This window comes from Arthrobacter sp. BB-1 (assembly GCF_006151685.1).
Classification (GTDB): domain Bacteria; phylum Actinomycetota; class Actinomycetes; order Actinomycetales; family Micrococcaceae; genus Arthrobacter.
In genome coordinates this window covers 112629-168074 of sequence record NZ_VDEV01000026.1, presented here as the reverse complement: position 1 = coordinate 168074, position 55446 = coordinate 112629, and the positions used below count along the sequence as shown (strand labels likewise).

Sequence of the window (55446 nt, the reverse complement as noted above, 5' to 3'; positions counted from 1 at the left end):
CCCCTCCGCGTCGCCATTGTGGGCGCGGGGCCGGCCGGTGTCTACGCTGCGGACATCCTCACCAAGTCCAGCGGCGTCAAGGACGGCGACTTCGAGGTCAGCATCGACCTCTTCGAGGCCTACCCGGCGCCCTATGGCCTGATCCGGTACGGTGTGGCGCCGGACCATCCGCGGATCAAGGGCATCGTCAACGCCCTGCACAAGGTCCTGGACCGCGGCGACATCCGGTTCCTGGGGAACGTCACGTACGGCCGGGACCTCACCCTGCACGATTTCCGGGCCTTCTATGACGCCGTGATTTTCTCCACCGGCGCGGTCAAGGACGCGGACCTGGACATCCCCGGCATCGACCTCCAGGGCTCGTTCGGCGGCGCGGACTTTGTGTCCTGGTACGACGGCCACCCGGACGTGCCCCGGGAGTGGCCGCTGGAGGCGAAGGAAATCGCTGTGATCGGCAACGGCAACGTGGCACTGGACGTGGCCCGCATGCTGGTCAAGCACCCCGAAGAACTGCTGAGCACCGAGATTCCGGACAACGTGTACCAGGGGCTGAAGGCTTCGCCGGTCACGGACGTGCACGTGTTCGGCCGCCGGGGCCCGGCCCAGGTGAAGTTCACGCCCCTGGAGCTGCGGGAACTGAGCCACATGAACGACGTGGACATCGTGCTCTACCCCGAGGACTTTGAGTTCGACGAAGCCTCCGATGACGCCATCCGCAGCAACAACCAGATCAAAACCATGGTGAATACCCTCACCAACTGGCTGGTGGAGGAGCACACCGAATCCGAGAACCCGTCCTCCCGGCGGCTGCACCTGCATTTCCTGCACAGCCCGGTTGAGCTGTTGGACGACGGCAGCGGCAAGGTGGGTGGGATCAAGTTTGAGCGTATGCAGCTTGACGGCACCGGCAACGCCAAGGGCACGGGGGAGTACATCGAGTACCCGGTCCAGGCCGTTTACCGGGCCATCGGTTACCACGGCTCCGCCCTGGACGAACTCGAGTACGACGCCAAGCGGGGCGTCATCCCCAATGAAGGCGGCCGGGTCCTGGACGCAGAAGGCAACCCGGTGCCCGGCATTTATGCCACGGGCTGGATCAAGCGCGGGCCGGTGGGCCTGATTGGGCACACCAAGGGCGACGCCCTGGAAACCATCGGCTTCCTGCTCGAGGACCGGCTGACCCTGCCCCCGGCCAAGAACCCTGACCCGCAGGCGATTATCGACCTGCTGGAGGAGCGCGGCATCGAATACACCACGTGGGAGGGCTGGAACAGGCTCGACGCCCATGAAGCCGGACTCGGCGCGGCCTGGAGCGGGCCCGAGGGCCTGGACCACGTGGTCCGCGAACGCATCAAGGTGGTGCCCCGCGAGGAGATGATCCGCATCTCCCGCGGCTGACATCCCGGTTGGCGGCTGACGAACCTGTTTGCGTGACTTTTGCAGGCATCCGGTTCCCGCAGCCGCGCCGTTCCAGGGACCGCCCTGCCACGGGCGCCAAAAGCAACGCATTCCGGCCGCCGTCCAGCTGGCTGAGGGATGTACAATTGCCGGGCTGGCAGAACGAATGCCGCGCACCATCATTGGGAGTTCGATGACGAACCTGATCCAGCCGGCCGCCGAGCCGCACCAGCGGGCAGCCCTTGCCGGGCATGAGTTGCTGGATGGTGCCGCGGCCGGCACCCCGGAAATTCCAGGCCTGCGCAAGCTCATCAGGGAGTCCTGGCAGCGGTCGGCCCATTTCAAGGCGAATCCGGACAGCCCCGCAGCTCCGCTCGCCATGGACCGCGACGTGCTGGAGGACTACCGCAGCCAGCACCCATTGGCCGCCATCATGCCGGTCATCAACAAGCTCCTGGTCCAGCCCAGCCACGACAGCGGACTGCTGGTGGCAGTGGGTGACGAGGTAGGCCGGCTCCTGTGGGTGGACGGGGACCCCGTGCTGCAGCGCCGCGCCGAGGGCATGATGTTTGTTCCGGGTGCCGACTGGTCCGAGGCCACCGTGGGCACCAGCGCGCCCGGAACAGCCCTGGCCCTGGGCCGGGGAATCCAGATTGCCGGGGCCGAGCACTACCAGCGCACCGTCCATCCCTGGAGCTGCACCGCCGTTCCCTTCCACGATCCCGATTCCGGTGCCGTCCTGGGCGTAGTGGACATTACCGGCACGGCTACCGCAGTGGCACCCCACACGTTGTCCCTCGTGGAGGCGACCGTGGCTGCCGCCCAGGCGCAGCTGCGCGTTGAACGGCTGCAGCTGGCGGCCACGCTGGCCAGCAGGCCAGTACGACGGCGGAGCGCGGGCAGCGCTTCCCGGTCACCGGGGGCAGGGGCGAAGGAAGGCAGCCTGTACCGCAACAGCCTCCAGCTGTTGGGCCGCGACCAGGCCCTGCTCAGCATCGAAGGGAAGACGGCGGTGCTGTCCGCCCGCCACAGCGAAATCCTCGCCCTGCTGAGCTCACACCCGGACGGCCTGAGCGCAGAGGAACTCAGCGCCCTCCTGTACCCGGGTGACGGCTCCACCATGACCCTGCGCGCCGAAATGGTCAGGCTGCGCAAGGTCCTGCAGCAGCTCAACCCCGCCGCCGTGCCCGGGTCCCGGCCCTACAAGCTCACCATGGACCTGGTGCCGGACAGCGGCCAGGTGCTGAGCTGCCTGCAGCGCGGTGCCCACCGGATCGCACTGGAGATCTACCGTGGCGCGGTGCTCCCGCGCTCGGAGGCGCCCGGCATCGTGGACCTGCGCACCAGCGTTTCGTCACTGCTCCGCGAGGCGGTCATGACGGACGGCAGCGCGGAGTCCCTCCTTCGGTACGCCGGACTTCCGGAGGCAAGGGACGACGTCGGCGTGCGGCGTGCGGCCCTCCGCCTCCTGCCTGCCCGCTCACCCAAACGCGCCGCCGTCGTGGCTGAGCTGGAGCGGCTGGAGGCCGAACTCCGCGCCTAACGCCGCACCGCCGTCGTAGTTCGCCGCAGTGTGAGCTGGCTTACTTGGCTGCAACCTTCCTGCAACCTGCCTGCTCCTACGCTGGCTGCATTGGCTCATCCCGTACGGGAAGCCTCCTGCACAGCAAAGGAGCTAGCAATGACCGTTTACGCACAGCCCGGAACCGAAGGCTCGAAAGTCACGTTCAAGGACCGCTACGAGAACTGGATCGGCGGCGAGTGGGTGGCCCCGGTGAAGGGCCAGTACTTTGAAAACATCACCCCGGTCACGGGCAAGGCCTTCTGCGAGGTGGCCCGCGGCACCGCGGAGGACATCGAACTGGCGCTGGACGCCGCGCACAAGATCGCCCCGTCCTGGGGCAAGACCTCCGTGGCAGAGCGCGCAGCGATCCTGAACAAGATTGCCGACCGCATCGACGAGAACCTGGAAATGCTCGCCGTCGCCGAGTCGTGGGACAACGGCAAGCCCATCCGCGAGACCCTCAACGCGGACCTCCCGCTGGCCGCGGACCACTTCCGCTACTTCGCCTCCGCCGTCCGCGCCCAGGAGGGCGGGCTGTCCCAGCTCGACGACGACACCACCGCCTACCACTTCCACGAGCCGCTCGGCGTCGTCGGCCAGATCATCCCCTGGAACTTCCCCATCCTGATGGCCGTCTGGAAGCTGGCGCCCGCCCTCGCCGCCGGCAACGCGGTGGTGCTCAAGCCCGCCGAGCAGACCCCGTCGTCGATCCTGGTCCTGATGGAACTCATTGGCGACCTGCTGCCCGCCGGTGTGGTCAACGTGGTCAACGGCTTCGGCGTGGAAGCCGGCAAACCGCTGGCCTCCAGCCCCCGCATCCGGAAGATCGCGTTCACCGGCGAAACCACCACCGGCCGGCTGATCAGCCAGTACGCCAGCCAGAACCTCATTCCCGTCACCCTCGAGCTCGGCGGCAAGAGCCCCAACATCTTCTTCAACGACGTGGCCCAGGAGAACGACGCGTTCTACGACAAGGCGCAGGAGGGCTTCGCCCTGTTCGCCTTCAACCAGGGCGAGGTGTGCACCTGCCCGTCCCGCGCGCTGGTCCAGGAGGACATCTACGAGTCCTTTATGGCCGACGCCGTGGCCCGGGTGGAGAAGATGGTGCAGGGCAACCCGCTGGACACCGAGACTCAGGTGGGTGCCCAGGCCTCCAACGACCAGCTCGAGAAGATCCTGTCCTACATCGACATCGGAAAGCAGGAAGGCGCCAAGGTCCTGACCGGCGGCGCCCGGGCGGAGCTGCCGGGAGACCTCGCCGGCGGTTTCTACGTGCAGCCCACTGTCTTCGAGGGGCACAACAAGATGCGGATCTTCCAGGAGGAGATCTTCGGGCCCGTGGTGGCCGTAACGAAGTTCAGCGACTACGCCGACGCCATGGGCATCGCGAACGACACCCTCTACGGCCTCGGCGCCGGCGTCTGGTCCCGCAATGGCAACGTGGCCTACCGCGCCGGCCGTGAAATCCAGGCCGGCCGCGTCTGGGTCAACAACTACCACGCCTACCCGGCGGGCGCCGCGTTCGGCGGCTACAAGTCCTCAGGCATCGGGCGCGAGAACCACGCCATGATGCTGGACCACTACCAGCAGACCAAGAACCTGCTGGTCAGCTACAACGAAAACAAGCTCGGCTTCTTCTAAACCGCCTTATCCCGCTACACCAACGCAAGGATTTCGCCAATGACGACGACAATGCAAGCAGCAGTAGTAACCGAATTCGGCAAGGACCTGCAGGTCCAGGACATCGCAGTCCCCACCCCGGGGCCCGGGGAAGCCCTGGTCAAGGTCCTGACCACCGGGGTCTGCCACACCGACCTCCATGCGGCCGAGGGCGACTGGCCCGTAAAGCCCTCGCCGCCCTTCGTCCCCGGCCATGAGGGCGTTGGAGAAGTGGTGGCCCTCGGCGAGGGCGTCACCGACCTGGCGGTCGGCGACCTGGTGGGCAATGCCTGGCTGTGGTCCGCCTGCGGCGACTGCCAGTATTGCCGTACCGGATGGGAAACCCTGTGCGAGGCGCAGAAGAACGGCGGCTACAGCGTGGACGGTTCGTTCGGCGAGTACATGCTCGTGGACACCCGTTTCGCCGCCCGCATACCGGCGGGATCCGACCCCGTCGAGGTGGCGCCGGTGCTCTGTGCCGGCGTCACCGTCTACAAGGGCTTGAAGATGACCGAAGCGAGGCCGGGCCAGTGGGTCACCATCTCCGGCATCGGCGGACTCGGGCACATCGCCGTGCAGTACGCCGTGGCCATGGGCCTCCGGGTGGCGGCGGTGGACATCGCCGACGACAAGCTGGCCCTGGCGAAGGCGCATGGGGCCGAGCTGACGGTCAATGCCCTGCACGAGGATCCAGCGGAAGTCATCCAGCGCGAAACAGGAGGATGCCATGGAGTATTGGTCACCGCCGTGCATCCCTCGGCCTTCGGGCAGGCAATCGGCATGGCACGCAGGGGCGGCACGATTGTGTTCAACGGGCTGCCGCCGGGCGACTTCCCCGCGCCGATCTTCGAGATTGTGCTCAAGGGACTGACTGTCCGCGGCTCCATCGTGGGGACCCGCCAGGACCTGGAGGAGGCCCTGGACTTCTACGCCCAGGGCAAGATCCACCCCACGGTGTCCGTGCGGGAGCTCCCGGAAATCAACGCCGTCCTCGATGAAATGAAGCACGCCAAGATCGACGGCCGCGTGGTGCTGAGGTTCTGATGCAGCTGGACAGGCTTGACGCCGGGGTGACGCTGCCCGGGGAGGACTTCTCCCGGGTGGCGCTTACCCCGGCGGCCGTACAGCTGCTGCGGAAGCTGTGGCTCCAGCACGGCCCGCTCATGTTCCACCAGTCCGGCGGCTGCTGCGACGGGTCCGCGCCCATGTGCTATCCCGCCGGCGACTTCATCACGGGCAGCTCGGACGTCCTGCTGGGCATGTTTGACCTGTCCGAGGGGCTGGAGCCGCAGCCGCTGGAATTCTGGATGTCGCGGGAGCAGTTCAGCTACTGGAGCCACACGCACCTCACGGTGGACGTTGTGCCGGGCCGGGGGAGCGGCTTCTCTGTCGAGGCCCCGGAGGGAAAAAGGTTCCTGATCCGGTCCACTCTGATGGATTGGCCGGCTTAGGCCCGTTCGGTCAGAAAGCACTTGGACCCTCCATGCGGTGGGTCCCAAGTCCTTTCCCGGAATAAAGTTCGGCAGAGTAACCGTCTCACCATTCGGGACAATTGGGCCCGTCCAGTGGATGGACACTACCGTTAATAGGTCTGTTTCCATCCGAAACCAGGATTGTGATCCCCAATGAACCTTCTCCGGACCAAATCCATCGAGCAGTCGATTGCCGACGCCGATGAGCCCGGGCGCAAGCTGAAGCGCTCCCTCAGTACCTGGGACCTGATGATCATGGGCGTCGCGGTTGCTGTCGGCGCCGGCATCTTCTCTGTTGGCGCCAAGGCGGCGGCCAACTTCTCCGGTCCCGCCGTGACCCTGTCCTTCGCCATCGCCGCCGTCACCTGCGCGCTGGCCATCATGTGCTACGCCGAGTTTGCCACCGCCATCCCCGTGGCGGGCTCCGCGTACGTCTTCACGTACGCCACCATGGGCGAACTTCTGGCCTGGATCATCGGCTGGAACCTGATCCTGGAGCTCTTCACCGCCGCGGCCGTGATCGCCAAGTACTGGGGCATCTACCTCAGCAAGGTATTCGCCCTCATGGGCGCCGACATCCCGCCGGCCATCTCCCTGGGCGGGGTCGACCTCTACTGGGGCGCCTTCCTGATCGTCGCGGTGTTCACCGTGCTGCTGGTCCTGGGCACCAAGCTGTCCGCCCGCGTAGGCAACATCTTCACCCTGATCAAGATCGGCGTCGTCCTCTTTGTCATCGTGGTGGGCTTCACGTACGTGAAGTTCGAGAACTACGCCCCGTTCATCCCGGCCGCTGAGCCGACCGGCGGCACCGGCGGAGCCGACGTCCTGAAGCAGTCCTTCTTCGGCTTCCTCACCGGGGCCGCCCCCGCCCAGTACGGCACTCTCGGCATCTTCGCCGGCGCCGCCCTGGTGTTCTTCGCCTTTATCGGTTTTGACGTGGTGGCCACCTCCGCGGAAGAAGTGAAGAACCCGCAGAAGACCCTGCCGCGCGGCATCTTCGGCGGCCTGGCCCTGGTCACCCTGCTCTACATCCTGGTATCGCTGGCCCTCACCGGCATGGTGTCCTACACGCAGCTGGCCGAGGCCAAGAACCCCACCCTCACCACTGCCTTCGAAGCAGTGGGGGACACCTCCGCCGCCAAGATCATTGCCTTCGGCTCGCTGGTGGGCCTCACCACCGTGATCATGGTGCTCCTCATGGGGCTGTCCCGCGTGGTGCTCGCCATGAGCCGGGACGGGCTCCTTCCCCGCGCACTGTCCAAGACCAGCAAGCGTTCGACGCCGGTGCGCCTCCAGATCATCTGCGGGGCCGCCGTCGCCGTGGTTGCCGGGCTGACCAACGTGGACCTGCTGGAGGAAATGATCAACATCGGAACGCTGTCCGCGTTCGTGGTGGTCAGCCTCGGCATCCTGGTGCTCCGCAAGAAGCGCCCTGACCTGAAGCCCGCATTCCGCGTCCCCTTCGGAAAGGTCCTGCCCATCGTGTCCGCGGTGCTGTGCCTCTACCTCATGACCAACCTTGCGGTGGAGACGTGGATCTTCTTTGCCATCTGGCTGGTCATCGGCATGGCGATCTACTTCGCCTACGGCCAGCGCCACTCCCGCCTCAACGAGCGCTTCGGCGACGCCAGCACGGCGGTCAACGGACCGGCCGTCGAGAAAGCGCGCGACGGCGAGGACGAGCTCACCCGCGCCTGACGCCCCCTTGTAAATGCCCTGGCTTGCCAGGAGCTGCCCTGCCCCGCAAAAGCGGCGCGGGGCAGCGCCGTTTAAGCGGGGTGTGGCAGCTTGTGCGCGGGCGTCACCCGCCGGATGCTCCGAACCTAAGATGGACCCATGGCCCGTCCCACACGATCCGAACGCAAGGCAGAGCTCCTGGCCGCGATCCTGGATTACCTGATGGACAAGACGCTAGCCGAGCTTACCTTCCGGAGCCTCGCCGAGGGCCTGGGCATGAGCGCCTACGTGCTGGTGTACCACTTCGGAAGCAGGGACCAGCTGATCAATGACATTGTCGTTTCGATCGAGTCCCGGCTGGACCGGATGCGCGATACGGACGTGCGCGACATCGACAGGGCGGCCTGGCGGGAATTCCTGCTGGACTCCTGGCAGTGGACCATGGCCCAGAGGAACCGGCACCTCACCCGCCTGGAATTCGAAGCGACTGCGCAGGACATCGTGGCTGCCGAACCGAGGGGGACCTCGCAGGAGCACTTCCGGATGCTCCACCACCAAACCCGCGACTGGCTCATGGTGCAGGGCATCGCCGAAGAGTTTGCCGATACGGACGCGCGGCTTTTCACCTCCACGTTCTACGGACTTCAGTTCGACTTTGTGGTCATGAACGAGCCTGAAGCGGCAACCAAAGCCTTCGAGCTGATGCTGGCAGTCTTCTTCAACAACCTGGAAACGCGCCTGGCCGCCGGCGGCTCCCAAGCCTGAGCCATTCCGGCCAGGGAGCGGCTGTGGACACGTCCAATCCAGCCTGACCACCAGAAACCGTCCCTTACGGGGCAGTCTCAGACCTGTAACAATGGGCCGTACACGGGTGTGCCGGCAGTCGTACCATGGTTGAATCAGATAGTCGAACTTTTGTTCGGATGTCGAACATCGGGGCTTGGGGCTGGTCAGCTCCTGGTCATGGGCACGAAGGAGTGATCATGAAACGTCGTCTTATTTCCATCTTGGCAGTTGCCTCTGTCCTTGGGCTGGCGGCCTGCGGAAGCGGCTCGCCAAGTTCCACCGGAGGCGGGAGCGCGCCGGCCACGGGCGGCGGGGGTGCGCGCCTGACCAAGGTCAGCGTGGGCGTGATCCCCATCGTGGACTGCGCCCCCATCTACCTCGGCGACAAGCAGGGATTCTTCAAGGACGAAGGCCTCCAGCTGGATATCCAGACGGCTACCGGCGGCGCGGCGATTGTGCCGGGCGTGGTCAGCGGCAGCTTCGACTTCGCCTTCTCCAACCTGATCTCGGTGATGGTCGCCAAGGACAAGGGGCTGGACCTGAAGTTCGTCGCCAACGGCGCCTCCACCACGGGCGAGAAGGGCAAGGACATCGGTGGCGTGGTGGCCCCGGCCGGCTCGGACATCAAGTCCGCGAAGGACCTTGCCGGCAAGACTGTCTCGGTGAACAACCTCTCCAACATCGGTGACACCACCATTAAATCGGTGATCGAGAAGGACGGCGGTGATCCCAGCGGGGTGAAGTTCGTGGAGGTCGCCTTCCCGGACGCCCCCGCGGCCCTGGCCAACAAGCAGGTGGATGCTGCGTGGATCCTGGAACCTTTCCTGTCCAAGGCCGTGGCTGAGGGCGGAACCGTGGTGTCGTCCAACTTCGTGGAGATGAGCCCGGAACTGGACATCGCAGGCTACTTCACCAAGGGTGACACCATCAAAGGCAAAGCGGAGCTGACCGAGAAGTTCACCCGAGCCATGAACAAGTCCCTTGAGTACGCCCAGGAACACCCGCAGGAAGTCCGGGACATCGTGGGAACGTACACCAAGATCGACGAAGCCACCCGCGCCAAGATGATCCTGCCGCGCTACCGCGTTGACTTCGACAAGGACGCCTTCAAGACGCTCGGCGACGCCGCGGCCAAGTACGGCACCTTGACCAAAGCTCCGAGTGCGGACGACCTCCTCCCGTGAGCACAGGAACCCTGGCCACCGGCGGGGCCGCTCCACGGGCGGAGCGGCCCCGCAGGCAGGGCGGCAAGGGAGCAGCGAAACAACTGCTCGGGATCGCAGGGATTATTGGATTCCTGGCCACCTGGGAGCTCATTCCCCGGCTCGGCCTGATCAACGAACGGTTCCTTCCACCTGCCAGTGAAGTCATAGCCGCCCTGGTTGTCGACTTCGGCCTGACGGCCTTCTGGGTGGCGGTGGGCGAGACCATGAAGGCGTGGTTCCTCGGCCTCCTGATCGCCGTGGCTGCCGCGGTCCTGCTGGGTTTTATCATCGGCTCCAGCGGCTTCCTCAGGAAGGCCACCAACTCCACCATCGAGTTCCTGCGCCCCATCCCGTCGGTGGCCCTTATCCCGTTGGCCGTGCTGCTGTTCGGGGTGAAGATCGAATCGTCCCTGCTGCTCATCGTGTACGCGTCCTTCTGGCAGGTCCTCATCCAGGTGCTGTACGGCGTGGCTGACGTCGACATGGTGGCCAACAACACCGCCAAGACCTACGGGCTGGGCACGATGGCGCGGATCCGGTACGTCGTGTTTCCCACGGCACTGCCCTACCTGATGACGGGGGTGCGGCTTGCCGCCGCGGTGGCGCTGGTCCTGGCCATCACGGCGGAACTGGTGATCGGCTCCCCGGGCCTTGGCCGGGAGATTGCCCTCGCCCAGTCCGGCGGTGCCATCTCCGGGATGTACGCCTTGGTGCTGGCCACCGGCCTGATCGGTGTCCTGATCAACATTGTGATGCGCCAGATCGAGAAGCGGATCCTTGCATGGCACTCCTCTGTCCGGTCGGAGGTGATCGTGTGAGGTCGTTGAAAAACCTCGGCTACATCGTGGGCCTGCCGGTCCTGCTGGTCCTGGTCTGGTGGTCCTCCACCCTGGGTGCGGTCAACTTTTTTGTCCCCCGGCCTGCCGACCTCGTAAGGACGTTCGGGAACGTCTGGTTCGGTGACAGGTTCTTTTCCGATGTCCTGCCCAGCCTTGGAAGGCTGGTGGTGGGCGTGGCGGTGGCCATTATCATCGGAGTGGTGGGTGGCGTCCTGATCGGGTCCGTCCGGTGGTTGCGGGCACTGCTGGAACCGACGCTGGAATTCTTCCGGGCCGTCCCGCCTCCGGTCCTGGTGCCGGTGCTGATGCTGCTCATGGGCATCACCGACTCCATGAAAATCATGGTCATCATTTCCGGCTGCGTCTGGCCGGTGCTGCTCAACACCATTGAAGGTGTGCGGGCCGTGGATCCGGTCCTCTCCGATTCAGCCCACACCTACGGCATCAGCGGTTGGGCACGCGTGCGGTACCTGGTGCTGCCTTCAGCCAGCCCGCAGATCATGGCCGGCGTGCGCCAGTCGCTGTCCCTCGGGCTGATCCTCATGGTGATATCCGAAATGTTCGCATCGTCCTCCGGGCTGGGCTTCACCATTGTCCAGTTCCAGCGGTCCTTCGCCATCCCGGAAATGTGGTCCGGCATTGTGGTGCTGGGCCTGCTGGGTGTGGCCATGTCCTTCATCTTCCAGTGGGCAGAGCGGAACATCCTGCGCTGGTACCACGGCCAGAAAGAGGTAGAAAATGCAGCCTGAACCCACTCCAGCGAAAACGGAGGCCATCCTCTCCGTCCGCGGGCTGAAGAAGGTCTACCAGACCGACGGCGGTGACGTGGAGGCGGTCCGGAACCTCACCTTTGACCTGCGTGCAGGGGAGTTGGCCTGCCTCGTGGGGCCCTCGGGCTCCGGCAAGACAACGCTGCTCAAGTGCATCTCCGGGCTCATGGCGCCGACCGAGGGCGAGGTGCTCCTGGACGGCAAGCGGGTGACAGGTCCGCCCAAGAAGATGGCCGTGGTGTTCCAGGAATACGGACGTTCGTTGTTCCCGTGGATGCGGGTCCGGGACAACGTGGAACTGCCGCTGAAGAACCAGGGCGTCCCCAAAGCCGAACGCGACCGGCTGGTGGACGACGCCCTCGAAGCCGTGGGGCTCTCGCACGTGCCGCGGTCCTACCCCTGGCAGCTTTCCGGCGGCATGCAGCAACGCGTGGCTATTGCCCGGGCTATCGCGTACCAGCCTGAGGTCCTGCTGATGGACGAGCCGTTCGCGGCCGTGGATGCGCAGACCCGGGCCGACCTCGAGGACCTGATCCGGGTGGTCTGGAAGAAGCTCGGCGTGACCGTGCTCTTCGTGACCCACGACATTGACGAATCCGTGTACCTCGGCGAGCGGGTCATCATCCTTTCCAGCTCTCCCACCGTCATCCAGGAGGATATTACGATCGACCTTCCGGACGAGCGCGACCAGCTGAACACCCGTTCCCTGCCGCGCTTCACGGAGTTGCGCCACCACGTGTACGAGCAGATCCAGCTGGCGAAGAAGGGGCACCGACCGGCGGCGGCCTCAGCCGGGAAGGAAACTCCGCTCAAGGGGCAGCATGCCGGCTGACCCAGTCCACTAACGGCCGCAGGTCCTCCCATAGTTTCCCGACTTCCTGGACTGCATCCGGGGTGGCCAGCCATTCCGGACGGCCGAGGTGGACACTGGCGGCGAGGGACTTGTGCTTCAGGAGTTCTGCCCGGGGATGCTCGCGAGGGTAGCCCCGCGGAACCGTCTTCAGCTTCTCGCCCTCCACGGCAAAGCCTGCGGCAGCCACGGCGTCGACAATCTGGCGGAGCGACTCCCCGGTGCCGGACGCGTCCACGGAGTTGCGGTACCTGGCCAGCTGGGCGGGTGTGTGCGAGTGGTAGCCGCCGCCCACCAGTAGCCCGTCGGCGCTGACCTGGAGGTAGTAGCCCACGCCTTCCTGGACGGAGGCCACCGCGCCCTGGGCCGTCTTGTAGGGGGACTTGTCCTCGGAAAACCGGATGTCCCGGTTGGGCCGGAACAGCTTCGCCGGTCCGAACCGGGGTTCCAGCCCTGCGAGCAGCGAGGAGAGGGGTTCCTTGACCAGGGACAGGTAGCTGTCCTTGTGTTCCTGCCACCACTCCCGGTTGTTGTGGTGCTGAAGCTCCTCATAGAACCCGAACGCACCGGCGGGTATGCCCTGGAAACTTGTCATAAAGCGATCCTAGGGACAGGCAGCCATCCGCGGCCATGACCGGAACCGGCTATGTGGAAAAGAAAAACCACCCCGCCACTGGAACAGTGGCGGGGTGGTTTTCAGCAGCTCAAGACGGGATGGATCAGCCGATCTTGTTGGCAGCCTCTGCATCGGAGGCCGGTGCGGACGGGGCCGCGGCGGCACCAAGGTTGGCGCGCAGCTTGGCGCCGAGTTCGGCGTCAACGTTGGTCCAGTACTGGATGGCGCGTTCCTTGATGCCGGGGCTCTTGACGCCGCCCACTGCGCCGGTGATGGTCTCGAGGAAGCGGGCCTTGGCCGCTTCGTCGTAAACCTCGCGGTACAGCGTGCCGGCCTGGATGAAGTCGCTGTCCTCGGCGTGGAGGGAGTGCGCGGCAAGGGTCAGCTCGCCGTCGTTCTCCCAGCCGCCGGCCGGGTTCTGCGGCTCAACCGCAGCCGGGCCGCCAACCGAGTTGGGGGCGTAGACCGGCACGGACGGGGCGTTGAAGTGGTATCGCCCGGCGCCGTCCTGGCTGTAGTTGTTGACCTGGTTCTTGGGCTGGTTCACCGGGATCTGGGCGTGGTTGGTGCCCACGCGGTAGCGGTGCGCGTCCGCGTAGGAGAAGATGCGTGCCTGCAGCATCTTGTCCGGAGAGGCGGCGATGCCCGGCACGAAGTTCGACGGCGCGAACGTGGCCTGCTCGATCTGGGCGAAGTAGTTCTCCGGGTTCCGGTTCAGCTCCATGGTGCCCACCTTGATCAGCGGGTAGTCCGCGTGCGGCCACACCTTGGTCAGGTCGAACGGGTTGAAGCGGTAGGTCTTGGCGTCCTCGTACGGCATGACCTGGACGTGCAGGTCCCAGGACGGGAAGTTGCCGGCTTCGATGTTCTCGGAGAGGTCGCGGATGTAGAAGTCCGCGTCGGAGCCGGCGAGCTGCTCAGCCTGCTCGGAGCTCAGGGAGTTCACACCCTGGTTGGATTTGAAGTGGTACTTGACCCAGAACCGCTCGCCTTCGGCGTTGATCCACTGGTAGGTGTGCGAGCCGTAGCCCTGCATTTCGCGCCAGGAAGCCGGCAGGCCGCGGTCGCCCATGAGCCAGGTGACCTGGTGTGCGGACTCGGGGGACAGGGTCCAGAAGTCCCACTGCATGTCGGCGTCGCGCAGGTGGGTGCCCGGCAGGCGCTTCTGGGAGTGGATGAAGTCCGGGAACTTGATGCCGTCGCGGATGAAGAACACCGGGGTGTTGTTGCCCACGAGGTCGTAGTTGCCCTCGGACGTGTAGAACTTCACGGCGAAGCCGCGGGGATCGCGCCAGGTGTCCGGGGAGCCGTTTTCGCCGGCCACGGAGGAGAAGCGGATCAGCATTTCGGTTTCGACGCCCGGCTGGAGGAAGGCTGCCTTGGTATACCTGGACACGTCCTCGGTGGCCTTGAACGTACCGAATGCTCCGCCGCCCTTGGCGTGCACTACGCGCTCCGGCACCCGCTCGCGGTTGAACTGGGCGAGCTTTTCCACCAGGTAGTGGTCAGTCAGGATGATCGCGCCGTCGGCACCGACCGACTTCGAGTGCGCATCGGACGTAACGGGGGCACCTGACTGGGTTGTTGAAATGGCAGTCATTGTTCTCCTATTTCTCTATTTCTTGTGAGGGACGATTGGAAGGAAGTTGTTGGGACTGCTGGCAGTCCTGGCAGATGCCCTGGTACATGACGTCGGCAATCTGGATGGTCATGGGCTTGGCGTTCTCGTCCCAGTGGGGCGTGAGGCAGGGGGCATGGCCCACGGCGCAGTCCACGTCCTCGACGCGGCCGCAGCTGATGCAGATCGCGTGGTGGTGGTTGTCTCCCACCCGCGTTTCATACAGGGCAGGGGAGTGCGGCGGCTCAAACCTGCGGAGCATGTGCAGGTCCGTCAGGTCGCCCAACACCACGTACACGGACTGCGCCGTCAGCTCGGGCAGCTCCGCGCGGGCGGCGGCCAGGATGCTTTCGGCCGGGGAATGGGGGTGGCGTTCGACGGCGGACAGGACCGCCAGCCGCTGTTTGGTCACCCTGCGGCCATGGGCGCGCAGGGCGGCAGCCCATGCCTCGTGGCCATCAAAGTGTTCCGTCATGCCACCATTCAAGCACTTATTATGAACATCTCACAATAAGGCTCGGATAACACCTTGTGAACGGGAAGAAACCCTGCCGCCGCTAGGGTTGCAGGGTGGGGAAACTGCTCGCTGACATCACGCCGCTCAGGGAGAGCCCTGCCTTCCGCAGGCTCTGGCTGGGCTCGGCCGTTTCCGCGGTCGGCAGCCAGCTCACCCTTGTGGCAGTAAGCCTTGAGGTTTACCGCATCACCCAGGACAGCCTTTACGTGGGCCTGCTGGCGGTCTTCGCGCTGGTACCCCTGGTCATTGGCGGGCTGCTGGGCGGATCCATCGCGGACTCCCACGACCGGCGCCAAGTGGCCCTGCTGTCCTCCACCGTCATGTGGTTGGTCACCGGGCTGATTGCGCTGCAGTCCTGGGTCCAGCTGGGCAACGTGTGGGTCCTGTACCTCCTGGTGGCGCTGCAGAGCGGCGCGCAGGCCATCAACCAGCCGGCCCGCAGCGCCATCCTTCCCATGCTGATCCGGACCGAACTCCTGCCCGCGGCCAACGCGCTGAGCATGATGTCCTTCGGCCTTGCCATGACGGCCGGTCCGCTGCTGGCCGGCGTGCTGGTGGCCTGGGTGGGGTTCGGCTGGACGTACACCCTGGACTTCGCCAGTTTCGCTTTCGTGCTGTGGGCTGTCTACCGGCTGCCGCCCCTGCCCCCGTCAGGCACCCCGGGCAGGCCCGGGTTCCGCTCCGTCGTCGAAGGCTTCCGCTTCCTGGGCACAAGGCCCAACGTCCGGATGACCTTCGTCATCGACCTCCTGGCCATGATCCTTGCCCAGCCCCGGGCGCTCTTGCCGGCCATCGGTGCCGTCATGATCGGCGGCGGCGAAGCGACCGTGGGGATCCTGCTCGCATCCACCGCCGTCGGCGCTTTCCTGGCCGGTCTGTTTTCCGGACCCCTCGGCGGAGTCCGCCGGCAGGGCAGTGCCGTGGTTCTTTCGGTGATGGGCTGGGGTGCGTCCATGGCGGCCTTCGGCCTGGTGGTGGTGCTGGCCGGGCGTGCCCCGGACGGGGAGGTCACGCCATGGCTGCTCCCGGCGGCAGTGTGCTGCGCGCTCGCCGGCATCGCCGATTCCATCAGCGGCGTCTTCCGGCACACCATCCTCCAGGCGGCCACACCGGACCACCTCCGCGGGCGGCTCCAGGGCGTTTTTATCGTTGTGGTGGCCGGCGGTCCCAGGATCGGCGACCTGCTCGCCGGCGGCGCCACCAGGATCGCGGCCGAGGGCTGGGTCCTGCTGTTCGGCGGCGTGCTGTGCGTCGCCGCGGCCTGGGCGGCAGCCAGGCTCCAGCCCGGCTTCGGCCGGTATGACGCGCGGAACCCAGCCCCCTAGACAGGCGTTTCCTTAGTGAGTAAGGAGGAGACGTGCACAAACATTACAACGGGCTCAAAACGGCGGCGCTCTTCGGGGTGCTGTGGGCGGTGCTGCTGGGCCTCGGGGCGCTGATCGGCACCAGTACCCGCAGCTCCGCGCCAATCTGGATCATGGCCCTCGTGGGGGTGGGCACCACGGCCTACGGCTACTGGAACAGCGACAAGATCGCCATCCGCTCCATGGCGGCCTACCCCGTCGCCGAAGCCCAGGCGCCGCAGCTGTACCAGATGGTCCGGGAACTGTCCGTCCGGGCCAACCAGCCCATGCCGCGCATCTACCTCTCGCCCACCATGAACCCGAACGCCTTCGCCACAGGACGCAATCCCCGGAATGCCGCCGTATGCGTAACCGAGGGCATGCTGCAGCTGCTCGACGCCCGCGAACTCCGCGGAGTCCTTGGACACGAACTCATGCACGTCTACAACCGGGACATCCTCACCTCGTCCGTAGCCGCCGCCGTCGCGGGCGTGATCACGTCGGTGGGCCAGATGCTGCTGTTCTTCGGCGGCGGCGACCGGCGCAATTCCAATCCGCTGGCGATGATTGCCATGGCGCTCCTGGCACCCTTTGCGGCGTCGCTGATCCAGCTGGCCATCTCGCGGACGCGGGAGTACGACGCCGACGAGGACGGTTCGCAGCTGACCGGCGATCCGCTGGCGCTCGCCTCAGCCCTGGCCAAGATCGAGCGGGGCGTCACCATCGCGCCGCTCCCGCAGGACCAGCGGCTGGTGAATGCCTCGCACCTGATGATCGCCAACCCGTTCCGCGGCGGGGCGATGAACAAGCTGTTCGCCACGCATCCGCCAATGCGGGACCGGATCTCACGGCTGGAGCGGATGGCGGGCCGGCCGCTGGTGTAGTCAGGGACAATGGGCGACGCGCAAACTCCCTGGCGATGCGCAAACTCCCTGGCGACGCGGAAAGAGGCCGGCGCTGCCCATATTCGGGCAGCGCCGGCCTCTTTGCGTGTCGGCAATACTTTTGTGCGTCGAAAACGACGGCGGGGGACAGCTAGCTGCGGAAGTTCACGAACTGCAGGTCGGCTTCCTCGAAGTCCTTCAGCAGGGCCATGGTGGCCTGCAGGTCGTCGCGGGACTTGGACGTCACGCGGAGTTCGTCGCCCTGGATCTGGGACTTGACGGACTTGGGCGCTTCGTCGCGGATGAGCTTGTTGATCTTCTTGGCCAGGTCCTGCGCGATGCCCTCCTTGATGGAGGCCTCGAGCCGGTACTCCTTGCCGGATGCGTAGGGCTCGCCCGCGTCCAGCGACTTCAGGGAGATGCCGCGGCGGATCAGCTTGGACTGGAGGACGTCCAGCACCGCCAGGACCCGTTCCTCGGAGTTCGCCTTCATCAGGATCTTCTCGCCGCTGAAATCAACCTCGGCGCCGACGCCCTTGAAGTCGTAGCGCTGCGCCAGTTCCTTCTGCGCCTGGTTCAGCGCATTGGCCACTTCCTGCTTGTCTACCTTGCTTACGACGTCGAACGTTGACTCGCCTGCCATGACTCTCCTTGTGCTGGTGGGACCCTGTGCGCTGACAGGGCGTGATCACTGCATTCCAGCCTAATACGGATGCCCGCGCTGATGGGGTCCCGGATTCACAGTTCCCTTTCAGCGGACGCTCCGCAGGAACGAAGGAGGGAGGGGAACGGTTGAACGTGTTGGGAAGTTGCTCGAAGGGAACACCATGCACCGCAAGGCCGTCCGTTATGCCACCCGCACCACCTCAGCCGCAGCCGGGGCGGTGGCAACAATGGCATCGTCGGTTGCCGCCGCCGCGGTTGCGGCGTCCATCATCCTCGCTCCGGTAGCGGACGCTTCATCCCGGATGGAAGGCGTCAGCGAGGACCTGCTGCGAGCCGTCCAGCTGAACCAGATCACCGAGGAGCAGGCCGTGAAGTTCGAGGCCCGGCTTGCCGGGAGGATCCTGGGGGAGGCCTGATTCCGTTCCCTTCCCCCGTTGTTTCAAGGGTTTTCCGGGCCTGCGAGGCCCGATTCGATTCTTCGGCGGAAGTTCTGTAAAGTTGTCTTGCCCGCGGTTACTGGAAGCGGAACGGCCCGGAAACGGACGCTCCGAAGACTGCATCGGCGGGTACTTCTTTTGAAGTTCGGCAGATTACCCGAGCGGCCAAAGGGGGCTGACTGTAAATCAGCTGGCAACGCCTACGGGGGTTCGAATCCCTCATCTGCCACCCAAGCGAAAGCCTCCGGAACCACCAGGTTCCGGAGGCTTTTTCGTGCCGTGGAACCGGCTGCTGCACGCCCGTCCTGGGCTTGTTCGCAGATCGGGCCCTTCAAGGTTCTGAAGCGCGAAGAAGCCCAGGAATCCAGGACACGGGCTGGCATCCGTGCCTTCGAAAGCCGTCCCGGAACCGTGCCAAACCGCCGTCGACATGGGCAGTGGCCGGGCGTAGGCTGGCAGCATCGGCGCATGTGCCCGATGCCCTGCGTCGATATCCAATCGATGAAGGAGGACCAATGAGTGCCGTACGTGAATTCATGACTACGGACGCACAGTGTATTAAGGAAAGCCAGTCCCTGGCAGATGCTGCCCGGATGATGCTGGACCTTGACTGCGGATCCCTGCCTATCTGCGGCGACGACGGCAAGTTGAGGGGCATGATCACGGACCGTGACATCGTGCTCAAGTGCGTGGCCGCCGGACGCGACCCGCGCGAAATGATGGCCCGCGACCTCGCCTCGGGCAAGCCGCACTGGATCGACGCCGACGCTAACGTTGACGCCGCCATCGAGATGATGGAAACGCACCAGGTCCGCCGGCTCCCTGTCATTGCCGACCACAAGTTGGTTGGCATCATCAGCCAGGGGGACATCGCCCGCAACTACTCGGAACAGCGCGTGGGCGAGCTCGTGGAGCACATCTCTGAGCGCAAACGGATGAACGCATAGCGTGGGATTTCCTGGCGCAGTCCATGCCCTTGTCCGCGGCTCCCTGCCTTGAAGGCCAGGGACCGCGGACAAGCTGTGCGGGCAACCCTTATGGCAGTCAGTTCAGTGCTATCAGGAGCATCTGGCTGGTGCCGGGGATGCAGGTCTGCAGGATGGCCCGGGGGAAGCCGCCGAAGACCGCAATGACATCATTGGTGGTGCCCGGGTTGGGCACCTGTCCCCGGGCCGAGACCGTGTAGGTTCCATAACCCGGGATGCTCACTGTCTCGCCCACCCCAATGCCGGAGAAGCGTGCCCAGCCGCCGCAGAAATCGTGCTCCGTAATGAACAGCGAATAGCCGTCGTTGGGGGTGTAGTGGATGGGGCCAATGCAGGCGTCCACCATGCCCTGGCCGCCGGCGCCCGCAACATAGATGGTGCGGACGGCGGGCGCGGCGGGGACAGGTGCCGGAGCGGCCGCCGGTGCCGGGGCGGGAACGGAAGCCGCGGCGGGGGCAGAAGCAGGTGAGGCCGGCGCCGGCGCCGCAACTGGCGGGCCGGTCAGCACCAGAGTCTGGCCTGGGAGAATGATGCTGAAGGGGCCAAGGCCGTTGGCGGCGAGCATGGCATTCATGTCCACGCCGTGGCTGGCCGCGATGGCCCCGACAGTATCTCCGGGCACCACGGTGTAGAGGTTCGGGTCACCCGCGGGCGCGGCTGCCGGAGCGGGCACGGGCGCCGGTTCGGGAGCAGGAGCAGGCGCCGGTTCTGCCGGTGCCGCGGACTCCGGTGCCGCCGCTTCCGGGGCTGGTGCTCCTGCCTCGGAAACAGGCTCCGCTGCGGTGTTCGGCACCTCAGCTGATGCCGCACCGGCAACCTGGCCGATCGCCGTCGTGCTTTGGTCCAGGGGGGCGGGAGGCGCCGCCAAGGCACCGACCCCGACGGCGGCCACCACGGCGGCAGTGGCCATCCCGGCCCACAGCCTGTTGCTGATGGCCGGCCGCACGCCGGTGAGGTCGGTGCGGGGTTCGTCGGTGGCAAAGCTCCTGCTGGGGCCTTCGGGAGTGGAGAGGTATGGCTGATTCATGGGTAGCCCATCCGGGTTCGGTCCATGGCAGGCTGGCGCAGTGCGCTCCAGCACGCAGGACGGATTCAGGAAATATGCGCCGGCCGCCCCCAGCTGTTGCCGGGCTGCACAAAAGGCGCGTGATGGAGCGACCGCATACCCAGAAAATACGGAGGCTCCGTGAGGAGGCAGGACCCCGGGAAGCCAGCCCGGGGGACCCGCCAGCACGTGTTAGGTCCTAGGAATCCCGAGTCTAGGAACTGCGCAGGGCAGCGGCACCAGTAGGAATTACCCGAATATTTGCGCCCGATACCCGGTAGCCCGTGACCGACTACTCAAGAGGCGGCAACCCAATACTTGCCCGGAGGCCGGCGGCTACAGCGTGCGCCGCTCCTGGAGCTCGGCGATCTCCCGCCGGAGCGCGGCAATTTCAGCCACCAGCCCCGCCATTTCAGCGCGGACCGGCTCTTCGGCCTCGGATACTGCCTCAGCGGTGTCCTCCACCCGCTGGACCAGCCAGGACGCGATGGATGCCGTGACCACACCCAGGACGGCAATGCCACTCATCATCAGCGCAGCGGCCACCATGCGGCCGATCGGCGTCACCGGGTACATGTCGCCGTAACCCACGGTGGTGATGGTGGTCATGGCCCACCACAGGGCATCACCGAAGGTAATGATCTTCGCGTCCGGCACCGACTGCTCCACGTCCAGGACCGCCAGGGCCCCAACGAACACCAGCATCGTGGCCGAACCCGCCACATAGGTGACCACGCGTCCCCGCAGCGTGTCGCCCAGCGTCCTGTGCAGCACGGACAGCAGCGTCACCAGGCGGAGGAGGCGCAGCGGCCGGAAGAACGGCAGGGCCACAATCACCAGTTCATGCAGGTTCCGGATGAACCACGTGGCGCGATCGCCGGCAAGCCACAGGTTTGCCAGGTAATCCACCACAAAGATGCCCCACGTCGCCCACATAAGAGCTTCGAGCCAGAGGGCGGCGCCGCCTTCCAGCCTGCCGATCACCTGCCACGCGTACGCCCCCAGGAAAACGAGGGCAGTCACCGTCAGCGGCCAGTCCGCAAGGTCCCGGTAGCGTTGTTGGGTCATGCAGGAAATCCTACTGTCAGGTCCAGCGCCTGCTCCGGCAAGCATGTTACCGGCGGGTAGCATAAGGGGATGCACCTGCTCCTGAGAACCCTCCTGATGCTCTTCCGCTCGTCGCGCCGGCCGCCGCTGACGGTCTGGGACAGCGCCTCGCTCCCGCTGCGGGTGCTGCCGACGGACATCGATATCGCCATGCACGTCAACAACGGCATGTACCTGTCCCTGATGGACCTGGGCCGGTTCGACCTGATGGTCCGCAGCGGCGTGTGGCAGCGGATGCGCCGCCGGGGCTGGGGGCCGGTGGTGGCCGCGGAGACCATCGCCTTCCGCAAGTCCCTCCAGCTGTGGCAGCACTACACCATTGAGACCCGCATCATCGGGCTGGACGCCAAAGCCATCTTCTTTGAACAGCGCATGGTGGCCGACGGGGAGGTGTATGCCCGTGCCTACATCGCCACCCGCCTGGTGGCCAAGGGCCGGCCGGTGAGCCAGGAGGAGATCCTGCGCGAGTTCGGCGAGCCGCCGGTGGACCTGGTCCTTCCCGACTGGATCCATGAGTGGCGGGCGTCCAGCGCGCTGCCCGGCAGCAGGACGGCGGCGCCGCACCGCTGGGAAGCATAGTGGCCTGAGCGCCAAAACCCCGTGTATAGGGACCGTGCCCGTTATTCCCGATGACGCGCGGAGCGAACAAGGGCCCTCCACGGAGGACATGCCTGGGCATCCCGCGTACCGTTGACACATGGCTACCCTAGACATCACAGGTGAACAGTTCGCATCCACCATCGAAGGCAACGACATTGTCCTGGTGGATTTCTGGGCGGAATGGTGCGGACCCTGCAAGCAGTTCGGCCCCACGTACTCAGCAGTTTCCGAGAAGCACCCGGACGTCCTCTTCACCAAGGTGGACACCGAAGCGGAGCAGCAGCTCGCGGCCGAGGCAGGCATCTCGTCCATCCCCACCCTGATGGCCTTCCGCGAAAAGGTGCTGGTGTTCTCCCAGCCCGGTGCGCTGAACGCCCAGCAGCTTGAACAGGTGGTGGATGCCGTGAAGGCGCTGGACATGGAGGAAGTCCACGCCCACGTGGCCCGCCAGCGGGAAGAAGCCGCGGCAACAGCCGGCAAGCAGGCAGGCCCGCAGGACGGCACCCAGATCCCGGACGCCTGATCCGTCCTTTATATTGAATGCCTTAACTCGAAATGCGGGACCTCCCACTGGGAGGTCCCGCATTCGTTAATGCTCGGAGTGCAGGGGCTAGAGGCGTTCCAGCTTGACCGGTTCCGCCAGCAGCGCGCTCAGGGATTCGTTGAGGTCCTGCACCGCGATGCCCTTGGAATGCTTGGCAAGGTCCTCCTCCGACGCCCACTGCTCAGTCAGGACCAGCTTTTCTTCGGTGGCTTCTGTCAGCTCGTAGCGGATGCAGCCGGGTTCGTTCACCACCTCGTCGATGGCTATTTCGAGGGCCAGCTTCACACGGTGGAACTCGCCGTCGTTGGGGATGAACGTTGCCTGCAGGTCAATGGGTGAACTCATGGATTTCACAATACCGGGAGCCGGGGAGGGCGGCGCTTCTGTTGCGCCGGACACCCGGGGGTGTTGTGGTGGCGCGGTGCTTCTATTGCCAGGGCCCACTTGGTAGCGTGCCACCATGCGCGCATACACAGCCGGGGACACTGACGTCCCGCTGCTCGAGGAGACCATTGGCCGGAACTTCGAGCGGGTGGTGGAGCGGTTCCCCTTCCATGATGCCCTCATTGAGGCGGCGCCTGTTCCGGGCGCGGATGCGCGCCGCTGGAGCTACACAAAGATGAACGACGACGTCGACCGACTGGCGCGGGCTCTCCTCGCCCTGGGCATCGCCAAGGGGGACCGGGTGGGGATCTGGAGCCCCAACTGCGCCGAGTGGACGCTGCTGCAGTACGCCACGGCCAAGGCCGGCGCCATCCTGGTGAACGTCAACCCGGCGTACCGCAGCCATGAGCTGGAATTCGTGGTCAGGCAGAACGGCATGCGGATGCTGGTCACGGCGCCGTCGGACCGGAACAGCGACTACGTGGGGATGGCCCGCCGTGCGCTCGCCCGGTGCCCCGACCTGCGCGAACTTGTCTTCCTTCCCGCGCCTGGCGGGCCAGGTGGACAAGGGCCTGAGGGGCAGGGGCCAGGCGGGGAAGGGTTCGACGCCGGCGTCCCCCTCAGCGACGCGGAAATGACGTACGCCGAGCTGCTTCGGCGGGCGGACGCCGTCGGACATTCGCACCTGTTGGCCCGCATGGCTGAACTCGGCCCGCACGATCCCATCAACCTGCAGTACACGTCGGGGACCACGGGCTTCCCCAAGGGGGCCACCCTGACGCACCACAACATCCTGAACAACGGATATTCCATTGGCGAGCTGCTCGGGTACACGGAGCACGACAGGGTGGTGGTTCCGGTGCCGTTCTACCACTGCTTCGGCATGGTGATCGGCAACCTGAATGCCCTCAGCCACGGCGCGGCCACCATCATTCCCAGCCGCGGTTTCAACGCGGCCGCGGCCCTTGAGGCTGTCCAGGATTTCGGCGGCACGTCCCTGTACGGCGTGCCCACCATGTTCATCGCAGAACTGGCGTTGCCCGATTTTGCGTCCTACGACCTCTCAACCTTGCGCACCGGGGTCATGGCCGGCTCCCTGTGCCCCATCGAGGTGATGAACCGGGTCATTTCGGAGATGAACATGCGGGACGTGGCCATCTGCTACGGGATGACGGAAACGTCCCCGGTGTCCACCATGACCCGGCAGGGCGACACCCTGCAGCACCGCACCGAAACCGTTGGGCGGACCATGCCGCACCTGGAAAGCAAGATCGTTGACCCGGCCTCCGGTGAGGTGCTGGAGCGCGGGCAGATCGGGGAGCTGTGCACGCGGGGCTACGCGGTGATGGAGGGGTACTGGAACCAGCCGGACAAAACCGCCGAGGCCATCGACGGCGAGGGCTGGATGCACACCGGGGACCTGGCCCGCATGGACAGGGAGGGCTACGTGGTGATCGAGGGCCGGATCAAGGACATGGTGATCAGGGGCGGAGAGAACATCTACCCGCGGGAAATCGAGGAGTTCCTCTACACCCACCCGTCCATCCGTGACGTGCAGGTCATCGGTGTCCCGGATGCGCAGTACGGCGAGGAACTGATGGCCTGCATCATCCTGGAACCGGGGGCGGAACCGCTGGATGCTTCCGCCGTTGCCGACTTCTGCCGCGGGCGCCTGGCCCACTACAAGATCCCGCGCTACGTCGACGTCCGCAGCAGCTTTCCCATGACGGTGTCCGGGAAGGTCCGCAAAGTGGAGATGCGGGAGGAAGCGGTGGCCCGGCTGGGGCTTTGAACTGCAACGCGGGGTCACTTCCCGCCCCATAATTCGGGTTCTTCGGGCAAGGAATGACCCCGCGATGTCAGTGCCGGCGGTGGTCCTGGATGGTCATCCGCGGGCCGAACGTGGGTTTGCGGAAGCCGCTGGCCTGGATCATCCGCACCACGCGCTGGCGGTGCCCCTTCCACGGTTCCAAGAGCCGGAGCATCCCGGCGTCATCCGTGCGCCTGCCGGTCAGCGCCGCCCCCACGTAGGCAGCCAGGTGGTAGTCGCCCACCGAGACCGAGTCCGGGCATCCGTGCGTGCGCTGCACCACCTCGGCTGCCGTCCACACGCCGATCCCCGGAATCACCTGCAGCTTTTCCGCCGCCTCCAGCGCCGGCAGCGCCGCCAGCCGTTCAAGCGCGACGGCGGAGCGCAGCGCCCGCATGACGGTGGCCGAGCGTTGCGGCCCCACGCCCGCCCTGTGCCACTCCCAGCTGGGGACCTGTAGCCACTGGGCGGCGGTGGGGGCCAGCACCAGTGCGCCCGGAGCCAATGCGCCGGCGGAGGGAGCGGGGGAGCCGAAGCGGTGCAGAAGGTAGCGGTAGGCCCGGCGGGCCTCGATCACTGTCACTTTCTGTTCCAGGATGATCGGGACGAGCTGGTCCACCATGCGGCCGCTCGCGGGAAGCCGGACGCCCTGGCTTCGCCGCCGCGCCTCGCGGACCATGCCGGGGAGGGTGGCGTGGAAGGCGGGCTCGTCGAATGCGGACCAGTCGTCCTCTCCACCCAGGAGCCGCGGCGCTGCCCCGACCGCGGCCGCGGCACCAGGACCCCAGGCCTGGACGTCCACGCAGTGCTCCAAGCCGGTGCCGGCAGTGGCGCTGAACCGCACGGTGGCAGGACCGTCCGTCGTCGTAAAGGCATTCCAGATGACGCTCCCCTGGACGCTGAAGGACGGATCGCTGTTGCCGCGCAGGAGCGGGCCGAGGGTCCGGGCAAGGTTGTACTGGCCGCCCGGATACCACCGTAGAGAGGCGTCCGCTGCGGCTGCCAGCCGGGCGGGAACCTCTGCAATTGTCATAGAGCCATCGTCCCACGCCCCAGTGACAACGGGCGGTCTCCGCCATCTGCGGCGGCAATCTTCGGCACCGTGCCCCACGTGCCAAAGGCCCTTAACCAGCCGTCATTCCGGGACTAGAATCCCAGGTGTGGCGCGGGGCGTCCGCGCCTTCCCTTCGAGATTCCAGGTGAGCGCAATGGGTGGAGTAGTGCATTTCGAAATCCCCGCTGACGATCAGGAGCGGGCCAGGAAGTTCTACCAGGAGGCCCTCGGGTGGCGGATCGACGCCGTCCCGGGAATGGACTACAACATGGTGATCACCACGCCCATGGACGAGGCCACCGGGCAGCCGACGGAAGCGGGCGCCATCAACGGCGGCATGATGGCCAGGGAGGGTGAAATCACCAGTCCGGTCATCACGGTGGATGTCCCGGACATCGATGCCACGCTCAAAACCGTGGAGCAGCTTGGCGGCTCCGTTGTGATGCCCAAGAACGAGATTCCCGGAATGGGCTACTTCGCCTACTTCAAGGACACCGAGGGCAACGTGATGGGGCTCTGGGAGAACCTGCCCGTGGGGGAAACGGGACAGGGCTCAGGTACTGAATCAGCTGCGGACGGCTTCTCCATCTAGGCGCCCGGAGCAACCAAGGGCGGGACCATGGGCACCCTCGAGCAGGTGCTGGCCATCATCACCGGGATCGTTTTGATCACGGTCGGCCTCCTCGAAGCCTTCCGGTACAAGGACCAGCGCCTCCACCCAATCTTCCTGATCAAACCCGGTGACACGTCGGCCGTCCGGATGTGGACGTTCAACCTCGGGTTCTACAACATCATCTGGGGTATTTTCGGGATCGCCGGCGTGGTGCTAGTGAACTCCGGGGAGGTCATCGTGGGCCGGACCATGGTGGCCCTGATGTGCATCGCGCACGCCATCCTCGGCATGATCCTGGTTATTAGCGAACGCAGGCTCTGGCTCAGCGGCATCGGCCAGTCATTCTTCCCGGTGGTGATTCTGTGGCTCATGTTCACCTGAGGCATGGCGGGCAAGTGCGGACGCGGGTGGCCGGGGAAGCGGTAGCTTTGTACACATGAAGTACGCCCAGTCCATCCTGGACCTCATCGGCAATACCCCGCTCATCAAGCTCAACCACGTCACTGACGGCATCAAGGCCACCGTCCTGGTGAAACTCGAGTACCTGAACCCCGGCGGATCCATCAAGGACCGCATCGCGATCAAGATGATCGAGGACGCCGAGCGGGAGGGCAAGCTGCAGCCCGGCGGCACCATCGTGGAGCCAACCTCCGGAAATACGGGCGTGGGCCTGGCGCTGGTGGCCCAGCAAAAGGGCTACAAATGCATCTTCGTGGTGCCGGACAAGGTGGGCGAGGACAAGCGCGCCGTCCTGCAGGCCTACGGCGCGGAGGTTGTCGTCACGCCAACAGCAGTCCCGCCGGACAGCCCGCAGAGCTACTACGGTGTTTCGGACCGGATAGTCCGGGAGACCCCTGGTGCGTACAAGCCGGACCAGTTCTCCAACCCCGCCGCGCCCGGCAGCCACTACCAGACCACCGGCCCCGAGATCTGGCGGGACACGGACGGCAAAGTCACCCACTGCGTGATCGGTGCCGGCACCGGCGGCACCATCACCGGCACCGGCCGCTACCTCAAGGAAGCCTCGGCTGACAGGCCGGAATCCGAGGGCGGCGTGGTCCGGATCATTGGCGCCGACCCGGAAGGTTCGGTCTACTCCGGCGGCACCGGGCGCCCGTATTTCGTGGAGGGCGTGGGGGAGGACATGTGGCCCGCGAACTACGACAAGTCCGTGCCCGACCAGGTGATCGCCGTCAGTGACGCGGACTCCTTCGCCATGACCCGGCGGCTGGCCCGCGAGGAGGGCCTGCTGGTGGGCGGGTCCTCGGGCATGGCTGTGGTAGCCGCACTGCAGGCGGCGCGGGACCTGCCCGCGTCCGCCGTCGTGGTCGTCATTCTTCCTGACTCAGGCCGCGGCTACCTGGCCAAAATCTTCAACGACCAGTGGATGCGCTCCTACGGCTTCCTGTCCGGCGGCGAGGAGACCTCCGTTGGGGAAGTCATCAGCTCCAAGAACGGCGAACTGCCGGACCTGGTGCACATCCACCCGAACGAGTCCGTCCGCGATGTCATCAACATCATGAACGAGTTCGGCGTCAGCCACATCCCGGTCCTGTCCCAGGAGCCCCCGGTGGTCATGGGCGAGGTGCTGGGCGCCGTGGATGAGCGCACCCTCACGGCCAAGCTGTTCCGCGGCGAGGCGAAGCTCACGGACAAGATCTCCGAGCACATGGGCCCCAAGCTGCCCGTGATCGGCTCGCTGGAAACCATCTCCGCGGCCAGGGAGCTGCTCTCGGATGTGGACACCGTCATGGTCACGTTCGTGGGTGCACCCGTGGGCATCCTCACCCGGCACGACCTCCTGGCCTACCTCAGCAACTGAACCGCTTCCCCTGACCTGCGCCACCCGTAAAGGAGCACCATGTCCGCCTCGCACACCCAAGGTTTCAACACCCGCGCCGTCCACGCCGGCCAGGCTTTCGAGCCCCGCACCGGCGCGGTTGTGCCGCCCCTGCACTTCAGTTCCACCTACGCCCAGGACGGCATTGGCGGGCTGCGGGACGGCTATGAGTACGGCCGCGGCGGCAACCCCACCCGGGACGCCCTGCAGGAACAGCTCGCCGCGCTGGAGGGCGGCACGCACGCCTACAGCTTCAGTTCCGGGCTGGCAGCGGAAGACTCGCTGATCCGTGCGCTGACCCGGCCCGGGGACCACATCGTGCTCGGCAACGACGCCTACGGCGGCACCTACCGGCTGATCAGCCGGGTCCTGGCCGGCTGGGGGATCGGCAACACCCCGGTGGACATGGCAAACCTTGATTCCGTGCGGGCGGCTGTCAGCGCCAACAAGACCAGGTTCGTCTGGGTGGAAACCCCGTCCAACCCGCTGATGAAGATCACCGACATCGCGGCGCTCGCAGACATAGCGCACGACGCCGGGGCCCTCCTGGTGGTGGACAACACCTTCGCATCGCCCTACCTGCAGACCCCGCTCGCCCTGGGTGCCGACGTCGTGGTCCACTCCACCACCAAGTACATCGGCGGCCACTCCGACGTTGTGGGCGGCGCCGTAGTGGTCAACGACGCGGACCTCGCTGAGAAGATCGGCTTTGTGCAGTTCGCCGTGGGTGCCGTCTCCGGCCCCATGGACGCCTTCCTCACCACCCGCGGGCTGAAGACGCTGGGGGTCCGGATGGACCGGCACAGCCTGAACGGCCAGGCCGTGGCCGAGTGGCTGCTGGAGCGTCCCGAGGTGGAGGCTGTCCTGTACCCGGGGCTGCCGTCCCACCCGGGCCACGAGCTTGCAAAAAAGCAGATGCGCAGCTTCGGCGGCATGGTGTCCGTACAGTTCAAGGGCGGTGAGGCGGCTGCCCGGAAGGTGGCGGAGTCAACCTCCGTGTTCACCCTTGCGGAGTCTTTGGGCGGCATCGAGTCGCTGATGAACTACCCGTCCGAGATGACCCATGCATCGGTCAAGGGCACCGAACTCGCCGTTCCCGTGAACCTGCTCCGGCTGTCCTGCGGGATCGAGGATGTTGAGGACCTGGTGGCAGACCTTGAACAGGCCTTCGCCTCAATCCCGTAGGGCTTTCTGCTGGCTTTCTTCAAGATAGTCAGCTAGGGTGCCGTTATGGCACTTCGATCCGACTGGTCCCGGCGCAACTGCAGCATGGCCCGCGGCCTGGACATCCTGGGCGACCCGTGGACCATCCTTATCCTCCGGGAGGTCTTCTTTGGCAACGGACGCTTCGATGCGATGAAGGCCCGGCTCGAGGTGGCCGACTCCGTGCTCACCAAGCGCCTGGCCGGCCTCGTCGAGTCGGGGCTGCTCACCAAAAGGGCGTACGGTGACGGCGGCCGCACCAGGTATGAATACGTGCTGACGGAGAAGGGCGAAGATGCCCTCCCGGTGCTGAATGCGGTGACAATCTGGGCGGAGAAGCACCTGCCGGCACCGTCGGAGCAGGCCCACATGTACGTCATCCACCGCAGCTGCGGCCAGCGCACCACTTCCGCCGATACCTGCACCGCGTGCGGGGAGCGGCTGACGGCAGCCAACACCAGCTGGCACAGCAGGTCCCGTTCGGCGGAACCCGTCCAGCTCTCCACCGCCCCTGGACACGAAGGAACAGCCGCATGAGCGTGGACAAGACCGTCGAGGGGGCGTCCCGGGAAGCCGGCCCGGGCCTTGCCGACGTAACCGCCGGCCCTGCCTCCGCCGTCGTCCGCTTGCAGGAAGCCCCGCCGGGGCGCCCGCGCCGCCGCCTGCACCCTGCATGGGTCGTGGCCGCCGTCGCCTTCCTCGCGTTGGTCGGTGCGGCAGGTTTCCGCGCCGCCCCCGGCGTCCTGATGGTCCCGCTGCAGCAGGAGTTCGGCTGGTCCACCACCGTTTTGTCCGCGGCGGTCAGCATCAACCTGGTCCTTTTCGGGCTGACGGCGCCGTTCGCCGCAGCGCTGATGGAGCGGTTCGGCATCCGGGCCGTGACTGCCACCGCCCTCGTGCTGATCGGCGCCGGCAGTGCCCTCACCGTGCTGGTGAACCAGTCCTGGCAGATCCTGCTGACCTGGGGGCTGCTGATCGGGCTCGGCACCGGATCCATGGCGCTGGTGTTCGCTGCCACGATTGCCAATACCTGGTTCGTGAAGAGCCGCGGCCTGGTGATCGGCATCCTCACCGCAGGCAGTGCCGCCGGCCAGCTGGTGTTCCTTCCATTCATTGCCGTGCTGGCGCAGGATCCGGGCTGGCGGCAGGCGTCGCTGCTGATTGCCGCCGGAGCCCTGGCCGTGGTTCCCCTGGTGCTGAAGTTCCTCAAGAACTCGCCGGCCGACGCCGGGGTCCTGCCCTACGGCGAGACCGCACCAGAGCCTGTTCCGGCCAGGCAGGCCACGACGCCGGAGCCCGCCGCCCGCAGCAATGCCGCCGTCCGTGCCCTGCAGGTCCTCCGGCGGGCCAGCCGCGTCCGGACCTTCTGGGCACTCGTGGCCGGGTTCGCCATCTGCGGCGCCACCACCAACGGGCTGATCGGCACCCACTTCATCCCCTCCGCCCACGACCACGGCATGACCGAGACCACCGCTGCCGGCCTGCTCGCCGTCGTCGGAATCTTCGACATTGTGGGGACCATCGCCTCCGGCTGGCTGACCGACCGGTTCAACCCCCGCATCCTCCTGGCGGTCTACTACCAGTTCCGCGGCATCGGCCTGCTGGTGCTGCCCCTGCTGCTGAGCGCCGAAGTCCAGCCGAGCATGATCGTCTTTGTGGTGATCTACGGCTTGGACTGGGTGGCCACCGTGCCGCCGACAGCGGCCATCTGCCGGGAAACGTTCGGCGCGGACGGCAGCGTGGTGTTCGGGTGGGTCTTCGCGGCCCACCAGCTCGGCGCGGCCGCCGCCGCCCTGGGCGCCGGCGCCATCCGGGACGCCACCGGCCAGTACACCTACGCCTGGTTCGGTGCCGCGGCAATGTGCACCATCGCGGCGGTCATCAGCGCCACCATCCGCAGGCACTCGGGCTCCCGCGAGCCCGCCACGGCAGGGACGCCTGCCTAACGCCGCCCGCCTGACACCGGACCCCGACCCGCCGCTACTAGGCTGGTGCCATGGAGACGCCGCCCGAAGTTCCCGTCCGAAACGTCGCCCTCATCACCGGCGCCGGAAGGTTTGCCTCCATCGGCGCCGGGATCGCCCGGCAGCTGGCGGCGGAAGGCTGGGACCTGGTCCTGGCTTACTGGCCGGGCTACGACGCCCGCATGCCGTGGGGGACTGAACCGGACGACGTCGTCCGCCTGACTGCCGAGCTGGAAGCCATTGGTGCCCAGGTCCATACCCTGCCCGCTGACCTGGAGGACCCTGCCGCGGCAGAGAAGCTGGTGGCGGACGCCGTGCAGCTCACCGGCCCGCTGCACGGCATGGTGCTCAGCCACGCCGAGTCCGTGGATTCCGGCATCCTGGACACCAGCCTTGAATCGTTCGAGCGGCACTTCGCCGTGAATACCCGGGCCAGCTGGCAGCTGATTGCCGCGTTTGCGCGGCAGGCAACGGACGACGGCGGCGCGATCGTTGCGCTGACCAGTGACCACACGGCGTTCAACCTGCCGTACGGCGCGTCGAAGGGGGCGCTGGACAGGATCGTGATTGCCGCCGCCCGGGAGCTGGGGCCGCTGGGCATCTCGGCGAACGTGCTGAACCCGGGGCCGGTGGACACCGGGTGGATGGATGACGAGGTCCGCGCGGCTCTCCTGTCCCGGCAGCCCACCGGACGCCTGGGAACACCGGCAGACGTGGCCGGCACCGTGGCGTTCCTGCTCTCGCCCGCCGGCCGCTGGGTTTCCGGGCAGCTGATCAAGTCAGACGGCGGCTTCTCGGCTTAGCGCCTTTCCCGCCCGGCGCCCCTCCCAGCCCTCCCTTCCCAACTAGGTAGCGCTAAGTGTCGTTTTGACCCCTCAAAACGACACTTGGCGCTACTTACTTGGGGGAGCGGGCGCTGGTTTGCCCGGCGGCGGCCTTGCCCGTGAAATAGCCCCGGGTGGAGGGGAGGAAACGGCAGACGACGGCGAGCACCACGCCCAGGGCCAGCAGCAGCACGCCGCTCACAAACGCGCCGCCGACGCCGAAGATCTGGGTGTTGCCGTACGCCGGATCCCACATCTGCACGGCAGAGATGAAGAAGGCCGCTGTCAGCAGCAGGGCGCCCACCAGGGGAAGGATGCCCCGGAACCACAGATTCCGCACGGACTGCCGCAGGGTGCCCCGGAAGTACCAGAAGCAGGCGAAGCCGGTCAGTGCGTAGTAGAACGCGATGAACAGGCTGATGGCGCTGATGGAATCGGAGAGCAGGTTTTCACTTAGGAAGCTCATGGCCACGTAGTACGCGATGGCCGCGGCCCCCATGACCTGGGTGGAGAAGCCGGGAGTTTGGTTCTTCGGATGCACCTCGCCGAACTTCGCAGGCAGCGCGCCGTGGACCCCCATGGAGAGGGTGCCGCGGGCCGTGGGCAGGATGGTGGTCTGGGTAGATGACAGGACCGAGGCCAGGACCGCGACGACGATCAGCCAGCCCCACGGGCCCAACACCACGTCCCGCATGGCAAGGAACACGTCGTCCTGGTTGGCCTCGTTGCCCAGGCCGATGCCTTCGGTGCCCACCGTGGCGTACATCATCACCAGGAGCGCGACGGACACGTAGATGGCCACCAGGATGAAGGCGGAGATCACCGCGCCGCGGCCGGGGGTGGTGGAGGGGTTCTCCGTTTCCTCGTTCACTGCCAGGCACGTGTCCCAGCCCCAGTAAATGAACAGGGCAAGGAGCGCACCGTGGACCACGGCCCCGGGATCCGCGAAGGCACCTGCCGGGTTGAACCACTCAAAGTCGAAGGGCTGGATGGTGGTGTCGTCCCCTGCTGAGCCCCGGACAATCCCGACGACGATGGCCAGGGCAAAGATGCCCAGCGCAATGTACTGCACATACGTCAGGACCCGCTGGACGTGCTCGCCTAGCCGGATGCCCCGGTAATTGACCAGCGTCATGACGGCGATGAACAGCACGCCGGTGCCAGTAACCAGCACCTTGTTCCCGGCCAGGGAGCCGTCACCCACCAGGAGCCACAGGTACTGTCCGGCCACCTGCGCAAGGTTTGCCAGGACCACGATGCCCGCGAGCGCCACACCCCAGCCGCCCAGCCACCCTGCCCAGGGGCCGAAGGTGCGGCGCGACCAGGTGAAGGTGGTTCCGCAGTCCGGGATGGCGCTGTTCAGTTCGCGGAACGCATACGCGATGAACAGGACGGGGATAAAGCCCAGCAGCAGGATCAGGGGAGTGTAGTTCCCGTTGACGGCCACGATGAGGCCCAGTGTTGCCGCCAGCGAGTACACCGGCGCTGTGGAGGCAAGGCCGATCATCACGGAGTCGCCGAGGTCCAGGATGCCGGCACGGAGACCCTTGGCCGGAACAGTGGTGCCTGGCGTGCCTCCGGGGCCGCCCGTCGTCGTAATCTCTGTGCTCATGCTGCCACCGGATTCATAGTGCGATACCTGCTTTGCTGGAGGCCACGGCCGAAAGCGGCGCCGGCGCGTCGATGGTGTTGGGCACGAAACGGCAGAAGTAATCGGTGACGGGCCCGTCCGATTCCCGGATGCCGCAGCCCACCGATTCGCCGTCCACCACCCACAGGCCCAGGACGGGATGGTTGCCGTCAAAGTCCGGCAGCGGGTGGTACTGCTGGTAGCACCAGCCTTCACGGCCGTAGCCGCCGGGCTGTTCCAGGCTGATACCGGCCGCGTGGATCTTGATGTTGTCCCCCTCGCGGCCGTGCAGCGGCTTGGCAACCCATTCCTTCAGCGGGCCGGGCTCGTTGAGGAAGGCGGGCAGCAGGTTGGGATGCTCCGGATACAGGTGCCACAACGCGGCGAGCAGGGCCTTGTTGGAGAGCAGCATCTTCCACGCAGGCTCAACCCAGCGCGGGTTGTGCGCTCGCTCCAGCAGCCGGTGGCCGAACGGTTCCTTCATCATCAGCTCCCACGGGTAGAGCTTGAAGATGGTGCTGATCATGAAGTTGTCCAGGTCCACGAACCGGTTCAGGTTGGGGTCCCAGCCGATATCGGACATGTTGATGCCGATAGTGGTCCACCCCGCCTGGCTGGCCACGTCCCGCATGTACGCCGCGGTCATCCAGTCCTCGCCGGACTCCTCAACCTCCGAATGCGCAACGTGCAGGGTGCTCATCCCGGTGCGGTACTGCACCTTCTTCCACTGCCGGATCAGCGCCTCGTGGATGCCGTTCCACTGGTCCTTTTCCGGAAAGACGTCCTGCAGCCAGAACCACTGCGCCACCGCCGCCTCGATCAGGCCCGTGGGGGTGTCCGCGTTGTACTCGAGCATCTTGGCGGGTCCGCCCTGCCCGTCGTAAATGAAATCGAACCGGCCATAGACATCCACGTCCCCGGCCTGCAGGGATTCTGCTGCGAGTTCCAGCGCCTGCGCGCCGATGCCGAGGGTGCCCATGGCACCCGTGGCCAGGAACTTCGCCGCTTCCAGGCACATCCGGTGCATTTCTTCGGCCGTTTCCTCGAGGCGCTCCACCTCCTCCATGGTGAACTCGTAGTACGCGGCCTCGTTCCAGTACTCGATCCGGCGCCCGTCGTCCATGGTGGTGGTGGAGAACACCAGACCCTGCTCCTCGATCTTCTGCTTCCAGCCAGGCCTGGGCTCAGACATCAACCGCTTCACGCTCAGCCCCCCGAGACCTTGCCGCCGCCACCGCTGCTGCCGCTCTTGGCGCTGGTTCCAAAGCCGCCCCGGCTGACCGTTCCGCCTTTGGTGCTGTATCCGGTGGACACTTTTGCGCCGCTGGGCACGGTCCGGGTGTAGTTGGGTGCGGTGGACCGGTTCTGGCCTACCGGCGGAACGTAGGCGCCGCGGGAGAAGAAGTACCAGGCGAAAACACCGCCGCCGCGTCCGGCGGAGCTGTCGCAGTTGCGGTCCTCCACGCGCTCGCCGGTTTCGTCGTTGAAGCACACCTGCGCGTACTCGGGATCGTCCTGGTTGCTGGCCACCACGGCGGTGATGGTGCCGGCGAGCAGCGCTGTTACGCCCAGGCCTACGACGACGGTGCGCCGCTGGGAGCGTTTCTTCCGGGACGCCTCTTCGTTGAGGTGCCGTTCGCGGTCCCGCGCGAACGGGTCCACCGGAGTGACCGGCTGGTTCAGTAGTTCCGGGCGCAGTTCCGGCTTGGGCACCTGCCAGGGAGGGGGCTTCGCGCCGCTGTGCCCGTCCCCGCCCGGCTGGCCGCCTTCGCCCGCAGGCTGGCCGCCGGGCCGCCCGTGGTCCGGGTCCTTGTTCGGGTCCATGGTGTCCCCCTCAGTTGTCCACGTGAATTGGGCACAGCGCTGCACCCCCCAATTGCAATCCTGAAATCAGCGTAGTCCCTGCCGGTAGCGGCTGCGAGTAGGGCAGCCCGTCCGGAACAGGGGAGAAGTCCCCATCCCGGCAGCTCCCCGCCGCTGCCGGCCGCCGACCCTACACTGGAGCCATGGAAACCGCCTCTGTCCTTGCCGTGTGCCGCGTCCACCAGCTCCTTCCGGACGCGTCGAACGTAGGCGTGACCGCCATTGACAAGCGTCCCGCCGAAGGCCCGGTCAAGGTGCACCGGTTGGGCCTGCAGGGCGACATCCAGGCCAACCGTGTCCACCATGGCGGGCCGGACCAGGCCCTCTACGCGTACTCGCAGGAGGACGCGGACTTCTGGGAGGGCGAACTCCAGCGCGAGCTGCCGCCGGGGTTCTTCGGTGAAAACCTTCGGGTTGCCGGGATCGATGCCACCGGCGCGGTGATCGGAGAGCGCTGGAAGATCGGCCTGGACGTCGAGGTGGAGGTCACCTCGCCGCGCACGCCCTGCGCCACCTTCCAGCGCCGGATGCGCGAGCCGCGGTTCGTCAAGCGTTTCACCGAGGAAGGCCGGGTGGGAGCCTACCTGCGGGTGGTCCGGACGGGGAGCATCCAGGCGGGAGACCATATCCACCGGCTGTACGTCCCCAGGCACGGCATCACCGTGGGCAAGTGGTTCAGCGAGCCTGACCTGGAAGCCATGGAAGCACTGCGCGACGCCGATGCCGACGGTGAGATCCGCCTGCAGCAGCCGGAGTTCAGGCAGAAGTTCGAGGCGCTGGAACGGCAGCTGGGCCGGTAGCCGCAAGGGCAAGGCGGCTGGAAGGGGAGCGGTGTGCGCAAGCTCACCGCCGTCGTCGTACGTTCAATTTCCGCTGCGGCGGGTGCGTACCTTACACTTGAAACATCCCCCACTCCGGAAATCCCTTATTCCTGCCCAATTTTTGAGGCAGGACTGGCAAGTGTTGGGGCCCGCACAAGCGATGCGGGCATTTTCATAGGGAGAGCCGGCTAAAGAAAACGCTGTACAGACTGCTGGGATAGCAGCCAAGAGATGCAGCGGGAAGTCCTGCCACGGGATTGCGAAAGCGCCGGACTTCTGTGACCGGCCGGTCAATGTTTGCCCGGCATCCACGGCACACGTACTGCGGCTCCACTCACCTCGGGTAGTGCCGTCTGGCCCCCTATGGATGAGGAATATCTCCCTATGCCCGAAAATCACAACGACGCCACTGCTGAAACAGCAACTGCCAGCATCGAATTCACCGAGCCCGCTGCCCCCGCAGCCGAGGCCGCCCCGGCACCCGCCGAAGCCCCCGAAGCAGCTCCCGCCGAAGCCCCCGCCAAGGTTGAGGAAGCCCCCGCCGCTCCCGCCGCCAAGGCTGAGGACGACGAGGAAGAGGGCATCAAGTTCGCCGACCTCGGCATCGACGGCCGCGTCCTCGCCGCCCTGCAGGATGTCGGCTACGAAAAGCCTTCCCCCATCCAGGCAGCAACCATCCCGCTCCTGCTCGAAGGCCGCGACGTCGTGGGCCTCGCCCAGACCGGCACCGGTAAGACTGCAGCATTCGCAGTACCGGCACTGTCCCGCCTGGCCGAACTCCACGACCTCAACGGCCCGTCCCGGAAGACCCAGGCACTGGTCCTGGCTCCCACCCGTGAGCTGGCGCTGCAGGTTGCCGAGGCCTTCACGTCCTACGCCAAGCACATTGACGACTTCACCGTCCTCCCCGTCTACGGCGGCTCCGCCTACGGCCCCCAGCTCGCCGGCCTGCGCCGCGGTGCCCAGGTTGTTGTTGGTACCCCCGGCCGCGTGATCGACCACATCTCCAAGGGTTCCCTGGACCTGTCCGAGCTCCAGTACCTGGTGCTGGACGAGGCCGACGAGATGCTGCGCATGGGCTTCGCCGAAGACGTGGAGCAGATCTTCCAGCAGACCCCGTCCGACCGCCAGGTTGCGCTGTTCTCGGCCACCATGCCGAGCCAGATCCGCCGCATGTCCAAGCAGTACCTGAACAACCCGGCCGAGATCTCCGTCAAGTCCAAGACCACCACCGGCGCCAACACCCGGCAGCGGTACCTGCAGGTCATGGGCCCGCACAAGCTCGATGCCATGACCCGCATCCTCGAAGTTGAAGAGTTCGACGGCGTCATCGCCTTCGTGCGCACCAAGATGGCTACCGAGGACCTGGCTGACAAGCTGAAGTCCCGCGGTTTCCAGGCCGCCGCGATCAACGGCGACATTCCGCAGCAGCAGCGCGAGCGCACTGTGGACGCACTGAAGGAAGGCCGCATCGACATCCTCGTGGCCACTGACGTCGCCGCCCGTGGCCTTGACGTGGAGCGCATCAGCCACGTCATCAACTACGACATCCCGCACGACACCGAGTCCTACGTGCACCGCATCGGCCGCACCGGCCGTGCAGGCCGCTCCGGCGACGCCATCCTGTTCATGACGCCGCGGGAGAAGTACCTGCTGCGTTCCATCGAGAAGGCCACCCGTCAGCCGGTGGAGCAGATGCACCTGCCCACCGCCGAAACCGTGAACACGCTGCGCCTGGGCAAGTTCGCCGAGCGCATCACGGAAACCCTGGCCTCCGAGGACGTGGCTCCGTTCCGCGACCTCATCGCCTCCTACGAGGAAGAGCACAACGTGCCCGCCTCGGAGATCGCCGCAGCCCTTGCCGTCATGGCGCAGGGCGGGCAGCCTCTGCTGGTCAAGGAACTGCCTGCAGCTCCCGAGTTCCAGAAGCGCGAGCGCTCCAAGGACGGCTTCGGCTCACGCGGCCCGACCCGCACGCTGACCGAGGGCAATGCCACCTACCGGATCGCCGTGGGACGCCGCCAGCGCGTCATGCCGGGTTCCATCGTGGGCGCCATCGCCAACGAGGGCGGCATCTCCTCGGCGCAGATCGGCGGCATCGACATCCGCTCGGACCACTCCCTGGTGGAGCTGCCCGCGGACCTGAGCCCCGAGCAGCTGCGTGCCCTGTCCCGCACCCGGATCGGCGGCGAGCTGATCCACCTCGAGCTGGACAACGGCCGCAAGCCCTCCGGCGAGCGCGGCTCCTACCAGGGCAACCGCGGCGGTGACCGGGGAGGCAACTTCAAGGGCAACGGCGGGTTCAAGAAGGAATTCCGCAAGTCCGACGGCGAGCGGTCCTCCGCGGACCGCGGCGGCCGCTCCTACGGCGAGCGTTCTTCCTTTGGTGCTGACAGCGGTGCCAGCCGCGGCCAGGCCAGCGACTCCCGCTTCGGCGGCCACGGTGACGGCTCACGGAAGCCCCGCCACGGCAACGAGGGCGGCCAGCGCGACTTCAACCGCAAGGGCAAGTGGTAAACCGTCAGCTAGCCTGACACGTTCCCCCGGTGGGCCGGCTTCCAAGCCGGCCCACCGGCATTTAACCCTTGAAGTTTTTGTCCAGATGCGCAGACTCCCAGGGGCTCGAAACCTGCATACCCGGACAAAAACTCAAGCCGCGTGTGCGACTCGACACACCAGGGCCGTTGATCTGCTGCAAAACCGTCCGCAGGCCTGGACCCTGTCGCCGTCTGCCCGGCCGCACAACCCCGTAATGGCGCGGAAAATCGGGGTCCAAGGGGCGCGAACTGCAAGCGTTGCGCCGCCCAAAAGCCACCCCGGACGCCGATTTGTTGGTGGGAAAATCTTCCGGTAGAGTATTTACTCGTTGCCCCCCTAGCTCAGTGGTAGAGCGCGTTCTTGGTAAGAACGAGGTCACCGGATCGATTCCGGTGGGGGGCTCTGGATGAGGGCCTGTGTCAAGGCGGTTTTGACCGGCTTGGCGCAGGTTTTTCTCATTCGTGGCGGTGTAGCTCAGTTGGTTAGAGCGCACGACTCATAATCGTGAGGTCGGGAGATCGAGCCTCCCCACCGCTACAGGCTAAGCCCCCGGGATCCTTGAGATTCCGGGGGCTTTTCTGTGCCCTTTTCGGTTCCGCCAACAGAAGGTCCTTCGGCTCTGGCGCCACGGGACTGGCGGTAGAGGATGGATCCAAAGGCAGGAGCGCGGCGAGGAAGGCCAACAATGTCCCGAACAGCTGGGTCCGGCGGGCCACCTGCCGCCGCCGCCGGGACAGGCCGACTGGCCTTCGTGGACGTCCTGAGGGTGCTGATCATCTCCATGGTGATCATCCACCACGCCGCCCAGGCGTACGGGGAGACCGGCGGCTTCTGGCCCGTGGAAGACCAGGCCACCAGCGACTGGTTCGTCCCGTTCTACACGGTGAACGCGGCCGTGGGCCTGGGCCTGTTGTTCCTGGTGGCCGGCTACTTCCTGCCCGGCTCTTATGAGCGCAAGGGTCCGCGCCGGTTCCTTAGGGAACGGTGGGTCCGCATCGGGGTGCCGCTCGTTTTCTTCGTTGTGGCAGTCAACGTTCCGCTCGCCTACCTGGCGTCCGGAAGTCCCGCTCCGGGGGAGTTCGTTAGGTCCCTCTACGACGGCGCGTGGCAGGGCGCCTACCTCCACCTGTGGTTCCTGGCCCACCTCCTCCTCTACTCGGCCGCCTATGTCCTGCTGGCGGGCCGTATCCGCCGGCTGCGCCCGGCCGCACCAGGGGGCCCGCGGCGGACACTGCCCCCGCCTGGCCACCGCGCCATCCTGGCCTTCGCAGCGGCCCTGGTCCTGGTCACCTGGGTTGTCCGGTGGTGGTTTCCCGTTGATGACTGGGTGCCGCTGTTCTTCGTCATTCCAGCGGAGCCCGCCAACCTCGCCCAGTACGTGAGCCTGTTCGTTTTGGGCATCCTGGCCTACCGGAACGACTGGTTCCGGCGGATCCCGCGCCACATCGGCTTCACCTGGCTGGCGGTGGGCCTCATTGCGTCCGCGGCCATCTTCTCCCTGCAGGCCTTCCATCTCTGGAATGTTGCCACCGCGACGGGAGGGCTTGATGGGCGGTCGCTGGTGCGGGTCTTCCTGGAGACGATGGTGTGCGCCGGCCTGTCCGTGGGCCTGGTGGTCACGTCCCGGGAGCTCTTCCACCGTCCCGTACGGCTGCTGGCAGCGATGGCCGCCGCCAGCTATGCCGCGTACATCCTCCACATCTTCGTCGTGGTGGGCCTCCAGGTGGCCATCCTGCAGGCCAATTGGCCGGCCGGGGCTAAGTTCCTCCTGGTTGCCGTGCTCGGCGTCGTGGTTTCCTTTGGCTTGGGCCACATTTCCCGCTCGGTGCCGGGACTGCGGATACTGCTTGGCACCGTCCCGGAGCGCCGGCGGGCAGTCTGACTGCTCCCGTGAACTGCGCGTGAACGCGGTGGCTTCCAACTCCCCGCCTTCGAGGCCACAATAGGGACCATGGGCCAGCTCACCTACACCTGCATCACCTCCCTGGACGGGTATGTGGCGGACAGGAACGGCAACTTCGACTGGAGCGCGCCCGACGAGGAAGTCCACGCCTTCGTCAACGACCTCGAACGGGACGTCGGGACGTTCCTGCTCGGCCGCAGGATGTACGACGTTATGGCCGTTTGGGAAACCATGGGCGGTCCCGGCGACCCGCCGGTGATCCAGGACTACGCCCGGATCTGGAAGGAGGCAGACAAGGTTATCTACTCTTCTTCGCTTGCAGTCGCCGGGACGTCCAGGACCCGGATCGAGCGCACCTTCGACCCGGACGCCGTACGGGCGATGAAGGCCGCAACGGACGGGACGATGAGCATCGGCGGTGCCAACCTGGCCGGACTGGCATTCGCGGCAGGACTGGTGGACGAATGCGGATTCCTGATCAATCCGGTGGTGGTCGGGGGAGGCCTGCGGGCCTTGCCGGACAACCTGGAAGCCCGGCTTGAACTCTTGGACGAGCGCCGGTTCGGCAACGGCGTGGTGTACCTTCGCTACCGTTGCCTGCCCTGAGGGGCAGAATGGGGGCATGACCCGAATCGCAATCATCGGCGGCCACGGCAAAGTGGCCCTTCACCTGTCCGCCCTGCTCACGGAAGAAGGCCACAGCGTCACCTCGTTCATCCGCAACCCGGACCATGCCGCGGACGTCGCGGCAACGGGGGCAGCGCCGTCGGTCCTGGACGTTGAAAATGCGACGACGGCGGCCATCGCCGAAGCGTTGAAAGGCCATGACGCCGTGGTCTGGTCCGCCGGCGCCGGCGGCGGCAACCCGTCACGCACCTACGCAGTGGACCGGGACGCGGCAATCCGTTCGATGGATGCGGCCGCGGAAGCCAATGTGGGCCGCTACGTGATGGTGTCCTACCTGGGCGCCGGCAAGGACCATGGCGTGCCGGCGCACCACTCCTTCTTTGCGTACGCCGAGGCCAAAGCCGCCGCTGACGAGTACCTGCGGGGCACCGGCCTTGCCTGGACCATCCTGGGCCCGGGGGCGTTGACGGACAAGCCGGGAACCGGGCTGATCGATGTCAGCCCCGCGCCCGGCGGCAGCCGGGAAACCTCCCGAAGCAATACCGCAAGCGTCGCGGTGGCCGTGCTGGACCTGCCGGAAACGGCGGGCAAGACCATCGAATTCTGTGACGGCACGCTGCCTATCGCCGCTGCCCTGCAATAGCGGCAGGTCAGCTGGCTTAGCGCTGTAAATACTTCGCCCTTCCTGCACTACCGTCGCCCGTCGCGTGCTACTTCGCCCCGCCGTTGCTTTGGTGACGGCGCATTCCAACCGCCTCGCACAGTCCCGCACTTTCAACAGCGCGTCATGGGAAGCCAATTCTGCCAACCGGCGTTGCCCACAAGCTGAACAGTGCAGCCATGAATACCGGCACTTGGCCAGGTGAAGTGACCGAAACCACCTGCGCGCCCGTGCCGGAGTTCGGCGGCAAACGGTGCTGCTCAAGTAAGATGGCTCTTTGTTGCCTGCCTTTGCGGCATCGTCAGTGCCTGCCGGCCGTTGGCCGAGCTAATGAGAAGTGCGCACCCCTGAACTCCGTGTTTGGAATCGATGTGCCCTGTGACTGAGTCTCCTTCGTCCGACGGGTGTTGAACATTGGTCACTGCCGGTGGTTGCGTCGAAGGGAATCATGACAATACTGGTTGATCCGTCCGCCGAGAACCGGGCCCTCAGACTTCGATCCCAAGGACAGAGGTTACGCCGTAGCGGGTTCAGGACTGATATTCAGGCGTTGAGGGCGCTTGCCGTCGCACTGGTTGTTCTTAATCACCTATGGCCAAATCGTCTCTCTGGCGGGTTTATAGGCGTGGATGTCTTTTTCGTTATTTCCGGTTTCCTCATCACGTCGCATCTTGCGAAGGAGCTGAGGGCTAACGGAAGGATACGTTTGGTGACCTTTTATGCCAGACGCGTCAGGCGTCTAATGCCGGCTGCCTTCCTGGTCCTCGTCGCATCGTTGCTGCTCGCCGGCACCGCGCTGCCTTACAACCGGTGGCCGGCTACTGTTCAAGAGGTCCTCGGCAGTGCTTTCTACATCGAGAACTGGCTTCTGGCGGCCAAGTCGGTGAACTATTCGGCCATGAATGATTCAGCAACTGTGGCCCAGCACTTCTGGTCCCTTTCCGTTGAAGAGCAGTTCTACCTTTTCTGGCCGCTGATTTTGATGGGCCTGTATATAGTGTCAGGAAAGATGCGGAAGTCTTCCCAAGGGGTCCTCTTGGCAGGCGTCAGCGTAGCGACCGCCCTCACTTTTGTCTGCAGCGTATACCTTACGGCGGTGTCGCCCAGCCAGGCGTATTTTGTGACGCAGGTGAGAGTATGGGAATTCGGGATTGGTGCCATTGTTGCGCTGGCTGGCTCCCGTACATCATTTGGGGCTAGGACTTGCAATGTTGGCTCGCTGGCTGGATTCGCGTTGGTCCTCGCGAGCGCTATGGCATTCGGCCCCCACACCGAGTTCCCGGGATGGGCAGCGATGGTACCGGCTGTGGGAACTGCCTTGGTTATCCTTTCAGGCTCTGCCGAAAAGCAGCTATGGCACAGCCGCCTGACAGGGGCAAAGCCAGTTCAGTTCGTAGGTGGCATTTCATATTCACTGTATTTGTGGCATTGGCCGCTCATCGTGGTGGCCCCATACCTCGCCGGGGCCGACCTGAACGCAGGCATCAAGCTTTTCGTGTTGTTTTCGGCTGTTGTGCTTGCTTGGCTCACCAAAGTCTTTATCGAAGACAGGTGGCTTGATAGAGGCGTGAACACGAGCCCCAGTCCGGCGCGACCAGTCTTCCTCCGTCTGGCTGTTGGCATGACGGTCATAGCCCTGATGGCGTTGGGTTTGAGCGCCCTGGGAACTCAGAAGGCTGGCCAGGCCCGCCTACTGGCGGAAAAACTGGCAGCCAACCCGTGCCAGGGGCCCTCAGTAGTGGACCGAGTGGATGAATGCGGGAGTCCTTTTACCAAGCCAGTCGCGTTGCCGAACATGGCGTTAACCAACTCATATGCACAGTTCCCCGACGAATGCCAGAATGACAACACTCTTGCGGATGGCCTTTCAGGCCATCCGGCCTCCTGTGACTTCTCGGGCGGTGATCCTAAATCTGAGACGGTCTGGCTCGTGGGTGACTCGCATGCCCAGCAGTGGCAGACGGCCGTATTCGAACTGGCCAAGGAACGCCAGTGGAAGCTGAAATGGAGCTACTTTGGGGGTTGCCCGCTCGTAGACGCCTCCTATCGGGGTTACGAGGGCCAAGTGGCTGATCCCGCGAAAAAGGCAAGCTGTGAAAAGTGGAGTCAGACCGTGGCCACAGCCGTGGAACGAGACAAGCCCAGCAAAGTGTTCGTAAGCATGTTCTCGACGGGGGAACAGATTGAGGATGGGAGTGGACGTCCTCAGTTGGCCCAATACGCCGATGGCCTCGTCAAGTATTGGAATCGTTGGATCGATGCAGGCGCCCTGGTCTTGCCAATATTCGATCCCCCCCAGAACGGTTCAGTCCGCAGTGCTGACTGTCTTGCGCTCCATGCCGAAAACCCAGTGGAGTGCGCTGTTCTGAAGAACAGAGCGCTCCCGCAGGAGCCCCTTAAGGTGGCAGTCGAAAAAATGGATAGCCCCAGAGTGCGGCCACTGGATCTCACTCGTTATTTCTGTGACGACACCAACTGTTACTCCGCAGTTGGTGGAGTTTCCATTTATTATGATGCCGATCATCTGAACAGGGAGGTCGTCAAAGGACTCGTTCCCATGTTCGCTGCGCAAGTTGACTGAGTCGAAGAACCGGGGAATCCGAGAGGGCAACTTGCGCTGAGTCCAGTAGGAGGGTGCACGCGACGCCGGCACCACCATGAAAGTGCGTTTGCCTTTTGACAACGAGGTAACTCTGGCTCATGGCTCCGCCGGTGTAACACTTGCATCGCTATGAGACTCAAACATGAACTGCCAGTTGAAGGTCGAGGGAATGCTTCTCCACATAGTCCAGCGCGCCGCGGACAGCCCCAACGGTGACAATCGAGTCGCCCAGCGGTGAAACTGCAATACGCGGGGGAGTGGCAGTGAAATCCTTCAGCTGCCGGGTAATCGGTTCAAGCAGGACGCCCGCCGAATTGGCCACTGCCCCGCCGATCACCACAAGCTCCGGGTTGAACACAGTGGCCACCGCGCCGATCACCCGTGCCACGCGATCCGCCAGGCGGTCCAGTATCCGCAGGGCCATGGCGTCCCCCTCGGCGGCGGCTGCGAAGACGTGCTCAGCCTCCGCGCCGCCTTGGGCCGCATACTCCCGGAGGGATGTCCTGGTTTTGCCGGCCAGCGCCTCGGCCGCCCACGTCCTGGCCAGGCTGGCGATGCCAAACGTGTCCCCCACACCCTCCACCCGGTCCAGGAACGCGAGCTCACCGGCGCCACCGCGGCTTCCATGCAGCAGCCGCCCGCCGTCGATCACCCCTGAGCCGAAGCGTTCGCTGGCAAGGATCACCACGACGTCGTCCACCCCCGCCGCAGCACCCCGCCAGCGGTCGCCGAGCGCGGCCAGGTTGGCGTCGTTTTCCAGCAGGACCGTCCAGCCGTGCCGGTCCCGCATGGCTGCCTTCAGGCCGACGTCGAACAATCCCCAAAAATGCTGCGCCAGCAGTACCTCGCCGTTCCGGTCCACCGGCGCGGCAATGCCGGCGCAGACGGCCAGGACGGAATCGGGCGGGGCGCCCACCCCCCGGAGTGCGGAGAGCGCGGTGCGGTCGATGACCGAGACGCGTTCCGCGGCGGATATTTCGGCTTCCGCGAAGGGCAGGCTGGAGCGCCCCAGCACCTGCCCGCGAAGGTCCGACACCACCACCGTGGCTTTGGAAACCCCGATGTCCATGCCGAGCACGTAGCCGGCGCGCTCGTTGAGTTCGAAGCGGCGGGCGGGCCGGCCCTTCCGGTACCCGCCGAAGGCCCGCTGGTTCTCCAGCTCGAGGAGCCAGCCCCGCTCCTTGAGGTCCTCGCAGACGGCGATGGCCGTGGCGCGGGTGAGGCCGGTGGCTTCCATGACTTCCGTGACCGTGACGATCCCGGAGGAGCGCATGAATTCCAGCACGGCGCCGGCACTGACGCGGCGGAGCAGCTGCGGGGTGGCAGCCGTGGTTTCAGCCATGCTGTTGACCTTTCCGTGCGGCGGGCCAGATAATGATCGGGCAACTAAATTTAGAACCAAAATAAATATAGTCGACAAGCAGCAAAGGATCACCCCTTGTCCACCACCGCCACCCTGGCAACCCTTTCCGATTCCGACCGCCTGGCCGATCCGAACTGGTGGCGCCAGGCCTCTGTGTACCAGATCTATCCGCGCAGCTTCGCGGACTCCAACGGCGACGGCATCGGCGACCTGAAGGGCATCACCTCCAAGGTCCCGTACCTGAAGTCGCTCGGGATCGACGCCGTCTGGCTGAGCCCTTTCTACCCCTCGGCGCTTGCCGACGGCGGCTACGACGTGGACGACTACCGGGACGTTGACCCCAAGCTGGGCACCCTCGAGGACTTCGACGAAATGGCCGCCGCCCTGCACGAGGCCGGCATCAAGCTGATCGCGGACATCGTCCCCAACCACTCCTCCAACCGGCACGAGTGGTTCAAGGAAGCGCTCGCCTCACCCAAGGGATCGCCTGCCCGTGACCGCTACATCTTCCGTGACGGCAAGGGCCCCAACGGCGAGTTCCCGCCGTCGGACTGGGACTCGGTGTTCGGCGGACCCGCCTGGGAGCGCATCACCGAGCCGGACGGCACCCCCGGCCAGTGGTACATGCACATCTTCGCCAAGGAGCAGCCGGACCTGAACTGGTCCAACCGGGAAATCCGCGAGGACTTCCTCAAGACCCTGCGCTTCTGGTCCGACCGCGGCGTGGACGGCTTCCGGGTGGACGTGGCCCACGCCCTCACCAAGGACCTCACCGAACCGCTGCTGTCCAAGCTGGAACTGAGCGCGGCCAACACCGGCGTGGACGGTTTCGACGACGGCACGCACCCCTTCTGGGACCGCGACGAAGTGCACGAGATCTACGCCGAATGGCGCGAGGTGTTCAACGAGTACAACCCGCCGCGCACCGCCGTGGCTGAAGCCTGGGTCCACGCCACCCGCCGGGCACGCTACGCCAGCCCGGAGGGCCTTGGCCAGGCCTTCAACTTCGACCTGCTGCAGGCTGACTTCGACGCCGCCGAGTACAAGGAGATCATCACCCGGAACCTGGCCGAGGCGGCCGCCACTGGTGCCTCCTCCACGTGGGTCTTCTCCAACCACGACGTGGTTCGCCACGCCACCCGCTATGGCCTGCCCCAGGTCTCGAAGGGCAAGGCAGGCACCAAGGGCCAGGACGGTAAGGACTGGCTGCTCGCCGGTGGCCCCAAGGAGGAACTGGACACGGAGCTCGGCGAGCGCCGCGCCCGCGCCGCCACCCTGCTGATGCTGGCTGTCCCGGGCTCCGCCTACCTCTACCAGGGCGAGGAGCTGGGCCTCCAGGAAGTGGCGGATATCCCTGAATCCGAGCGCCAGGATCCGTCCTTCTTCCGCAACAAGGGCGTGGAGATCGGCCGCGATGGCTGCCGCGTCCCGCTGCCGTGGAAGGTTGAAGGAACCTCCTTCGGCTTCGGCGAAGGCGGTTCGCACCTGCCCCAGCCCGACTGGTTCAGCAAGTACGCCGTCGAGGCGCAGGACGGGACCCAGGGTTCCACGCTGGAGCTCTACCGCAAGGCCCTGAAGCTCCGCCGCGAACTGCAGACGGACGAGGAGCTGGAATGGCTGGAGACCGGCAACCCGGAGGTCCTGCACTTCCGCCGTCCCAACGGCTGGCAGTCCGTGACCAACTTCGGGGACACCGCCGTCGCGCTTCCCGACGGTGAGGTCCTGGCCAGCAGCGCGCCGCTTGAGGACGGCAAGCTGCCCGCCAACACCACCGCATGGCTGCGCTGATGCCTGGACCGGTCCCCGAACGGCGGCCCTCCTGATGCAGGAACTGATCTATGGCTGCATGGGCCTGGGCGGCAGCTGGTCCGACGAGCCGCATGCCGGTGAGCATGTGGACGAGGCCGCTGCCGCCGTCGAGGCTGCCCTGGCCGCGGGAATCACGCTGTTTGACCACGCGGACATCTACCGCAGCGGCAAGTCCGAGGCAGTCTTCGGCGAGGTGCTCGCGTCCACCCCGGGGCTGCGTGACCGCATCCGGCTGCAGACCAAGTGCGGGATCAGGCTCAACGAGCGCGGACTGAAGACGCACTATGACCTCAGCCGGGAAGCCATCCTGGAGCGCGTCAACGAAAGCCTGAAGCGGCTGCGGACGGACTACGTGGACGTCCTCCTGCTGCACCGCCCGGACCCCCTGGCGGACCCGGCGGAGGTGGCGTCCGCCGTCGGGCAGCTGATGGCGGAAGGCAAGGTCCGGCAGCTCGGCGTGTCCAATATGTCCGGGGCGCAGATCGAGGCGCTGCAGGACCGGCTGGAAACCCCGGTGGTGGCGAACCAGCTGGAGATGAGCCTGCTCAAACGGGCCTGGCTGGAAAGCCAGGTGCTGGTGAACCATGCCGAGCACCTGGACTACAGCTTCCCGCACGGCACCCTGGAGTACTGCGTGAGGAACTCCATCACGCTCCAGGCCTACGGCTCGCTTGCCAAGGGCCTGTACACCGGGGCGGAACCGGAAAGCCCTTCGTCCGCTGAGGCAGCCACCGCCGAGCTCGTTGCGGCGCTGGCGGGGGAATACGGCAGCACGGGGGAGTCGGTCCTGCTGGGCTGGCTGATGAAGCACCCGGCCGGCATAGCCCCGGTGATCGGGACCGTCAACCCCGGCCGGATCCGTGCCTGTGCCGACGCCGCCCGCGTGGCCCAGGCCATGACCCGCGCGGACTGGTACCAACTCTGGGTCACTGCGCGCGGCAGCAACATCCCCTGACCCACCCCAACTAAGTAGCTGCAAGTGTCGTTTTGGCGCCCCAAAACGACACTTGCCGCTACCTGCTTTCGCCGCCGGGCCTGTCATATCCCGTTTAGTTCGTATTGAACCTCCCGAGCCGGCCGTTTTCGCCCCCGTGCCCCTTCCGGGGCGGATACGGTAGATACATGACGTCTACCATCGCCACCGAGACCGTAAGGCCGGAACGCAATATCCCCGCAGAGATCGCCCGTTCATGGCTCCTTGTGAATGCCATGAAGACGGAGCTCTTCGACCAGTCGGCAGTGTCCCGCGCCGACTCGATCATCCTGGATATTGAAGATGCCGTGGATCCCTCCCAGAAGGACCAGGCCCGGAACAACGTGGTTGACTGGCTGACCGCCGGCGGCAAGGCCTGGGTCCGCATCAACGACGCCACCAGCCCGTTCTGGGCAGCGGACCTGGCCGGCCTCCGCGGCACCCCGGGACTGCTCGGCGTCATGCTGGCCAAGACCGAATCCGCGGACCAGGTGACCGAGAGCTTCCACCGCATGGACGGCAAGACGCCCGTCATCCCGCTGGTGGAATCCGCCGTCGGCATCGAGGAAGCCAACAACATCGCCAAGGCCCAGGGCGCTTTCCGCCTGGCCTTCGGCTCCGGCGACTTCCGCCGCGACACCGGCATGGCCGCCACCCCCGAAGCCATGGCCTACCCGCGCGCCAAGCTCGTCGTCGCCAGCCGGGTGGGCAACCTGCCAGGGCCCATTGACGGACCCACCGTGGGCACCAACCACCCCATCCTGCGCGAGCAGACCGGCATCACGGTGATGATGGGCATGACCGGCAAGCTCTGCCTGGCCATCGACCAGACCCCCGTGATCAACGAGGTCATCAGCCCCACGCCGTCGGACGTTGCCTGGGCCACCGACTTCATGGCCGACTTCGAAGCCAACGGCCGTGTGATCCGTGACGGGTCCGACCTGCCGCGCCTGGGCCGCGCCGAGAAGATCATGAAGCTCGCGGTAGCCTTTGGGGTGCAGCCCGCGCTGTAGCACCCACGCTTTTCACACCAGGAGACCCCGTGACCGATGCGCGCTATCTGGTCCACGGGGTCTTCTGGCCTGCGGGGGACGGTTCTGCCAACGGCGCGCCTCCTGTCCTGCGGCTGCAGGCTGCGGACAGCACCTTCCGGGAAACAGCGCTCGACGACGGCACCAGGCTGGGCGTTCGGCTCGCGGCCGACGGAAAGTACTGCCTCGGCCACCACCGGGTCCATGGCCCTGGCCACCGGGACCACGTGCTGTGTGCCGGCCGCCTGCCCTCGGCCCGCGGACACCAGTGCGAACGGTGCTTCCTGGCGGACGACTTCCGGCTCATGCACGACTTCCACCGTGACGGACGCGTCCCGCCCGGGCTCCGCAGCTACCTGATGCAGCCGCACTGGCTCTACGTGGCCACCTTCGCCAACGGGGCCAGCAAGGTGGGAACGGCTTCCAACCTGAGGAAATGGCAGCGGCTGGCCGAACAGGGCGCGGTGGTGGCCAGGTACATAGCCCGCGCCGCGGACGGCCGGATAGTACGGATCCTTGAGGACCTGGTAACGCGCGACGGCAGGCTCCCGCAGCAGGTGCGGTCAGCCGCCAAGGCAGGAGCCCTCGCCGACCCCGCCCCTGCGGGCTTCCTCAAGGCGCACAATGCGGCGCTGGCGGCCACAGCGCGCCGCGTCATTTCCCGCTCTGGCCTGGATGGGTTCGAGGTGGTGGACGAAGCCTGGGCCAGGCACGGACTGGCTGAACGGCTGTGTTCGGCAAGCCCCAGGCACGCCTACCCCCACAGCCTGGCTGACGGGCCGCACGGCTTCACCATCCGGTCCGTCTGCGGCAGTTTTGTGCTGGCCACGCTGGACGATACGGACCTCGAATTCGTTGTGGACCTCGGCCGGCTCAAGGGCAGGCGCATCGAGCTTGGAGACTATTCCTCGGAGGTCCCGGCCGTGCAGGAAGCCCTGTTCTAGGGTTGGCCGGTAGACTTTCAGGGTGCTGAACGAATTCTGGGCCACCGCCCCAACCCGCTACAAAGTCCTGGTCTTCAGCGCCATGGGGTTGATCGCCGTCGGCATCATCCTGAACCTGGTGGGCAACACCAGCGGCAACACCGGCCTCGCCACAGCATCCCTTCCGCTGATCGGGCTGGGCCTCGTCCTGCATATCGCCGGCATCGTGGTCCGCGGCCAGACCATCAGGAAAAACTACAAAGGGTAGACGGCATTCCGGCGGACGTGGCTGCGGGCATGTTCCACGGCGTCATCGAGGTCCTCAAACAGGTGCCTGTGGTGCCGCAGTGACCGGATCACCCCCACGTTCGTGACCAGGCCCAGATGGTCCGGACGGACCCCCTTGAGCAGCACGGTGATGCCCCGCAGCTCCAGGGCGGAGATGACCTCCACCAGAGCATGCGCCCCGGTGGCGTCCAGCATGCGCAGCTGGGAGAGCCTGATGATGGCCACCTGCACGTCCCTGATCTGGCTGATCTCCTGGAGGATGCGTTCTGCGGCACCGAAGAACATGGCCCCGTCCAGCCGGAGCACGGCAATGTGCTCATCCCCTTCTGCCTGCGGCCCGGGGATTTCTTCGCGCTGCACGCTGCTCAGCGACGCGAATTTGCGCAGGGTGAAGAGTGCGGCCGCCGCGAGCCCTATCTGGATGGCGACGATCAGGTCGAAAGCAACGGTGATGATGGCCGTGAGGATGAAGACGGCGGCGTCGGCCCTGGTAGAGCGGATGATGGCCGTGACGGTCCGCCGGGACACCATCCTCGCCGCGGTGACCATCAGGACTCCGCCCAGCGCCGCAAGGGGAATGCGGCTGACCATTCCGGAAGCGAGGTAGACAATGGCCAGCAGCACCACGGCATGGACCCCGGCGGAGAGCCGCGTTTTCGCTCCTGAGCGGACGTTCACCGCCGTCCGGGCGATGGCTCCGGTGGCTGGCATCCCGCCGAACAGCCCGGCCGCAATGGAAGCCAAGCCCTGGCCCGTCAGTTCCCTGTCCGGGCTGTAGGGCCCGCTCGGGGTTCCGTCAGGCCCGCTCATGCCGGCTGCCACCCGGGCGGAGAGCAGCGACTCAATGGCGGCAAGGCAGGCCACTGCCACCGCCGGCATCGCGAGGCTGCCCAGGGAGGCCAAGTCAAATGCGGGGATGGCCGGCGCGGGAAGGGAGTGCGGCAGCGGACCAATGCGCGGGATGCCCAGTTGGAAGAGCTCGGAGGCCGCAGTGGCCAGGAGGACCGCGAGCAGGCTGGCCGGAAGCGCCCGGAACAGCTTTTGCACCAGGACCATCACGACGGCGACCCCCGCCACGAGCGCAAGTGTCACCAGCGCGGTGGGGACGCGGGCCCCCGATGCCGCCTCAACAGCGGCGAGCAGGGTGTTGTGGCCCGGGACACCGGACGTGCCGGTGGCCAGCGGAACCTGCTGGAGGAAGATAATGGCGGCGATCCCGAGCGTGAAGCCCTCCACCACGGGCCAGGGAATGAACGCAACAGCCCGGCCCAGGCCGCTGAATCCCAGGACGCAGACCAGTAGCCCCGCCATGACCGAGAGCAGGGCCACGCTGACGGCGCCGTGCACTGCCACGACGGGGGCGAGGACCACAACCATGGCGCCGGTTGGGCCGGAGACCTGCACAGGGGATCCGCCCATGACGGCTGCCACCAGGCCGGCCACGATCGCGGTGATCAGGCCGGCCTCTGCGCCCACCCCAGAACTGACGCCAAACGCCAGCGCCAAAGGCAGGGCAACGATGCCCACGGTGATACCGGCAAGCAGGTCGGTTCGCCACGATTTCCCGAGTCCCGTGTAATCCAGCCTGGAGGGCAGGAACTGGTTGGCGCGCTTGCCCGGGGCGCGCACACCAGCACTCACGGGGTGTTCCCGCCGTCGAGGTGGCCTGCGGGCAGCTGCTGCGCCAGCCGGAGCTGCTCGTTGGAGCCGGCAAGGCTGTCCAGGAGGAAGGTCCGCGCGATGGAAAGCAGCTGCGCAATTCCGGGGTGTGCCAGCTGGTACGTTACGGCGTTGGCCGTGCGGACCGAGGTCACCACCCTGTGCTTGCGCAAGGTGGCCAGGTGCTGGGAGAGGTGCGAGGCTTCAAGGCCGGTTTCTGCGAGCAGGTAGCTGACGGCCGCCGTTTCCTGCGGGGCCGCGGCCAGCAGCTCGAGGATCCGGATTCTGGCCGGGTGCGCCAAGCCCTTGAAGAGGTTGGCTTTGATCTCGTACAGCGGGGCCTGGGCGGAGGACAACATGGAAAAGCGCTCCTGTGCGCGGTGCCGCCAGGCACGCACAGTGCCGAGCGGCATGATGGAATGATAAATCCATCATATCAGTGTGGTGCAAGGTCCTGCCCGGTACGGCAACGATAGGCTTGGGCCCATGACTATCAATCCGGACCTGCAGGGCCGCAGCTACCCTGCCGCAGAGGTGTACGACGTTGGCCGCGAGAAGATCCGCGAATTCGCCCGTGCGGTCAAGGCCGCCCACCCTGCACATTTCGACGTCGACGCCGCCAGGGCCCTGGGCCACGCGGACCTCGTTGCCCCTCCGACGTTCGCCATCATCATTGCCCAGCGCGCCGACGCCCAGCTCATTGAGGATCCGGAAGCCGGCATCGACTTCTCCCGTGTGGTGCATGCCGACCAGCGCTTTACGCATCACCGGCCCATCTTCGCCGGCGACCGGCTGGTGGCGGAACTCCACGTGGACGGCGTCCGTGCAATGGGCGGGGGAGCGATGATCACCACCCGCTCCGAAATCTTCGCCCTCGGTTCCGGCGAGGCCCGTGAGCCTGTCACCACCACCACGTCATCCATCCTGGTCCGCGGAGAGGGACAGTAACCATGAGCCTCAACATCCACGACCTCAGCGCCGGCCAGGAGATCGGCAGCCGCACCATCGAGGTCACCCGCACCGACCTGGTCAAGTACGCCGGCGCCTCCGGCGACTTCAATCCCATTCACTGGAACGAAGCCTTCGCCACCAGCGTTGAACTGCCCGGCGTCATTGCCCACGGCATGTTCACCATGGGCTCCGCCGTGCAGCTGGTGACGGATTGGGCAGGCGACCCTGCCGCCGTCGTCGACTTCCAGACGCGCTTCACCAAGCCCGTCCTGGTCGCCGACACTACGGGCACCGACGAACCAGGCGCCACCATCGAGGTCAGCGGCATCATCGGCAAGCTCGACGCCGAGGCGAACACCGCGCGCGTTGACCTCACTGTTGTTTCCGCCGGGCAGAAGGTCCTGATGAAGGCCCAGGCCGTCGTCAAGCTCTCCTGAACTCCTGTGTCAAGGACTGAGGGAGGATCCCCCATGGGTATCCTCCCTCAGTCTGCTTTATGGAATTCCCTGACGCGATCCGCGGGTCAGGAAGCCCCGGCAGCGTTGTAGGCCGACTGGATGACAGAGCCCCAGTACGGGCCGTACATCTTCGTGGAGTTGCTGCCGTAGCCGTAGCTGTTGACCGAGTTCTGGTATCCGCCGGACGACGTGCCGATGAACCACGGACCGCCGGAGGAACCGCCGGTCATGTTGCAGGGAATCCCCTGGGTGTTGAACTGAGGGTTGTAGGGATCATTGGTGGCGGTCCCGGAGCAGCTCTTGAGGGACTCTCCATTGAAGGGCGGAGCGGCCGGGTAGCCGAAGGCCTTGTAGCTGAGGCCGCGGGCTGCATTGAACGTCACTCCGGAGGCGCCAACCACGTCGGCAAGGTTGCGGCCGTTCAGCGGTGACATCACGGCGAACCCGGTGTCGTACTGCATGTTGCCTGATGAGCTCCACTGCGTGGGCGCGTAGAGCGCCCTGGCCGTCCACTTGCCGTAGGGCGCGGCCCCGTTGAGGTAGGCGGGGACAAAGGTGAACCTTGTCGCGAAAGCGCCGGGCCCCTCATTGAGGCAGTGCCCAGCGGTGGAGACAGTGCTTCGGTTGGTGGACGCGACCGAGTTGGCCGAGCAGACGTAGTCGGCGCCGCCCAGGGTGAAGAACACCTTGCCGATATGCGGGACCGGGTTTTCGCTGGCGTTCGCCATGGGCTGGACTGAGGGATCCGAGCCCTTGACTTTGCTTTCAGCTCCCTTGCTGACGGCTTCTCCTGCCGGCGCCGTGTTGGCCTTTTGCCGCTGCAGTGCCTTTTTGGCGAGTACATCGCCCGGTGTGGCTGCCCGCATCCGCTCGGGAGTCCAGTAGTCAGCGTCTCCGACCGTCCTGGTGCTGCTCACCCTTGGAGCGCCACCGTCGTCAGGGGAAGGAGGTGCCGCCGTGGCGCCCCCTGCAGACGAAAGGGCGAACAAGGTGGCTGTCGAGAGGCTCATGAGGCTTGTGGCCAGAGTCCTGGTAATAGTCATAGCTGTCCTATGCGGTTTGGGGAAGCGG

The 55446-nt window shown here is 66.0% G+C and carries 53 protein-coding genes and 3 tRNA genes (1 of these 56 cut by a window edge); 41 read left to right on the top strand and 15 right to left on the bottom strand.

Features of this window, described 5'->3' with window-relative positions:
* The 11 genes from FHJ30_RS14935 to FHJ30_RS14885 form a co-directional block, all read left to right on the top strand.
* A protein-coding gene (locus FHJ30_RS14935) for an FAD-dependent oxidoreductase (RefSeq protein ID WP_373683154.1) crosses the window boundary here: on the top strand, positions 1 to 1398 show its 3' portion. It extends 57 nt beyond the left edge of the window; 1398 of the gene's 1455 nt are visible here — the last part of the coding sequence; the start codon falls outside the window, past its left edge; the stop codon is at positions 1396 to 1398.
* Between the two features lie 193 nt (positions 1399 to 1591).
* Entirely contained in the window at positions 1592 to 2941 is a 1350-nt protein-coding gene (locus tag FHJ30_RS14930) for a GAF domain-containing protein (protein WP_139030020.1), read from the top strand.
* Positions 2942 to 3079: 138 nt separating this feature from the next.
* Complete coding sequence (locus tag FHJ30_RS14925; RefSeq protein ID WP_139030019.1) at positions 3080 to 4603, top strand: aldehyde dehydrogenase family protein; 1524 nt, start codon at positions 3080 to 3082, stop codon at positions 4601 to 4603.
* Between the two features lie 39 nt (positions 4604 to 4642).
* Positions 4643 to 5665, top strand: a complete 1023-nt coding sequence (adhP, locus tag FHJ30_RS14920; RefSeq protein ID WP_171059069.1) for an alcohol dehydrogenase AdhP — start codon at positions 4643 to 4645, stop codon at positions 5663 to 5665.
* Entirely contained in the window at positions 5665 to 6072 is a 408-nt protein-coding gene (locus FHJ30_RS14915) for a DUF779 domain-containing protein (RefSeq protein ID WP_139030018.1), read from the top strand. The genes adhP and FHJ30_RS14915 overlap by 1 nt, the downstream gene beginning before the upstream one ends.
* Positions 6073 to 6246: 174 nt before the next feature.
* Complete coding sequence (locus FHJ30_RS14910; protein ID WP_139030017.1) at positions 6247 to 7791, top strand: amino acid permease; 1545 nt, start codon at positions 6247 to 6249, stop codon at positions 7789 to 7791.
* A 138-nt stretch (positions 7792 to 7929) separates the two neighbouring features.
* The gene (locus FHJ30_RS14905) at positions 7930 to 8535 is read left to right on the top strand and encodes a TetR/AcrR family transcriptional regulator (RefSeq protein ID WP_139030016.1); all 606 of its coding nucleotides are present in this window, start codon (positions 7930 to 7932) and stop codon (positions 8533 to 8535) included.
* 218 nt (positions 8536 to 8753) lie between these two features.
* Entirely contained in the window at positions 8754 to 9740 is a 987-nt protein-coding gene (locus FHJ30_RS14900; protein ID WP_139030015.1) for an ABC transporter substrate-binding protein, read from the top strand.
* The gene (locus tag FHJ30_RS14895; protein ID WP_139030014.1) at positions 9737 to 10579 is read left to right on the top strand and encodes an ABC transporter permease; all 843 of its coding nucleotides are present in this window, start codon (positions 9737 to 9739) and stop codon (positions 10577 to 10579) included. The genes FHJ30_RS14900 and FHJ30_RS14895 overlap by 4 nt, the downstream gene beginning before the upstream one ends.
* Positions 10576 to 11349: an ABC transporter permease gene (locus tag FHJ30_RS14890; protein ID WP_139030013.1), complete on the top strand. Its 774-nt coding sequence runs from the start codon at positions 10576 to 10578 to the stop codon at positions 11347 to 11349. Before FHJ30_RS14895 ends, FHJ30_RS14890 begins: the two co-directional genes overlap by 4 nt.
* Positions 11339 to 12202 carry an ABC transporter ATP-binding protein gene (locus FHJ30_RS14885; RefSeq protein WP_139030012.1) on the top strand — a complete coding sequence of 288 codons (864 nt, stop codon included), beginning with the start codon at positions 11339 to 11341 and terminating at the stop codon, positions 12200 to 12202. Before FHJ30_RS14890 ends, FHJ30_RS14885 begins: the two co-directional genes overlap by 11 nt.
* On the opposite strand, the gene FHJ30_RS14880 is transcribed toward FHJ30_RS14885, so the two are convergent.
* From FHJ30_RS14880 to FHJ30_RS14870, 3 genes are all read right to left on the bottom strand, one after another.
* On the bottom strand, positions 12180 to 12815 hold the full coding sequence (locus FHJ30_RS14880; protein WP_139030011.1) for a DUF2461 domain-containing protein: 636 nt from the start codon (positions 12813 to 12815) through the stop codon (positions 12180 to 12182). The genes FHJ30_RS14885 and FHJ30_RS14880 overlap by 23 nt on opposite strands.
* A 124-nt stretch (positions 12816 to 12939) precedes the next feature.
* Entirely contained in the window at positions 12940 to 14436 is a 1497-nt protein-coding gene (locus tag FHJ30_RS14875) for a catalase (protein WP_139030010.1), read from the bottom strand.
* Between the two features lie 7 nt (positions 14437 to 14443).
* Complete coding sequence (locus tag FHJ30_RS14870) at positions 14444 to 14929, bottom strand: Fur family transcriptional regulator (protein WP_139030009.1); 486 nt, start codon at positions 14927 to 14929, stop codon at positions 14444 to 14446.
* Positions 14930 to 15024: 95 nt separating this feature from the next.
* Here FHJ30_RS14870 and FHJ30_RS14865 point away from each other — a divergent pair, with 95 nt between their 5' ends.
* Positions 15025 to 16296 carry an MFS transporter gene (locus FHJ30_RS14865; RefSeq protein WP_139030008.1) on the top strand — a complete coding sequence of 424 codons (1272 nt, stop codon included), beginning with the start codon at positions 15025 to 15027 and terminating at the stop codon, positions 16294 to 16296.
* Positions 16297 to 16328: 32 nt separating this feature from the next.
* Positions 16329 to 17198 carry a zinc metalloprotease HtpX gene (gene htpX, locus FHJ30_RS14860; protein WP_139030007.1) on the top strand — a complete coding sequence of 290 codons (870 nt, stop codon included), beginning with the start codon at positions 16329 to 16331 and terminating at the stop codon, positions 17196 to 17198.
* Positions 17199 to 17349: 151 nt separating this feature from the next.
* Here the strand turns inward: htpX and FHJ30_RS14855 are convergent, their stop codons facing one another.
* On the bottom strand, positions 17350 to 17841 hold the full coding sequence (locus FHJ30_RS14855; RefSeq protein WP_104998705.1) for a YajQ family cyclic di-GMP-binding protein: 492 nt from the start codon (positions 17839 to 17841) through the stop codon (positions 17350 to 17352).
* Between the two features lie 184 nt (positions 17842 to 18025).
* On the opposite strand from FHJ30_RS14855, the gene FHJ30_RS14850 reads away from it, so the two are divergent.
* From FHJ30_RS14850 to FHJ30_RS14840, 3 genes are all read left to right on the top strand, one after another.
* Entirely contained in the window at positions 18026 to 18280 is a 255-nt protein-coding gene (locus tag FHJ30_RS14850) for a hypothetical protein (RefSeq protein ID WP_139030006.1), read from the top strand.
* Positions 18281 to 18448: 168 nt separating this feature from the next.
* A tRNA-Tyr gene (locus tag FHJ30_RS14845) sits at positions 18449 to 18530 on the top strand.
* 286 nt (positions 18531 to 18816) lie between these two features.
* Complete coding sequence (locus FHJ30_RS14840) at positions 18817 to 19248, top strand: CBS domain-containing protein (protein ID WP_139030005.1); 432 nt, start codon at positions 18817 to 18819, stop codon at positions 19246 to 19248.
* Positions 19249 to 19345: 97 nt separating this feature from the next.
* Here the strand turns inward: FHJ30_RS14840 and FHJ30_RS14835 are convergent, their stop codons facing one another.
* Positions 19346 to 20314 (bottom strand): LysM domain-containing protein, encoded by a 969-nt coding sequence (locus FHJ30_RS14835; protein ID WP_139030004.1) that lies wholly within the window; start codon positions 20312 to 20314, stop codon positions 19346 to 19348.
* A gap of 354 nt (positions 20315 to 20668) precedes the next feature.
* Positions 20669 to 21400 carry a potassium channel family protein gene (locus FHJ30_RS14830; RefSeq protein WP_139030003.1) on the bottom strand — a complete coding sequence of 244 codons (732 nt, stop codon included), beginning with the start codon at positions 21398 to 21400 and terminating at the stop codon, positions 20669 to 20671.
* 69 nt (positions 21401 to 21469) lie between these two features.
* Between FHJ30_RS14830 and FHJ30_RS14825 the strand changes: the two genes are divergently transcribed.
* Positions 21470 to 22018, top strand: a complete 549-nt coding sequence (locus FHJ30_RS14825; RefSeq protein ID WP_139030002.1) for a thioesterase family protein — start codon at positions 21470 to 21472, stop codon at positions 22016 to 22018.
* Between the two features lie 118 nt (positions 22019 to 22136).
* Positions 22137 to 22562: a co-chaperone YbbN gene (locus FHJ30_RS14820; RefSeq protein WP_139030001.1), complete on the top strand. Its 426-nt coding sequence runs from the start codon at positions 22137 to 22139 to the stop codon at positions 22560 to 22562.
* Positions 22563 to 22649: 87 nt separating this feature from the next.
* Here the strand turns inward: FHJ30_RS14820 and FHJ30_RS14815 are convergent, their stop codons facing one another.
* The gene (locus FHJ30_RS14815) at positions 22650 to 22928 is read right to left on the bottom strand and encodes a putative quinol monooxygenase (protein ID WP_139030000.1); all 279 of its coding nucleotides are present in this window, start codon (positions 22926 to 22928) and stop codon (positions 22650 to 22652) included.
* A 115-nt stretch (positions 22929 to 23043) separates the two neighbouring features.
* Here FHJ30_RS14815 and FHJ30_RS14810 point away from each other — a divergent pair, with 115 nt between their 5' ends.
* Positions 23044 to 24759 (top strand): AMP-binding protein, encoded by a 1716-nt coding sequence (locus FHJ30_RS14810; RefSeq protein WP_139029999.1) that lies wholly within the window; start codon positions 23044 to 23046, stop codon positions 24757 to 24759.
* A gap of 67 nt (positions 24760 to 24826) precedes the next feature.
* Here the strand turns inward: FHJ30_RS14810 and FHJ30_RS14805 are convergent, their stop codons facing one another.
* Entirely contained in the window at positions 24827 to 25810 is a 984-nt protein-coding gene (locus FHJ30_RS14805) for a DNA-3-methyladenine glycosylase (protein ID WP_139029998.1), read from the bottom strand.
* Positions 25811 to 25985: 175 nt separating this feature from the next.
* On the opposite strand from FHJ30_RS14805, the gene FHJ30_RS14800 reads away from it, so the two are divergent.
* From FHJ30_RS14800 to FHJ30_RS14770, 7 genes are read left to right on the top strand one after another with little or no spacing between them, the layout of a single operon-like run.
* A complete protein-coding gene (locus FHJ30_RS14800; protein WP_139029997.1) occupies positions 25986 to 26423 on the top strand; it encodes a VOC family protein in 438 nt (145 codons plus the stop codon).
* A gap of 27 nt (positions 26424 to 26450) precedes the next feature.
* On the top strand, positions 26451 to 26825 hold the full coding sequence (locus FHJ30_RS14795) for a DUF1304 family protein (protein WP_139029996.1): 375 nt from the start codon (positions 26451 to 26453) through the stop codon (positions 26823 to 26825).
* 55 nt (positions 26826 to 26880) lie between these two features.
* Complete coding sequence (locus FHJ30_RS14790) at positions 26881 to 28266, top strand: cystathionine beta-synthase (RefSeq protein WP_139029995.1); 1386 nt, start codon at positions 26881 to 26883, stop codon at positions 28264 to 28266.
* A 39-nt stretch (positions 28267 to 28305) separates the two neighbouring features.
* Positions 28306 to 29469 (top strand): cystathionine gamma-synthase, encoded by a 1164-nt coding sequence (locus FHJ30_RS14785; protein WP_139029994.1) that lies wholly within the window; start codon positions 28306 to 28308, stop codon positions 29467 to 29469.
* 45 nt (positions 29470 to 29514) lie between these two features.
* The gene (locus FHJ30_RS14780; RefSeq protein WP_139029993.1) at positions 29515 to 30024 is read left to right on the top strand and encodes a helix-turn-helix domain-containing protein; all 510 of its coding nucleotides are present in this window, start codon (positions 29515 to 29517) and stop codon (positions 30022 to 30024) included.
* Positions 30021 to 31433: an MFS transporter gene (locus FHJ30_RS14775; RefSeq protein ID WP_240793714.1), complete on the top strand. Its 1413-nt coding sequence runs from the start codon at positions 30021 to 30023 to the stop codon at positions 31431 to 31433. Before FHJ30_RS14780 ends, FHJ30_RS14775 begins: the two co-directional genes overlap by 4 nt.
* Positions 31434 to 31483: 50 nt before the next feature.
* Positions 31484 to 32254 (top strand): SDR family oxidoreductase, encoded by a 771-nt coding sequence (locus FHJ30_RS14770; protein ID WP_139029992.1) that lies wholly within the window; start codon positions 31484 to 31486, stop codon positions 32252 to 32254.
* 94 nt (positions 32255 to 32348) lie between these two features.
* Here the strand turns inward: FHJ30_RS14770 and FHJ30_RS14765 are convergent, their stop codons facing one another.
* From FHJ30_RS14765 to FHJ30_RS14755, 3 genes are read right to left on the bottom strand one after another with little or no spacing between them, the layout of a single operon-like run.
* Entirely contained in the window at positions 32349 to 33887 is a 1539-nt protein-coding gene (locus FHJ30_RS14765) for an APC family permease (protein ID WP_139029991.1), read from the bottom strand.
* Between the two features lie 13 nt (positions 33888 to 33900).
* Positions 33901 to 35109, bottom strand: a complete 1209-nt coding sequence (locus tag FHJ30_RS14760) for a glutathionylspermidine synthase family protein (protein ID WP_139029990.1) — start codon at positions 35107 to 35109, stop codon at positions 33901 to 33903.
* Between the two features lie 2 nt (positions 35110 to 35111).
* Complete coding sequence (locus FHJ30_RS14755; RefSeq protein ID WP_139029989.1) at positions 35112 to 35729, bottom strand: Tat pathway signal protein; 618 nt, start codon at positions 35727 to 35729, stop codon at positions 35112 to 35114.
* A gap of 182 nt (positions 35730 to 35911) precedes the next feature.
* Between FHJ30_RS14755 and FHJ30_RS14750 the strand changes: the two genes are divergently transcribed.
* The 8 genes from FHJ30_RS14750 (at position 35912) to FHJ30_RS14715 (ending at position 44899) form a co-directional block, all read left to right on the top strand.
* Complete coding sequence (locus tag FHJ30_RS14750) at positions 35912 to 36568, top strand: MOSC domain-containing protein (protein ID WP_139029988.1); 657 nt, start codon at positions 35912 to 35914, stop codon at positions 36566 to 36568.
* A 405-nt stretch (positions 36569 to 36973) separates the two neighbouring features.
* Entirely contained in the window at positions 36974 to 39106 is a 2133-nt protein-coding gene (locus FHJ30_RS14745; protein WP_139029987.1) for a DEAD/DEAH box helicase, read from the top strand.
* 351 nt (positions 39107 to 39457) lie between these two features.
* A tRNA-Thr gene (locus tag FHJ30_RS14740) sits at positions 39458 to 39529 on the top strand.
* Positions 39530 to 39590: 61 nt separating this feature from the next.
* Positions 39591 to 39664, top strand: a tRNA-Met gene (locus FHJ30_RS14735).
* A gap of 148 nt (positions 39665 to 39812) precedes the next feature.
* Positions 39813 to 41009: an acyltransferase family protein gene (locus FHJ30_RS14730; protein ID WP_171059068.1), complete on the top strand. Its 1197-nt coding sequence runs from the start codon at positions 39813 to 39815 to the stop codon at positions 41007 to 41009.
* Between the two features lie 69 nt (positions 41010 to 41078).
* Complete coding sequence (locus FHJ30_RS14725) at positions 41079 to 41636, top strand: dihydrofolate reductase family protein (protein ID WP_139029985.1); 558 nt, start codon at positions 41079 to 41081, stop codon at positions 41634 to 41636.
* Positions 41637 to 41652: 16 nt separating this feature from the next.
* On the top strand, positions 41653 to 42300 hold the full coding sequence (locus tag FHJ30_RS14720) for an SDR family oxidoreductase (RefSeq protein ID WP_139029984.1): 648 nt from the start codon (positions 41653 to 41655) through the stop codon (positions 42298 to 42300).
* Positions 42301 to 42766: 466 nt separating this feature from the next.
* Positions 42767 to 44899, top strand: coding sequence for an acyltransferase family protein (locus FHJ30_RS14715; protein ID WP_139029983.1), 2133 nt, complete (start codon positions 42767 to 42769; stop codon positions 44897 to 44899).
* 157 nt (positions 44900 to 45056) lie between these two features.
* On the opposite strand, the gene FHJ30_RS14710 is transcribed toward FHJ30_RS14715, so the two are convergent.
* Complete coding sequence (locus tag FHJ30_RS14710) at positions 45057 to 46262, bottom strand: ROK family protein (RefSeq protein WP_139029982.1); 1206 nt, start codon at positions 46260 to 46262, stop codon at positions 45057 to 45059.
* A gap of 96 nt (positions 46263 to 46358) precedes the next feature.
* Between FHJ30_RS14710 and FHJ30_RS14705 the strand changes: the two genes are divergently transcribed.
* From FHJ30_RS14705 to FHJ30_RS14685, 5 genes are all read left to right on the top strand, one after another.
* A complete protein-coding gene (locus FHJ30_RS14705; RefSeq protein ID WP_139029981.1) occupies positions 46359 to 48071 on the top strand; it encodes a glycoside hydrolase family 13 protein in 1713 nt (570 codons plus the stop codon).
* Between the two features lie 34 nt (positions 48072 to 48105).
* Positions 48106 to 49047 (top strand): aldo/keto reductase family oxidoreductase, encoded by a 942-nt coding sequence (locus tag FHJ30_RS14700; RefSeq protein ID WP_139029980.1) that lies wholly within the window; start codon positions 48106 to 48108, stop codon positions 49045 to 49047.
* Between the two features lie 167 nt (positions 49048 to 49214).
* The gene (locus FHJ30_RS14695) at positions 49215 to 50078 is read left to right on the top strand and encodes a CoA ester lyase (protein WP_139029979.1); all 864 of its coding nucleotides are present in this window, start codon (positions 49215 to 49217) and stop codon (positions 50076 to 50078) included.
* A 29-nt stretch (positions 50079 to 50107) separates the two neighbouring features.
* A complete protein-coding gene (locus FHJ30_RS14690; RefSeq protein ID WP_139029978.1) occupies positions 50108 to 51040 on the top strand; it encodes a DUF2797 domain-containing protein in 933 nt (310 codons plus the stop codon).
* Between the two features lie 22 nt (positions 51041 to 51062).
* Positions 51063 to 51287, top strand: coding sequence for a DUF3188 domain-containing protein (locus tag FHJ30_RS14685; protein ID WP_139029977.1), 225 nt, complete (start codon positions 51063 to 51065; stop codon positions 51285 to 51287).
* On the opposite strand, the gene FHJ30_RS14680 is transcribed toward FHJ30_RS14685, so the two are convergent.
* Both FHJ30_RS14680 and FHJ30_RS14675 read right to left on the bottom strand, forming a co-directional pair.
* Entirely contained in the window at positions 51275 to 52948 is a 1674-nt protein-coding gene (locus FHJ30_RS14680; protein ID WP_240793713.1) for a SulP family inorganic anion transporter, read from the bottom strand. The two genes, FHJ30_RS14685 and FHJ30_RS14680, sit on opposite strands and share 13 nt — an antisense overlap.
* On the bottom strand, positions 52945 to 53325 hold the full coding sequence (locus tag FHJ30_RS14675) for a metalloregulator ArsR/SmtB family transcription factor (protein WP_139030049.1): 381 nt from the start codon (positions 53323 to 53325) through the stop codon (positions 52945 to 52947). Before FHJ30_RS14675 ends, FHJ30_RS14680 begins: the two co-directional genes overlap by 4 nt.
* Positions 53326 to 53452: 127 nt before the next feature.
* Here FHJ30_RS14675 and FHJ30_RS14670 point away from each other — a divergent pair, with 127 nt between their 5' ends.
* A complete protein-coding gene (locus FHJ30_RS14670) occupies positions 53453 to 53914 on the top strand; it encodes a MaoC family dehydratase N-terminal domain-containing protein (RefSeq protein WP_139029976.1) in 462 nt (153 codons plus the stop codon).
* 2 nt (positions 53915 to 53916) lie between these two features.
* Positions 53917 to 54354 carry a MaoC family dehydratase gene (locus FHJ30_RS14665; RefSeq protein ID WP_139029975.1) on the top strand — a complete coding sequence of 146 codons (438 nt, stop codon included), beginning with the start codon at positions 53917 to 53919 and terminating at the stop codon, positions 54352 to 54354.
* 86 nt (positions 54355 to 54440) lie between these two features.
* Here FHJ30_RS14665 and FHJ30_RS14660 read toward each other — a convergent pair whose 3' ends face one another.
* Entirely contained in the window at positions 54441 to 55418 is a 978-nt protein-coding gene (locus FHJ30_RS14660) for a serine protease (protein ID WP_139029974.1), read from the bottom strand.
* Positions 55419 to 55446 lie beyond the last annotated feature (28 nt).

Excerpts from the sequence above, each read along its gene's own strand:
- FHJ30_RS14790 (WP_139029995.1), top strand. The coding sequence starts at position 26,881 with ATGAAGTACGCCCAGTCCATCCTGGACCTCATCGGCAATACCCCGCTC.
- FHJ30_RS14915 (WP_139030018.1), top strand. The coding sequence starts at position 5,665 with ATGCAGCTGGACAGGCTTGACGCCGGGGTGACGCTGCCCGGGGAGGAC.
- FHJ30_RS14750 (WP_139029988.1), top strand. The coding sequence starts at position 35,912 with ATGGAAACCGCCTCTGTCCTTGCCGTGTGCCGCGTCCACCAGCTCCTT.
- FHJ30_RS14810 (WP_139029999.1), top strand. The coding sequence starts at position 23,044 with ATGCGCGCATACACAGCCGGGGACACTGACGTCCCGCTGCTCGAGGAG.
- FHJ30_RS14675 (WP_139030049.1), bottom strand. The coding sequence starts at position 53,325 with ATGTTGTCCTCCGCCCAGGCCCCGCTGTACGAGATCAAAGCCAACCTC.
- FHJ30_RS14875 (WP_139030010.1), bottom strand. The coding sequence starts at position 14,436 with ATGACTGCCATTTCAACAACCCAGTCAGGTGCCCCCGTTACGTCCGAT.
- FHJ30_RS14795 (WP_139029996.1), top strand. The coding sequence starts at position 26,451 with ATGGGCACCCTCGAGCAGGTGCTGGCCATCATCACCGGGATCGTTTTG.
- FHJ30_RS14720 (WP_139029984.1), top strand. The coding sequence starts at position 41,653 with ATGACCCGAATCGCAATCATCGGCGGCCACGGCAAAGTGGCCCTTCAC.
- FHJ30_RS14925 (WP_139030019.1), top strand. The coding sequence starts at position 3,080 with ATGACCGTTTACGCACAGCCCGGAACCGAAGGCTCGAAAGTCACGTTC.
- FHJ30_RS14910 (WP_139030017.1), top strand. The coding sequence starts at position 6,247 with ATGAACCTTCTCCGGACCAAATCCATCGAGCAGTCGATTGCCGACGCC.
- FHJ30_RS14745 (WP_139029987.1), top strand. The coding sequence starts at position 36,974 with ATGCCCGAAAATCACAACGACGCCACTGCTGAAACAGCAACTGCCAGC.
- FHJ30_RS14900 (WP_139030015.1), top strand. The coding sequence starts at position 8,754 with ATGAAACGTCGTCTTATTTCCATCTTGGCAGTTGCCTCTGTCCTTGGG.
- adhP (WP_171059069.1), top strand. The coding sequence starts at position 4,643 with ATGACGACGACAATGCAAGCAGCAGTAGTAACCGAATTCGGCAAGGAC.
- FHJ30_RS14665 (WP_139029975.1), top strand. The coding sequence starts at position 53,917 with ATGAGCCTCAACATCCACGACCTCAGCGCCGGCCAGGAGATCGGCAGC.
- FHJ30_RS14820 (WP_139030001.1), top strand. The coding sequence starts at position 22,137 with ATGGCTACCCTAGACATCACAGGTGAACAGTTCGCATCCACCATCGAA.
- FHJ30_RS14805 (WP_139029998.1), bottom strand. The coding sequence starts at position 25,810 with ATGACAATTGCAGAGGTTCCCGCCCGGCTGGCAGCCGCAGCGGACGCC.
- FHJ30_RS14725 (WP_139029985.1), top strand. The coding sequence starts at position 41,079 with ATGGGCCAGCTCACCTACACCTGCATCACCTCCCTGGACGGGTATGTG.
- FHJ30_RS14815 (WP_139030000.1), bottom strand. The coding sequence starts at position 22,928 with ATGAGTTCACCCATTGACCTGCAGGCAACGTTCATCCCCAACGACGGC.
- FHJ30_RS14855 (WP_104998705.1), bottom strand. The coding sequence starts at position 17,841 with ATGGCAGGCGAGTCAACGTTCGACGTCGTAAGCAAGGTAGACAAGCAG.
- FHJ30_RS14775 (WP_240793714.1), top strand. The coding sequence starts at position 30,021 with ATGAGCGTGGACAAGACCGTCGAGGGGGCGTCCCGGGAAGCCGGCCCG.
- FHJ30_RS14825 (WP_139030002.1), top strand. The coding sequence starts at position 21,470 with ATGCACCTGCTCCTGAGAACCCTCCTGATGCTCTTCCGCTCGTCGCGC.
- FHJ30_RS14840 (WP_139030005.1), top strand. The coding sequence starts at position 18,817 with ATGAGTGCCGTACGTGAATTCATGACTACGGACGCACAGTGTATTAAG.
- FHJ30_RS14785 (WP_139029994.1), top strand. The coding sequence starts at position 28,306 with ATGTCCGCCTCGCACACCCAAGGTTTCAACACCCGCGCCGTCCACGCC.
- FHJ30_RS14800 (WP_139029997.1), top strand. The coding sequence starts at position 25,986 with ATGGGTGGAGTAGTGCATTTCGAAATCCCCGCTGACGATCAGGAGCGG.
- FHJ30_RS14835 (WP_139030004.1), bottom strand. The coding sequence starts at position 20,314 with ATGAATCAGCCATACCTCTCCACTCCCGAAGGCCCCAGCAGGAGCTTT.
- FHJ30_RS14770 (WP_139029992.1), top strand. The coding sequence starts at position 31,484 with ATGGAGACGCCGCCCGAAGTTCCCGTCCGAAACGTCGCCCTCATCACC.
- FHJ30_RS14780 (WP_139029993.1), top strand. The coding sequence starts at position 29,515 with ATGGCACTTCGATCCGACTGGTCCCGGCGCAACTGCAGCATGGCCCGC.
- FHJ30_RS14905 (WP_139030016.1), top strand. The coding sequence starts at position 7,930 with ATGGCCCGTCCCACACGATCCGAACGCAAGGCAGAGCTCCTGGCCGCG.
- FHJ30_RS14670 (WP_139029976.1), top strand. The coding sequence starts at position 53,453 with ATGACTATCAATCCGGACCTGCAGGGCCGCAGCTACCCTGCCGCAGAG.
- FHJ30_RS14765 (WP_139029991.1), bottom strand. The coding sequence starts at position 33,887 with ATGAGCACAGAGATTACGACGACGGGCGGCCCCGGAGGCACGCCAGGC.
- FHJ30_RS14710 (WP_139029982.1), bottom strand. The coding sequence starts at position 46,262 with ATGGCTGAAACCACGGCTGCCACCCCGCAGCTGCTCCGCCGCGTCAGT.
- FHJ30_RS14830 (WP_139030003.1), bottom strand. The coding sequence starts at position 21,400 with ATGACCCAACAACGCTACCGGGACCTTGCGGACTGGCCGCTGACGGTG.
- FHJ30_RS14695 (WP_139029979.1), top strand. The coding sequence starts at position 49,215 with ATGACGTCTACCATCGCCACCGAGACCGTAAGGCCGGAACGCAATATC.
- FHJ30_RS14660 (WP_139029974.1), bottom strand. The coding sequence starts at position 55,418 with ATGACTATTACCAGGACTCTGGCCACAAGCCTCATGAGCCTCTCGACA.
- FHJ30_RS14850 (WP_139030006.1), top strand. The coding sequence starts at position 18,026 with ATGCACCGCAAGGCCGTCCGTTATGCCACCCGCACCACCTCAGCCGCA.
- FHJ30_RS14885 (WP_139030012.1), top strand. The coding sequence starts at position 11,339 with ATGCAGCCTGAACCCACTCCAGCGAAAACGGAGGCCATCCTCTCCGTC.
- FHJ30_RS14700 (WP_139029980.1), top strand. The coding sequence starts at position 48,106 with ATGCAGGAACTGATCTATGGCTGCATGGGCCTGGGCGGCAGCTGGTCC.
- FHJ30_RS14730 (WP_171059068.1), top strand. The coding sequence starts at position 39,813 with ATGTCCCGAACAGCTGGGTCCGGCGGGCCACCTGCCGCCGCCGCCGGG.
- FHJ30_RS14715 (WP_139029983.1), top strand. The coding sequence starts at position 42,767 with ATGACAATACTGGTTGATCCGTCCGCCGAGAACCGGGCCCTCAGACTT.
- FHJ30_RS14870 (WP_139030009.1), bottom strand. The coding sequence starts at position 14,929 with ATGACGGAACACTTTGATGGCCACGAGGCATGGGCTGCCGCCCTGCGC.
- FHJ30_RS14930 (WP_139030020.1), top strand. The coding sequence starts at position 1,592 with ATGACGAACCTGATCCAGCCGGCCGCCGAGCCGCACCAGCGGGCAGCC.
- FHJ30_RS14880 (WP_139030011.1), bottom strand. The coding sequence starts at position 12,815 with ATGACAAGTTTCCAGGGCATACCCGCCGGTGCGTTCGGGTTCTATGAG.
- FHJ30_RS14755 (WP_139029989.1), bottom strand. The coding sequence starts at position 35,729 with ATGGACCCGAACAAGGACCCGGACCACGGGCGGCCCGGCGGCCAGCCT.